The sequence below is a fragment of the Escherichia sp. MOD1-EC5495 genome (genome assembly GCF_002965965.1).
Lineage (GTDB): Bacteria > Pseudomonadota > Gammaproteobacteria > Enterobacterales > Enterobacteriaceae > Escherichia > Escherichia ruysiae.
In genome coordinates this window covers 1-57,671 of record NZ_PTRI01000004.1, presented here as the reverse complement: position 1 = coordinate 57,671, position 57,671 = coordinate 1, and the positions used below count along the sequence as shown (strand labels likewise).

The window sequence follows — 57,671 nt, the reverse complement described above, 5'->3', positions numbered from 1 at the left end:
AAACAGCGCGAGAATAAGCAGCGCGCCGCTGCCGAATCCCATTACCAGGCTGCGCCCCATCAAGGAAACGGGGTTGATCCATTCCCAGATGAGCGTGCCGGTTAAGGCCGATCCCACCAGAATGATCACCAACAGCACGTAGCGAATGTGGCGCGGGATGGTCGCAGACTGATTGAGCTCAAAGCGCCTGCGTAACCAGTTCGCTAAATCGGTAATTGGGTTCAGCGGGCAGACCCAGCTACAAAATAATCGCTTTCCTGCCAGGGCGTAGAGCACGGTGATAATTACCGCACCGGTCAACGCCACCGTGGCAGGCAGATGACCGCTGGCAAGGCTTTGCAGCGTCATCAGTGGATCGGTCAGCGGAACGGTGTCGAATAACAGGCTACTGCTATAGTTGCCGTGTAAGATCCACACACCAAACCACGGGCCGCTCAAAAACATTCCCAGCACGAAGAACTGACAAAGGCGACGCAACACCAGCCAACGGTGACTGCGCCACCAGCCTTTTTTCGCCAGCGCCTCGCGCCCGGCGTCACGTTTACGATTTGCCATTGTTCCCCTCCAGCCAGCCGAAGCGGTAATGGTGACCTAACTCCCCTTTCGCCAGTGACAGCGGTAACACCTTGATTGCCGGTTGTTCCAGCACGCACACTTTTTCGCACTTACCGCAGCCGGTACAGGCGTCGCTGTGAACCGTCGGCAGAAAGCGGGCGTGCTTACCGGTACGCGTGTTGCGCTCCAGCTCCAGGGTGATGGCCTCATCAATTTTCGGGCATTCGCGATAGCAAACATCGCAGCGCAGCCCCTGAAAGTTGAGGCAGTTCTCCTGATCCACCAGCACCGCCAGCCCCATCCGCGCGTCGTCGATCGATTCGATCTCACGATCCAGCGCACCGCTCGGGCACACTTTGGCGCACGGAATGTCCTCACACATTTCGCAAGGAATATCACGCGCGACAAAATATGGCGTGCCCGCCGACAGGCCAGAAGCCAGCGTCGCCAGTTTTAAGGTGTCATAAGGGCAAGCCTGAACACACTGACCGCAACGAACGCAGGCACTGGCAAAGGCGTTCTCGTTTATGGCTCCGGGCGGGCGCAACCGCACGCCAGATGCGCGTGCGGTTTGCTGTTGTAACCCCAGCGCCACACCCACGGCAGCCAGCCCGCCTGCTGTGCGAACAACATCGCGCAGAAAGCGGCGGCGACCATTTTGAGGTTTCGCTGACCGGGACATAATGGCTTACACCTTCTCCAGTTTGACCGCGCACTTCTTGAAGTCCGTCTCTTTCGAGAGCGGATCGGTCGCATCCAGCGTCAGTTTGTTTACCAGCTGTGCGGCGTCAAAGAACGGCATATACACCAGCCCCTGCGGCGGACGGTTACGACCGCGCGTTTCGACAATCGAGATCACTTCGCCACGGCGAGAAACCACTTTCACTTTGTCGCCACGACGCAGATCGCGCGCTTTCGCATCCAGCGGGTGAATAAACAGTACCGCTTCCGGGAAGGCGCGGTGCAGTTCCGGTACACGGCGAGTCATACTGCCGGTGTGCCAGTGCTCCAGTACGCGTCCGGTAGAGAGCCACAGATCGTACTCTTCATCCGGTGCTTCCGCCGCCGGTTCGAACGGCAGTGCGAAGATCACCGCTTTGCCATCCGGTTTACCGTAGAACTTATAGCCTTCGCCCGCTTTCACGTACGGGTCGTTACCTTCGCTGTAACGCCACTGCGTTTCTTTACCGTTCACCACCGGCCAGCGCAGACCGCGCGCTTTGTGGTAGTCATCGAACGGCGCGAGATCGTGACCGTGACCGCGACCAAACCATGCGTACTCTTCGAACAGCCCTTTTTGCAGATAGAAGCCCAGCTCGCGGGATTCATCGTTCAGCTGATCTTCCGCCAGTTCAGATACCGGGAATTTGCTCACTTCCGGGGTGGCATACAGCACTTCGTACAGCGTTTTGCCGCGCAGTTCCGGTTTCTTCGCCAGCAGCTCTTCCGGCCACACTTCTTCGGTTTTGAAGCGGCGGGAGAACTGAACTAACTGCCAGAGATCCGATTTTGCTTCGCCCGGTGCCTGTACCTGCTGACGCCAGAACTGAGTACGGCGTTCGGCGTTACCGTAAGCGCCCTCTTTTTCTACCCACATTGCTGTCGGCAGGATCAAGTCGGCTGCCAGCGCACTGACTGTCGGATATGGATCGGAGACGATGATAAAGTTGCGCGGGTCGCGCCAGCCCGGCATACGCTCTTCATTAATGTTCGGCCCGGCCTGCATGTTGTTGGTACACATGGTCCAGTAAACATTCAGCTTGCCGTCCTTCAGCGCACGGTCTTGCGCCACCGCGTGCAGACCGATTTTTGCCGGAATAGTGCCGCTCGGGATATTCCACTTCTTCTCGCAGATATCACGGTGCTTCTCGTTGGTCACCACCATGTCCGCAGGCAGACGGTGAGCAAAGGTGCCCACTTCACGCGCAGTACCACACGCGGAAGGCTGCCCGGTCAGGGAGAACGGACCGCAACCCGGTTGGGAAATTTTGCCGGTCAGCAGGTGCAGGTTGTAGACCAGGTTGTTGGCCCACACGCCACGGGTATGCTGGTTGAAACCCATCGTCCAGTAGGAGATGACTTTCTTGTTCGGATCGGCATACAGCTGCGCCAGTTGTTCTAACTGATCTTTTGGCACGCCGGTCATTTCGGCGGTTTTTTCCAGCGTATACTCGGCAACGAAGGCTTTGTAATCTTCAAAGCTCATCGGTTCGGAAGCATCAGACCCCGGATTCTTCGCCGCTTTTTCCAGCGGATGGGTCGGACGTAAACCGTAGCCGATGTCCGTCGCCCCTTTGCGCAGGTTGACGTGTTTGCTGAAGAAGTCCTGATTTATCGCATTGTTTTGAATGATATAGTTGGCGATATAGTTCAGGATCACCAGGTCAGACTGTGGCGTAAAGATGATGCCGTTATCCGCCAGCTCGAAGCTACGATGCTGGTAGGTAGAAAGCACCGCCACGGTGACGTTCTGGTTAGAGAGACGACGGTTGGTGATGCGCGACCAGAGGATCGGGTGCATCTCCGCCATGTTCGCGCCCCACAACACAAAAGCGTCAGCCTGTTCGATATCGTCATAGCAGCCCATCGGCTCATCCATACCAAAGGTACGCATAAAGCCAACCACCGCCGACGCCATACAGTGACGTGCGTTCGGGTCGATGTTGTTAGAACGGAAGCCCGCTTTAAACAGCTTGGAGGCGGCATAACCTTCCCAGATAGTCCACTGACCAGAACCGAACATACCGATCGATTCCGGCCCTTTTTCTTTCAGGGCGGTTTTGAATTTCTCTTCCATCACATCGAAAGCCTGATCCCAGGTGATTGGGGTAAATTCGCCTTCTTTGTCATATTTACCGTTTTTCATACGCAGCAGCGGCTGCGTCAAACGGTCTTTACCGTACATGATTTTGGGCAGGAAATAGCCCTTAATGCAGTTCAGGCCACGGTTAACCGGTGCGTCTGGGTCGCCCTGACAGGCCACCACACGCCCCTGCTGCGTTCCGACCAGAACGCCGCAACCAGTACCGCAGAAACGGCACGGCGCTTTATCCCATTTAATGGCTTCCTGCTGACCAACAACGGCGCGGGCAACGCCCGGCACGCTGAGACCGGCAGCCGCCGCAGCGGCCGCAACGGCGTTAGCTTTCATAAAGCTACGACGACTGAGTTTCATGGTGTTTCCTCACCTTGCTCTTCCTGCTGGTGATAAACCAGCGACACCGCCAGCACGCCCTCTACGTTGCGTACTGACTCAATGGTTTGGATCAGCGTTTCGCTGTCTTCTGCTTCCACCACCACAATCAACTGACCGCTCGGCGCGTCGCTGACAGCGACTTCACAGCCGGGAAAGGCGTTCAGTTGGGTGCTGATGTCTGAAATTCGTTCGCTTTTGGCCTGCACGACCAGGCTGCAAACTTGCCAGTTAGTGTGCATGGAGATACTCCGCAGTTATGGCTGATACCGGACAGCTGGCTGCACATGCTCCACATCCGTTGCAAAGTTGGCTATTAAGTTGCGGCTGGTAGATCCCGGAGAGCGTCGGGCGAAAGATAATTGCCATTGGCTCGCAGCTATCCTGACAGCGGCGGCATTCAACTGTTTGATACGCCAGGCACGCCTCCCCAATGGTGAACTGCAAATCCCAGGCCCTGGTGTGGCGCGGAGAAAATAGCGATTCGGGGCAAGCCTGCGCGCAGGCGTAACAGAAGCTGCACTCGTTATTTTTGAAATTAACGCTCGGATAACCACCTGCGCCGCGTTCAAGAATGTTGTTTTCACAAGCATTAATACAGGCGTCGCAGCGGGTGCAATGGGTCAGAAAATGAGATTCATCACCGGACCAGGGCGGACGGATACCGTTACTGGCTTTGCGCCAGCGACCAGTCAGTATGCCCCGACGGGATGCATCAATCTTCACATTGACCTTCCATCATTAACGCGCTCTGAAAACTGAGAGCGACCAAATAAACCGCATAATTAATAAGCCATTTTTATAGCCGCTAAGATATTAAAGGATGTGTCAAAGATGCATACCCCGATCGGGGTAAAACCTGTAGCAGGATCAAAAGAGTGGTGGGAAGAGTGGCAAAAACGAGCTTTTGCTCACATTTCAAATGGTTATAAACACATTTATATAGCGATTAATTCACCAGAGATATTTCAGCTGGTTTGTTCTCTCATTAGCATTTAACACTAAAAGAGCAGGTAAAATTGTCTGAATGTTCTTTCAGTTATTCATAAAGCAAATTAATAAATCTGATGAATATGTTAACCTTCAGCGACATCCTCGGTGAAAACCTATAAATGAAGAAGGAAAACAAATGAAGACCATTCTACCTGCAGTGCTGTTTGCCGCTTTCGCCGCAACCTCAGCCTGGGCTGCAGACAGCGTCCAGCCACTGGAAAAAATCGCCCCTTATCCGCAAGCTGAAAAAGGCATGAAGCGTCAGGTGATTCAGTTAACCCCGCAAGAAGATGAATCTACCCTGAAAGTAGAACTGTTGATCGGTCAGACGCTGGAAGTCGATTGCAACCTGCATCGTCTCGGCGGAAAGCTGGAAAGCAAAACGCTGGAAGGCTGGGGCTATGATTATTATGTCTTTGATAAAGTAAGCTCGCCGGTTTCCACGATGATGGCCTGCCCGGATGGCAAGAAAGAGAAGAAATTTGTCACCGCGTATCTGGGCGATGCCGGAATGCTGCGTTACAACAGTAAGCTGCCGATCGTGGTGTATACGCCAGACAATGTGGATGTGAAATACCGCATCTGGAAGGCGGAAGAGAAAATTGACAACGCGGTAGTTCGCTAAACTGCTGTGAAGTGCTGCACTCCGTATGTCGGATAAGGTGGTCACGCCGCATCCGACATCTGGCGCACGAGCCGGTTGCCTGATGCGACGCTGACGCGTCTTATCAGGCCTACGCCGCTGTGAAACGCTGCACTCCGTAGGTCGGATAAGGTGGTTACGCCGCATCCGACACTCAATGCCGGATGCGGCACACCATTACAACGCAATATCCGCGACTTCTTTTTGAACGGGTTGCGGTTTCAACTGCGGTTTCGGCGTACTATCTGCTGCTTGCGGTTTGTCGTATTTCAGCCCCAGCACTTCGCTGGTGTACTGCAACTCGCGTTCTGTTGCCGCTACATCACCGTTCAGCTTGCGTCCATAAGACGGAACGATCGCTTTCAACGTTGCCTGCCATTGCGGGCTGGAAACGCGATCGCCAAATACTTTTTCCAGCAGATTCAACATAATCGGCGCGGCGGTTGACGCCCCTGGCGATGCCCCCAAGAGCGCGGCAATGGTTCCTTGCTGGTCACTGACCACTTCGGTACCCAGACGCAGTACACCACCTTTCTCGGCATCACGCTTGATAATCTGCACACGCTGCCCCGCTTGCCACAAACGCCAGTCCTCTTTTTTCGCTTGCGGATAGTACTCTTTCAACGCTTCAAAACGATCCTCTTCACTCAACATCACCTGACTTACCAGATATTTCACCAGATCGAAATTATCCAGCCCAACGTGCATCATCGGCATCACGTTAGAGGTGGTGGTGGAACTCATCAGATCCCACAATGAACCGTTTTTGAGGAATTTGGTTGAGAAGGTGGCAAATGGCCCAAACAGCACTACGCGTTTACCGTCCAGCACACGGGTATCGATATGCGGAACCGACATCGGCGGTGCGCCAACGGAGGCTTTCCCATAGACCTTCGCCAGATGATGGTTAACCACGTCCGGGTTTTCCGAAACAAGGAACTGCCCACCTACCGGGAAACCGGCGTAGTCTTTCGCTTCCGGAATACCGGATTCCTGTAACAGCTTCAGCGCCGCACCGCCCGCGCCGATAAAGACAAATTTCGCGCGGATGTTCTGTGCTGTGCCGTTTTTCAGATCTGCAACGGTGACGGTCCAGGTGTTATCGTCATTACGTTTGAGAGCGCGGACTTCACTGCTGAGTTGCAGCGAGAAGTTAGATTTCTTCTGCAAGGAAGCAATTAACTGGCGGGTGATCTCGCCGTAGTTCACATCGGTACCAATTTCCGTACGCGTGGCTGCCACTTTCTGTTGCGGATCGCGCCCTTCCATCACTAACGGTGCCCACTCTTTGATCTGCGCGTGATCTTCAGAGTAACGCATACCGCGAAACAGCGAACTTTGTTGCAATGCCGCGTAACGGGCGCGCAGGAAATTGACGTTATCCTCACCCCAGACAAAGCTCATGTGCGGAACGGTATTGATAAATGAACGCGGAGTACGCAGCACGCCGCGCTCGACCTGGTGCGCCCAGAACTGGCGGGAAATCTGAAATGCTTCGTTAATGGCGACTGCTTTTTCAATACTGATGCTGCCATCGGCGTTTTGCGGGGTGTAATTGAGTTCCATCAGCGCAGAATGCCCGGTTCCGGCGTTGTTCCAGCCGTTCGAACTCTCCTGCGCAACCCCCTCCAGGCGCTCTACCATGGTCATCGACCACTCTGGCTCCAGCTCGCGTAAATAAGTCCCCAATGTGGCGCTCATAATGCCGCCGCCAATCAACAGTACATCAGTTTCCTGCTCCTCGGACGCTTTCGCTTTTGCCGCCATCGAAACGGCATTAAGCCCCACGGCCATCGAGAAGAGCATGGCAGTCACTTTTTTCATCTTGTTAATGCCTTACTTTTAGTCGCTTTATTGCAGGTGAGATTTGCGCGGCATCAACGGCAACACTTAAGTAACAACATTTAAATAATGTTTATAAATTATATTCTAATTTTAGAAACATTATAATTTCGTTGATTAATTATAGGGTTATTAGAAACGAAGGGATTTTTAGAATATTGACCTGGCGGCAGCAGTCCGCCAGGTCAGCGTCGAAATATTATGCCGTCCGGGCAACGGCATCACGCGAAGCAGCATCGCGCTCTTCGCCCGTCAGCTCGCTAAGTTGCCCACTGCGCATCTCCAGCAGGCGGTCAGCGTGGATAAAGTAATGATCGTCATGACTAATGGCGAATATGGTTTTACCCATTTCCTGCATCAGCGGCAACAGTACCTGATAAAACTCACGACGGAAATGCGGGTCCTGATCCGCCGCCCATTCATCAAGCAGAATAATATCTCGTTCTTCTGCCAAAGCCAGCAACAGCGCCACGCGTTTTTTCTGGCCTTTCGATAACCTGAGGTTAAGAATACGCCCGTTATTTAACTCAAGCTTATGCGCCATTTTCAGTTGTGCCAGCCACTTCTCAACCAGTTGTGGATTAGCCGGTTTTCCCTCTGGCCCCAGCAACTGATCAAACAGCCAGACATCGGTAAACACTGCCGAAAACAGTTTGCGATAATCTTCCGGTTGTTCGCCGCTGACAGGTTTGCCATCCAGCAAGATTTCGCCGCTTTGTGGCTGATACAAGCCCGTCAGCAACATCGCCAGCGTCGATTTTCCGCTACCGTTGCCGCCAATCAGAAACAGCAGTTCGCCACGTTTGATGGTGAGGTTAATCGGCCCAACGGAAAACGCGTTATCCTGATAGCTAAACGTCACGTTACGTAGCTCCAGCGTTTGCCAGTTGGGAAACGCCTGCGGGCGCGGAAACTCTGCTTTGAAAGGCGCGAGCGCGAATTTGTTCAGCTTGTTAAACGCCACCTGCGCCGTCAGCAGCGTCGGCAATGCGCCAACCGCCGAAAGCAGCGGCGTACGCAGGAATAACAACGTCAACGAATAGGTCGCGGCAACGTTGGTATCAGCCCAACCGAGACTGTTCGCCATCCAGAACACCAGGCCGATTGCGCCCAGCATCATGATGTTCGACCAGTTCACGGCACTAAGATGGAAGGTGTCTGCGCGAATAATATGATGGCGATACTCTTGCGCATCAGGAATGTAGAGGTTGTTAAACACATACTCGGCGCGTTCGCGGTTCAGAGTCAGCTCTTTACGCCCTTCAAGTACAGTTTGAAAATCCGCATACAGCTTGTCTTCGGTTTCACGCAGGGTCGCCATATGTTTGTACACCCGCGCTACCAGCACAAAACCGCCCCAGATGGTGACCGCCATCCAGATAGCCGTTACCAGCAACATTTTGCCCGACAGCATCCACAGATACGCCGCTGAACCGATAGTGAGAATGATCCCCTGCACCAGTTCCGGCAAACGAACAAAAGCAATGGTGATATTGCGCACATCGCTGGTTAACCCCGCCAGCAATGAGGCGCTGCCGAGTTGTTCAATGCGCTCGACATGGGTATCCAGAATCCGCTTGATAAATTCGCTACGCAGTCGGTAAACGAAGTGGTGCCCCAGCGTAGTGAGTGCCAGTTGCGATCCGAGAGTGACTGCCATCAACAGCAGCAATAAACCCAGAAACTCCGGCAACACCAGCAGACTGGTATCCGCCGTTTCGATAAGGCGCTGATTGATAAAAGCAATTAAGCCAATGCCTAATGCCGCACTGGCGAGGCTTAGCGCCATCACACTGATAAATGGCCAGCGATACTGCCGCCAGACAAGTACAAGAAGTTCCATGCAGAAAACCCGGACAATGAATTACAGCCCGCAGTTTAAACATCTTCGCGCGCACAGCAATAATAATTCTTATTTTTATTCTTTTTTACCTGCCTGACGGAATGTCAGGTTGTAGCGGCAGTCGGTGGTGAGTGGATGAAACCCCGCTTTCAACGGTTGAATACCGTGATAAAACAGCCGCGATTCACCGCCCCAAACCACCACATCGCCATGTTCCAGCAACAATCTTTTTAGCGGATCATTTCGTTTCAGGCCGCCAAATTGAAAAATCGCGGGTAAGCCCAGAGAAACAGAAACAATCGGCGCGCTCAGATCCGGTTCGTCTTTATCCTGATGCAGCGACAGTTTCGCGCCAGGAGTGTAGCGGTTGATAAGACAAGCATCTGGCTGGAAATCTGGATAGCCCGCCGCCGTAGCCGCACGTTGACATAAATTATGAAAACTCTGCGGCATGGCAGGCCACGGTTTATTTGTTTGCGGATCAATGGGCGAATAGAGATAACCCTGCCGATTGGTGGTCCAGCCCAGACGCCCGCAGTTGGTCATCGCCACCGACATGGTATATCCGCCGGGGGTGACCATCTGGCGAAACGGCGACTGGCGGGCGACATTGCTGATTCCCTGCATCAGTTGCTCCGCAGTATTAAAGGCAAAACGGCGCAGGATCACCGCGCCAGGTGCCAGGGGTTCTTGCCACGGTTCAGCATCAGCAAACAGATCCAACATTATTTCTCCTCGTTTTCAGCTTCACGACGTAGCAACTGTGCTTTACGCGAAACACCCCAGCGGTAACCGGAAAGTGTGCCATCACCACGTACCACCCGATGACAAGGTATAACGATCGCTAACTTATTGGCGGCGCAGGCACTTGCCACGGCACGTACCGCTTTCGGTTTGCCGATGGTGTTTGCCAGTTGCTGATAACTCACAGTTTCACCGCAAGGAATGGTACGCAGCGCCTGCCAGACTTGCTGCTGAAAAGCGGTGCCGCGAATATCCAGCGGCAACGTCAGCGGCGTATCCCGGTTATTGAGGCTGGCGATCACTTCACGCACATGTTGCTGAAACGTCGGGTCAGCGGGTGCGTTGTCGGCAGCGGGAAACATCTGCCGCAGTTCACTGATTAATGTCGCGTCATCATCACCCAGTAATATCGCGCAAATCCCCCGCTCGCTTTCTGCCACCAGGCAACGACCCAGCTCACAATCAGCCAGTGCATAACGCACAGCCAGGTTTTCGCCACCGTGACGAAATTGTTTAGCCGTCATGCCCAGCGTTTCATCGGCTTTACGGTAGTAACTGCTGCCGTCGGGGAATCCGGCATTGAGAATCGCCTGAGTCACGCTCTCCCCTTTTGCCAGAGACTCCCGCAATCGGCGAGCACGCCAGGCCTGCTGCCAGGCTTTCGGCGTCATTCCGGTAGTCGCTTTAAACAATCTATGCAAATGGAACGGACTCATCGCCACCTGTTCGGCTAAGGCTTCCAGCGTTACAGGCGTTTCCTGTTCCAGCAGTCGACACGCGTGGGTGATTTTATCCAACCGATGTTGCTGGGCATTGGCTTTATCAGGTTGGCAGCGTTTGCAGGGGCGAAATCCGGCGGCGAGTGCCTCGCTGGCATTTGCGTAGAAGGAGACATTTTCCCGCAAGGCATGTCTGGCGCGGCAAGACGGACGGCAAAAGATACCCGTGGTGCGCACGGCGAAGACAAATTCGCCGTCGGCGTTCGGGTCGCGGGCTAAGACAGATTGCCAGCGTTGATCGTCAGTTAAGCGTGTGGCGTTGTTCATAATCAGCTCCCTGGTTAAGGATAGCCTTTAGTCTGCCCGGTCACCATTGCGCAAAAACCAACAATCTTGCGCTTTAATTTTTTTCGCTGATAAGGAAGCTTTTAAACTGCGGCGACATCCAGGTTTTAAAGCTATCGCCCTCTTTGGTGATCATATAGACCGCCAGCCCTTCCCGGCGAACGACTTCTTTGGCTTTCTCTGGCCCGAGCACCATCAAACCTGTGTCCCAGGCGTCGGCTTCCAGCGCCGTCGGGGCAATCACCGTCACGGATACCAGATTGTGTTCAATGGGACGCCCGGTTTGCGGATCAATAACATGGGAAAGGCGTTTGCCGTCCAGCTCGTAATAGTTGCGATAGCTGCCAGAAGTGCTGATACCGTGACCATTGATGTCAACCACGGCCTGAACCGCGTTCTCTTTATCGGTCGGTTTTTGGATCGCCACCCGCCACGGCTGCCCTTCGCCGTTCATGCCACGGCTGTTCAGCGCGCCGCCCACCGACACCAGATAGCGGGAAATACCTTCCTGCTCCATTAAGCGTGCCAGATGATCTGCCGCATAACCTTCGCCGACGGTAGAGAGATCGACATATAAATCCGGCAGATCTTTTTGCAGATATTGTTGATGTGACTGATTAATGACCGTCAGATGCTGTAAACCCGTTTTGGCTTTCATCGCGTCGATCTGTTCCTGGTTCGGGATTTGTACCGGCTGTTGTTCCGGGCCAAAGCCCCACAGATTCACCAGCGGCCCGACAGTAATATCCATCGCGCCATCGGTTTTGGCGCCAATGCGCAGCGAGGTGGTGATGATATCGGCCATCGCTTCACTTACCGGCCACGGCGACAAACTTTTCGAGTCGTTAAAGCGCATCAGCGCGGAGTCTTTTTTATAGGTCGAAAGCAGCTGATCGTCGGCGTCCAGCTGGGTCTGAATCTTCTCTTTAAGTTCAGCACTGCGTTTGGCGTCAATGCCAGGGATACTGGCACGCCAGAAGGTTCCCATCGTTTTGCCTTCAAGAACGGTAACTTCAGTAGCGTGGGATTTGGCGGGTTGTGTTTTTTGATCGCAACCAACAAAGAAGAGCGCGGCAGCCAGCAATGCCACGCGGGTAAAGCTTATTTCCATACGTGATTATCCTCATGCGAACGGTCGCAAGAGTACACCAAAAAACTGCGTTTGTACGCTGAAAACAATGAAAAAAGGGCCCGCAGGCCCTTTGTTCGATATAAATCGAGATTAGAACTGGTAAACCAGACCCAGAGCCACGATGTCATCAGTGTTGATGCCAGCAGCGCGGGTGAACTGGTTGTCGTCCAGCAGGTTGATTTTGTAGTCAACGTAGGTGGACATGTTTTTGTTGAAGTAGTAGGTAGCACCAACATCAACATATTTCAGGATATCTTCGTCGTCGTAGTTACGACCAGCAACGACACCCAGGTTTTTACCTTTAGACTGCAGGTATGCTACAGACGGACGCAGACCGAAGTCGAACTGGTACTGAGCAACAGCTTCGAAGTTCTGTGCTTTGTTCGCCCAACCCAGGGAACCTACGCGAGTTGCGTTGTAGGTCTGGGTGTACTGAGCAGCCAGGTAGATGTTGTTAGCGTCGTATTTCAGACCACCGGTGTAGGTTTCAGCACGGTCGCCGTTACCGATGTAAGCAGCGGTGTTCTGAGCATCAGTACGTTTGGAGCTGGAAACTGCAGCACCGATACCGAAGCCTTCGTAATCATAAGTGATAGAACCGCCAACGCCGTCGCCGTTCTGACGCAGAGCACCACGACCGTTGTTGGTCATGCCTTCGCCGCTTACGCTACCGTTTTTACCCTGGTACTGAACAGCAAAGTTCAGACCGTCAACCAGACCGAAGAAGTCGGTGTTACGGTAGGTCGCGAAGCCGTTACCACGCTGCTGCATGAAGTTGTCAGAACCGTAAGTGTCGCCACCGAATTCTGGCAGTACGTCGGTCCAGGAAGTTACGTCGTAAACAACGCCGTAGTTACGACCGTAGTCGAAAGAACCAACGTCCTGGAATTTCAGACCAGCGAATGCCACACGGGTCCAGGAGTTTTCTTTGTTGTCTTCAGAGGTATTGCCCTGGATCTGATATTCCCACTGGCCGTAACCGGTCAGCTGGTCAGTAACCTGAGTTTCGCCTTTGAAACCAAGACGTACATAGGTCTGGTCGCCGTCTTCTGACTTGTTGTCAGAGAAATAGTGCAGGCCGTCTACTTTACCGTACAGATCTAATTTGTTGCCGTCTTTGTTGTAAACTTCAGCAGCGTTTGCTGCGCCTGCTACCAGCAGAGCTGGGACCAGGAGGGACAGTACTTTAACTTTCATGTTATTAACCCTCTGTTATATGCCTTTATTTGCTTTTTTATGCCACTGCATACTGATTAACCCTCATTAATCAGTCGGCAAGTCCATTCTCCCCAAAAATGCAGAATAATCCAACACGAATATGATACTAAAACTTTTAAGATGTTTCATTTATCGCTATAGATGTTTCAAAATGTAAATATGATGGAACTTTTTAAGATTCTTGATGATTGGCGAAATAAGCACCTAACATCAAGCAATAATAATTCAAAGGTAAAATCAATAACTTATTCTTAAGTACTTGATAGCACTGAATGCCAAAACAAAATCTTCACTCGCAACTAAAATATGTCTCGCTATCATCATTAACTTTATTTATTACCGTCATTCATTTCTGAATGTCTGTTTACCCCTATTTCAACCGGATGCCTCGCATCCGGTTTTTTTTACCCTTCTTTACACAACTTTTATTTTTTTGTACTACCGCTAGAAAATTATAACGCTTGTTAATAACTTCACAAAAATTTAACAAGATATAATTCCCGCCATCTTTTCTTTATCCGTAATTAATTTCGCTCTTCTTTTTTGCAGATTATTTGTACAGCAAAATGCGGTGTGTACATCTATTTCCCATCGGGCAGAACGAGACATATCGTTGAGGAATAGAGAATCATCTATCGGGTAATAGTCTGGAATTTCGCACTGTACCCTTTATACTGCCCTATCACTTCGCGAAGTTTTAACAGGTCATAAACACGAATGCGTCAGAAAGAGACAACGGCCACGACCCGCTTTTCACTCCTACCGGGGAGCATTACCCGCTTCTTTTTACTGTTGATCATTGTGTTGCTGGTGATGATGGGTGTAATGGTACAAAGCGCAGTCAACGCCTGGCTGAAAGATAAAAGCTACCAGATTGTCGACATTACTCATGCTATACAAAAGCGCGTCGATACCTGGCGTTACGTGACCTGGCAGATCTACGACAACATCGCTGCAACGACTTCGCCTTCCACCAGTGAAAGTTTGCAAGAGACGCGTCTGAAACAGGATGTCTACTATCTGGAAAAACCGCGTCGCAAAACAGAAGCCCTGATCTTTGGTTCTCACGACAACTCAACGCTTGAGATGACCCAACGAATGTCTACTTATCTGGACACATTATGGGGCGCAGAAAATGTACCGTGGTCGATGTATTATCTGAACGGGCAGGATAACAGCCTGATTCTTATCTCGACCCTGCCGTTAAAAGATCTCACCTCCGGATTTAAAGAATCGACTGTCAGTGACATTGTTGATTCTCGTCGCGCGGAGATGCTGCAACAGGCTAACGCCCTGGATGAACGTGAAAGTTTTTCTAACCTGCGCCGTCTTGCCTGGCAGAACGGTCATTATTTTACCTTGCGTACAACCTTTAACCAGCCGGGACATCTGGCAACGGTGGTTGCATTTGATCTGCCTATTAATGATCTAATCCCGCCAGGGATGCCGCTGGATAGCTTCCGTCTTGAACCAGAAGCAGGTACTGCGGGTAACAATAATAATGAGAAAGAAGCAACGGATAGCGTCAGCATTAACTTTAATAGTTCGAAGATTGAAATCTCTTCGTCGCTCAACTCCACCGATATGCGGCTGGTCTGGCAGGTTCCTTACGGCACTTTGCTGCTGGATACATTGCAAAACATTCTGCTGCCATTGCTGCTGAATATCGGTTTGCTGGCACTGGCGCTTTTTGGTTACACCACCTTTCGTCATTTCTCCGGGCGCAGCACAGAAAGCGTTCCCAGCACCGCAGTGAATAACGAACTGCGTATCTTGCGAGCAATAAATGAAGAGATTGTGTCACTGCTGCCACTCGGTCTGCTGGTTCACGATCAGGAATCGAATCGCACAGTTATCAGCAATAAGATTGCCGACCATCTGCTGCCGCATTTGAATCTGCAAAACATCACCACCATGGCAGAACAGCATCAGGGGATTATTCAGGCGACCGTCAATAACGAGCTGTATGAAATTCGCATGTTCCGCAGCCAGATAGCGCCGCGTACGCAAATCTTCATCATTCGCGATCAGGATCGCGAGGTGCTGGTGAACAAGAAACTCAAGCAGGCGCAGCGTCTGTACGAGAAAAACCAGCAGGGCCGGATGGCCTTTATGCAAAACATTGGCGATGCGCTGAAAGAACCCGCACGGTCACTGGCGGAAAGTGCGGCTAAACTCAACTCTCCGGAAAGCAAACAACTGGCAAATCAGGCTGATGTGCTGGTGCGCCTGGTCGATGAAATTCAGCTAGCGAACATGCTTGCGGACGATAGCTGGAAGAGCGAGACCGAGCTTTTCTCCGTACAGGATTTAATCGATGAAGTGGTTCCTGCTGTGCTACCGGCAATGAAGCGCAAAGGCCTGCAACTACTGATTAACAATCATCTGAAAGCACACGATATGCGCCGTGGCGATCGCGATGCTTTACGCCGTATTTTGCTGCTGTTGATGCAATATGCCGTCACCTCAACGCAACTGGGGAAAATTACCCTTGAGGTTGATCAGGATGAATCCTCTGACGAACGTCTGACTTTCCGCATTCTGGACACCGGAGACGGTGTAAGCATTCATGAAATGGATAATTTACACTTCCCGTTCATCAACCAGACCCAAAGCGATCGCTATGGCAAGGCGGACCCGTTGGCATTCTGGTTGAGTGATCAACTGGCGCGAAAACTGGGCGGTCATTTAAATATTAAAACGCGGGACGGGCTTGGTACACGCTACTCCGTGCATATCAAAATGCTGCCTGCAGACCCGGACGTTGAAGAGGAAGAGGAACGTTTACTGGATGATGTCACCGTGATGGTGGATGTAACTTCCACAGAAATTCGGAATATTGTCACTCGCCAGTTAGAAAATTGGGGTGCAACCTGTATCACACCCGATGAAAGATTAATTAGTCAGGATTATGATATCTTTTTAACGGATAATCCGTCTAATCTTACTGCCTCTGGCTTGCTTTTAAGCGATGATGAGTCTGGCGTACGGGAAATTGGGTCTGGTCAATTGTGCGTCAACTTCAATATGAGCAATGCTATGCAGGAAGCGGTCTTACAATTAATTGAAGTGCAACTGGCGCAGGAAGAGGTGACAGAATCGCCTATGGGTGGAGATGAAAATGCGCAACTCCATGCCAGCGGCTATTATGCGCTCTTTGTAGACACAGTACCGGATGATGTTAAGAGGCTATATACTGAAGCAGCAACCAGTGACTTTGCTGCATTAGCCCAAACGGCTCATCGTCTTAAAGGCGTGTTTGCCATGCTAAATCTGGTACCCGGCAAGCAGTTATGTGAAACGCTGGAACATCTTATTCGCGAGAAGGATGTCCCAGGAACAGAAAAATACATCAGCGACATTGACAGCTATGTCAAGAGCTTGCTGTAGCAAGGTAGCCTATTACATGAACAATATGAACGTAATTATTGCCGATGACCATCCGATAGTACTGTTCGGTATTCGCAAATCACTTGAACAAATCGAGTGGGTGAATGTTGTCGGCGAATTTGAAGATTCCACAGCACTGATCAACAACCTGCCGAAACTGGATGCGCACGTGTTGATTACCGATCTCTCCATGCCTGGAGATAAATACGGTGACGGGATCACCTTGATCAAATACATCAAGCGTCATTTCCCAAGCCTGTCGATCATTGTTCTGACCATGAACAACAATCCGGCAATTCTTAGCGCGGTACTGGATCTGGATATCGAAGGGATCGTCCTGAAGCAAGGCGCGCCTACGGATCTGCCAAAAGCCCTCGCCGCGCTGCAAAAAGGCAAGAAATTTACCCCAGAAAGCGTATCTCGTCTGCTGGAGAAAATCAGCGCCAGTGGTTACGGCGACAAGCGTCTCTCACCTAAAGAGAGTGAAGTACTGCGCCTGTTTGCAGAAGGTTTCCTGGTTACCGAGATTGCTAAAAAGCTCAACCGTAGCATCAAAACCATCAGCAGCCAGAAGAAATCCGCGATGATGAAGCTGGGTGTCGAGAACGATATCGCCCTGCTGAATTATCTCTCTTCTGTGACCTTAAGTCCGGCAGATAAAGAGTAATCTCCCGACAGGCCAGATAAGCACCGACCGCCGGATGCGGCGTAAACGCCTTATCCGGCCTACAAATCCCAATATTTCAATACATTACACAAACGTAGGCCTGATAAGACGCGCCAGCGTCGCATCAGGCGTTTGCACCGACCGCTCCTACGATTTCCGCGCTTTCCTGACCCTCTCGGCATACATCGTCAGCGTCTGTTTTATGACATCCAGCGTCACTGGCTTCGACAGACAGCTATCCATCCCGGACTCCAGGCACCGCTGCTTCTCTTCAGCCAACGCATTGGCAGTCACCCCGATTACCGGCAACGTTAACCCCAGCTGGCGGATACGTTGCGTTAACCGGTAACCGTCCATATTTGGCATGTTGACGTCACTAAGCACGATATCGATATGATTCTTGCTTAGTACATTAAGCGCATCGACGCCATCATTTGCCGTTTTACACTGATAACCCAACGATCCGAGCTGATCGGCTAGTAAGCGACGATTAATCGGATGATCGTCAACCACCAGAATCATCATGTCGTCATTGCTGGTGGAGTCTTTGTCCGTCAACGGCAGAACGTTGGCAGGATCATCACTTTCAATTTCTATCCGATAGATACGCGCCAGTAGCACAGGCAGTTCATGCGACGAGGCGACGCTATGCACCCACTCACCGGGCGCTCTCTCCAGCGGAATACCAATATGTCGACGGCAGAACGTCACCACCGCTCTGCCCTGCCATTTTTCACTCAGCGCCTCATCAGTGATCAACACATCCTCTGGTGAGGGTTCCTGACCTTCGTATGTTGTAACGATTACACCACTGCGCTGCAAACTGGTTTCGATAAACTGGCATAGTGACGCATTGCGTACCGCCAACCAGCAGCGTTTACCCGTTAATCCTTCGACACCTTTTTTATGTGGATATTGCGCACCATACAGCGGAATACGTACCGTAAACTGGCTTCCCATACCTGGTTCAGACTCTACTGAGATATCACCGTCCATCATGCTGATCAGTTTTTCACAAATCGCCAGTCCCAGACCGGTTCCCTGGAAGTTACGCTGTACACCCGTCCCTACCTGGAAGAAGGGATCGAACAGCCGCACCACTTCTTTCGCCGGAATCCCCACGCCAGTATCGCGAACGCGAATAGAAAGATAATCGCCATCAGCACGGACATGCAGAACAATGCAGCCGGTATCGGTAAATTTAATGGCGTTACTCAACAGATTGGAGATGACCTGCTGTAAACGCATCGGATCGCCGTTTAAGGTTACCGGCACATCCGGTTCAATAAAGCAGTACAAACCAAGCTGCTTTCGCACCACCAGCGGCAAATAGTTGGCGGTGATATGGTTCATCACTTCACGCGGTGAAAACTCACGCGGCTCTATCTTTAACTGTTCCGATTCAATCTTCGAGAAATCGAGAATGTCGCTGATAATTTTCAACAGCAGGCTGGAAGAGTTATTCATTGCCGTCACCAGACGGTCAACGCCTTTCGGCAACTCTTTGGTTTGCAACAGATCCAGGTTACCGATAATGCCATACAGCGGCGTTCGCAACTCGTGGCTGACGGTGGCAAGGAACATCGATTTCGACTGACTCGCCTGTTCTGCTGCCTGCGCCATCTCTTGCAACGACTCTTCCATCTTCACGCGCGAAGAAACATCGACCAGTACGCAAATCGCCACGTTTTCATTACGATAGCGAGAATGAACAAAGCTGATTTGCAGATTAGTATTGTTGCTGGTCAGGACATCGACAAAATTGACTTGCTGCCCACAGATAATTTGCGTCAGCCGCTGGCGATCCTCATGCGTAAGCATGTTGAGATAGGTATGCGCCAGTTCGTTACTCAAAATATTGACGCCATCAGCGGTGCGCAAAATACAGATCCCCACCGGTGCGGAGGCAACAATCTTGCGATTAAACTGCTCGTGTTCTTCCAGACGCTGGGCGTCACTTTCTGCCGGAATGAAAATACGCCGCTCGTACATCCGCGCGAGAGTAAACAGTGCCGCACCGGCAATAACATTCAGCAAAATTGCGTTAAGTATCAGCATTCGAATGCGTTCCAGCACCTGATCTACGGGCACCGAGTAAACGATACTTAACGATGATGGCGGCAGATTTTTCTTCAGCACCAGCTCATGGAAGCCAGGTGTATAACCAAACCAGGAACGTTCCTGCATCCAACGCGGTTCAGCCTCGATTTTGCTTTCTGGTCCGGTCAACGAAATCAGGGTATGACCATTCTCATCAAGGATAGTAACCCCCATCGGTAATGTACCTGGTAAGAAGAAGTTCTCCATCCGAATGGTTTGCTCAACGCCCAGCAAAGCCTGCAAACGGTTCGCCAGATACACCGGCGTCAGCGCGTAGAAATATCCAACGCCAGGACGCGGGCCTTCGCTGATCCAATAAAGGTTGCTGCCGCTGTCATCCTGCGGAGCATTACGATACTTATTGATGCGCTCATGCAGAGCTTTCAGGGCGGTGTCGCGTTCAACCGGCATATCACGCAGGCCAAAGTTTGCCATGCAGAGGTTATCGCTGCCGATCAAAAATACGCGGTTGAGATCGTAAGCTGCAGAGAAATTATCGCGCCAGTAGCGCATAAACCACGCCAGCGACTCCAGAGAGCCGCGCCAGGTGTTACTCATCGCGGAACAGTCGGAATCGGCAAACAACGGTTCGAACACGGGCACATCCGCTTGCGTTTCTCGCCCACGCGGGGAAAGCACGCCGTTTTCTACAGATAAGCGATTTTCAGCAATGTACTTCAGCTCTTTCATCACGTCAGAAGTGCGCTGAATAAACCGCTGAGCCTGATCGGAACTCAGGTTAAATTCCTGACGAATCTCTGATTCTCGCTGATGCAGGGCATTGACGATGTAAAACACTGATGAAAAAGCAATCAACAGCCAGAGCAATAACGCCAATGCTCTGAACATATAGCGCGAGACTTTCAGGGTTGTGCGAAAAGAAGCAAGGTATTTCAAAGGGGCGAAGCTCCGCCTCAGGTGACCGATGGAGTGTGGTTAAGGTAGCGGTAAAAGCGTGCCACCGCAATGTTCTCTCTTCTCGGTAATATGATACACCGCCGAGAAATCATCACCTTAACCCCCAATAATAGTGCTATGCCGGAACAATACTGATGGAGAAAAGGACGCGTAATATGAAATGGATATATCCTCGCCGCTTACGCAATCAAATGATCCTGATGGCAATCCTGATGGTCATTGTCCCAACGCTTACTATTGGTTATATCGTAGAAACGGAAGGACGTTCAGCAGTCTTATCTGAAAAAGAGAAAAAACTTTCTGCCGTGCTCAACCTGCTTAATCAGGCGTTAGGCGATCGCTACGATCTCTATATCGACTTACCGCGTGAGGAGCGTATCCGCGCATTGAATGCAGAGCTTGCCCCCATTACCGAAAATATTACTCGCGCCTTTCCTGGCATAGGCGCTGGTTATTATAACAAGACGCTGGATGCGATAATCACCTACGCGCCTTCATCGCTATATCAGAATAATGTGGGCGTGACGATTGCTGCGGATCACCCTGGTCGCGAAGTTATGCGTACAAATACCCCTTTGGTTTATTCAGGCAGGCAGGTGCGCGGCGATATTTTGAATTCAATGATCCCCATTGAACGTAATGGTGAAGTCCTCGGTTATATCTGGGCCAATGAATTAACCGAAGATATTCGCCGCCAGGCCTGGAAAATGGATGTGAGGATTATCATTGTACTCACCGCCGGTTTGCTGATAAGCCTGCTGTTGATTGTGCTTTTCTCCCGTCGCCTGAGCGCCAATATAGATATCATCACCGACGGCCTCTCGAATCTGGCGCAAAATATTCCCACTCGATTACCACAATTGCCCGGTGAAATGGGGCAAATCAGTCAGAGTGTTAACAACCTCGCCCAGGCACTGCGTGAAACGCGGACACTTAACGATCTGATTATTGAAAACGCTGCCGATGGCGTCATTGCCATCGACCGCCAGGGTGATGTAACCACCATGAACCCAGCAGCAGAAGTCATCACTGGCTATCAACGTCATGAACTGGTAGGGCAGCCTTACTCCATGTTGTTCGACAATACTCAGTTCTACAGTCCCGTTCTGGATACGCTGGAACATGGCACCGAACACGTGGCGCTGGAGATCAGTTTTCCAGGCCGAGACCGCACCATTGAAATCAGTGTCACTACCAGCCGTATTCATAACACGCATGGTGAAATGATAGGTGCTTTGGTGATTTTCTCTGATTTAACTGCCCGCAAAGAAACCCAACGCCGCATGGCGCAAGCTGAACGCCTCGCCACACTGGGTGAGCTGATGGCTGGTGTGGCGCATGAAGTCCGTAATCCGCTGACGGCTATTCGTGGTTATGTACAGATCTTGCGCCAACAAACCACTGACCCAATACATCAGGAATATCTGTCCGTAGTACTCAAAGAAATCGACTCAATTAACAAAGTCATTCAGCAATTGCTCGATTTTTCACGCCCACGCCACAGTCAATGGCAACAAGTCAGCCTCAATGCATTGATTGAAGAAACGCTGGTACTGGTGCAAACCGCCGGCGTACAAGCGCGGGTCGACTTCATAAGCGAACTGGATAATGAATTAAGTCCGATTATCGCCGATCGTGAACTGCTCAAACAGGTACTACTGAATATCCTGATCAATGCCGTCCAGGCTATCAGTGCACGAGGGAAAATTCGCATTCGAACCTGGCAGTACAGCGACTCACAACAGGCCATTTCGATAGAAGACAACGGCTGTGGCATTGATCTCTCGCTGCAAAAAAAGATCTTCGATCCCTTTTTCACCACCAAAGCCTCAGGAACCGGGCTTGGTCTGGCGTTAAGTCAACGCATCATTAACGCCCATCAGGGTGATATTCGCGTCACCAGTTTGCCGGGCTACGGCGCAACCTTCACCCTTATTTTACCGATCAACCCACAGGGAAATCAGACCGTATGACCGCTATTAATCGCATCCTTATTGTTGATGATGAAGATAATGTTCGCCGTATGCTGAGCACCGCTTTTGCACTACAAGGATACGAAACACATTGTGCGAACAACGGACGCACAGCATTAAACCTGTTTGCCGATATTCACCCTGACGTGGTGTTGATGGATATCCGTATGCCAGAGATGGACGGCATCAAGGCACTAAAGGAGATGCGCAGCCATGAGACTCGGACACCCGTTATTCTGATGACGGCCTATGCTGAAGTGGAAACCGCCGTCGAAGCACTACGCTGCGGGGCCTTTGACTATGTTATTAAACCGTTTGATCTCGATGAGTTGAATTTAATCGTTCAGCGCGCTTTACAACTCCAGTCAATGAAAAAAGAGATCCGCCATCTGCACCAGGCACTGAGCACCAGTTGGCAATGGGGGCATATTCTCACCAACAGCCCGGCAATGATGGACATCTGCAAAGACACCGCCAAAATTGCCCTTTCTCAGGCCAGCGTCTTGATTAGCGGTGAAAGCGGCACCGGGAAAGAATTGATTGCCAGAGCGATTCACTACAATTCGCGGCGGGCAAAGGGGCCGTTTATTAAAGTCAACTGCGCGGCGCTGCCGGAATCGTTGCTCGAAAGTGAACTGTTTGGTCATGAAAAAGGCGCATTTACTGGTGCACAAACCTTGCGTCAGGGATTATTTGAACGCGCCAACGAGGGGACTCTGCTCCTCGACGAAATTGGCGAAATGCCGCTGGTACTGCAAGCCAAATTACTACGCATTCTGCAGGAACGGGAATTTGAACGGATTGGCGGTCATCAGACCATAAAAGTTGATATCCGCATCATTGCCGCCACCAACCGTGACTTGCAGGCGATGGTAAAAGAAGGCACCTTCCGTGAAGATCTCTTTTATCGCCTTAACGTTATTCATTTAGTACTGCCGCCTCTGCGCGATCGTCGGGAAGATATTTCCCTGTTAGCTAATCACTTTTTGCAAAAATTCAGTAGTGAGAATCAGCGCGATATTATCGACATCGATCCGATGGCAATGTCACTGCTTACCACCTGGTCATGGCCGGGAAATATTCGAGAGCTTTCCAACGTCATTGAACGCGCCGTCGTGATGAACTCAGGCCCGATCATTTTTTCTGAGGATCTTCCGCCACAGATTCGTCAGCCAGTCTGTAATGCTGGAGAGGCAAAAACAGCCCCTGTCGGTGAGCGTAATTTAAAAGAGGAAATTAAACGCGTCGAAAAACGCATCATTATGGAAGTGCTGGAACAACAAGATGGAAACCGAACCCGCACAGCTTTAATGCTGGGTATCAGTCGCCGTGCATTGATGTATAAACTCCAGGAATACGGTATCGATCCGGCGGATGTATAACACCAAAACTTGCTATGCAGAAATTTGCACAGTGCGCAAATTTCTGCATAGCCGCTCAATCTCCTTCTTAACCCCCATCTGATTTATTCTTTTCTATTCAATCAGTTAAGAAACAACATCCAATATTCTCATTCTGGCACTCCCCTTGCTATTCCCTGACTGTACCCACAACGGTGTATGCAAGAGGGATAAATAATGAAAACAAAATTGATGACATTACAAGACGCCTCCGGCTTCTTTCGTGACGGCATGACCATCATGGTGGGCGGATTTATGGGGATTGGCACTCCATCCCGCCTGGTTGAAGCATTACTGGAATCTGGCGTTCGCGACCTGACATTGATAGCCAATGATACCGCGTTTGTTGATACCGGCATCGGTCCGCTCATCGTCAATGGTCGAGTCCGCAAAGTAATTGCTTCACATATCGGCACCAACCCGGAAACAGGCCGACGCATGATATCTGGTGAAATGGACGTCGTCCTGGTGCCACAAGGTACGCTAATCGAGCAAATTCGCTGTGGTGGTGCTGGACTTGGTGGTTTTCTCACTCCAACCGGTGTCGGCACCGTCGTAGAGGAAGGCAAACAGACACTGACACTCGACGGCAAAACCTGGCTGCTTGAACGCCCGTTGCGCGCCGACCTGGCGCTCATTCGCGCTCATAGTTGCGACACACTTGGCAACCTGACCTATCAACTTAGCGCCCGCAACTTTAACCCCCTGATAGCCCTTGCGGCTGATATCACGCTGGTAGAGCCAGATGAACTGGTCGAAGTCGGTGAGCTGCAACCTGACCATATTGTCACCCCTGGTGCCGTTATCGACCACATCATCGTTTCACAGGAGAGTAAATAATGGATGCGAAACAACGTATTGCACGCCGTGTGGCACAAGAGCTTCGTGATGGTGACATCGTGAATCTGGGCATTGGTCTGCCGACGATGGTCGCCAACTATTTACCAGAAGGCATTCATATCACTCTGCAATCGGAAAACGGCTTCCTCGGTTTAGGCCCGGTCACAACAGCGCATCCCGATCTGGTGAACGCTGGCGGACAGCCATGTGGTGTTTTGCCTGGTGCAGCCATGTTTGACAGCGCCATGTCATTTGCGCTGATCCGTGGCGGCCATATTGATGCCTGTGTGCTCGGTGGTTTGCAGGTAGACGAAGAAGCCAACCTCGCGAACTGGGTAGTGCCTGGAAAAATGGTGCCCGGTATGGGGGGCGCGATGGATCTGGTGACCGGGGCGCGCAAAGTGATCATTGCTATGGAACATTGCGCCAAAGATGGTTCACCGAAAATTTTGCGCCGCTGCACCATGCCGCTCACTGCGCAACACGCGGTGCATATGCTGGTCACTGAACTGGCTGTCTTTCGTTTCATTGACGGCAAAATGTGGCTCACCGAAATTGCCGACGGGTGTGATTTAGCCACCGTGCGTGCAAAAACCGAAGCTCAGTTTGAAGTCGCCACCGATCTGAATACGCAACGGGGTGATTTATGATTGGTCGCATCTCGCGTTTTATGACGCGCTTTGTCAGCCGGTGGCTTCCCGATCCTCTGATCTTTGCCATGTTGCTGACGTTGCTAACGTTCGTGATCGCGCTTTGGTTAACACCACAAACGCCGATCAGCATGGTGAAGATGTGGGGTGACGGTTTCTGGAACTTGCTGGCGTTCGGTATGCAGATGGCGCTGATCATCGTTACCGGTCATGCCCTTGCCAGCTCCGCTCCGGTGAAAAGCTTGCTGCGCACTGCCGCCTCCGCCGCAAAGACGCCCGTACAGGGCGTCATGCTGGTCACTTTCTTCGGTTCCGTCGCTTGTGTCATCAACTGGGGATTTGGTCTGGTTGTCGGCGCAATGTTCGCCCGTGAAGTCGCCCGGCGAGTACCAGGTTCTGATTATCCGTTGCTCATTGCCTGCGCCTACATTGGTTTTCTCACCTGGGGTGGCGGCTTCTCTGGCTCAATGCCTCTGTTAGCTGCAACACCGGGCAACCCGGTTGAGCATATCGCCGGGATTATCCCGGTGGGCGATACTCTGTTCAGTGGTTTTAACATTTTCATCACTGTGGCGTTGATTGTGGTGATGCCATTTATCACCCGCATGATGATGCCAAAACCATCCGACGTGGTGAGTATCGATCCAAAACTACTCATGGAAGAGGCTGATTTTCAAAAGCAGCTACCGAAAGATGCTCCACCGTCCGAGCGACTGGAAGAAAGCCGCATTCTGACGTTGATCATCGGCGCACTGGGTATCGCTTACCTGGCGATGTACTTCATCGAACATGGCTTCAACATCACCATCAATACCGTCAACTTGATGTTTATGATTGCAGGTCTGCTGCTACATAAAACGCCAATGGCTTATATGCGTGCTATCAGCGCGGCAGCACGCAGTACCGCCGGTATTCTGGTGCAATTCCCCTTCTACGCCGGGATCCAACTGATGATGGAGCACTCCGGTCTGGGCGGACTCATTACCGAATTTTTTATCAATGTCGCTAACAAAGACACCTTCCCGGTAATGACCTTCTTTAGTTCTGCACTGATTAACTTCGCCGTTCCGTCTGGCGGCGGTCACTGGGTTATTCAGGGACCTTTCGTTATACCCGCAGCTCAGGCGCTGGGCGCTGATCTCGGTAAATCGGTAATGGCGATCGCCTACGGCGAGCAATGGATGAACATGGCACAACCGTTCTGGGCGCTGCCAGCACTGGCAATCGCCGGGCTCGGTGTCCGCGACATCATGGGCTATTGCATCACTGCCCTGCTCTTCTCCGGCGTCATTTTCGTCATTGGTTTAACGCTGTTCTGACGGCAACTCTACAGACAGAAGGAAGATAAAATGAAAAATTGTGTCATCGTCAGTGCGGTACGTACTGCCATCGGTAGTTTTAATGGTTCACTCGCCTCCACCAGCGCCATCGACCTGGGGGCAACAGTAATTCAGGCCGCCATTGAACGCGCAAAACTCGATTCACAACACGTCGATGAAGTGATTATGGGTAACGTATTGCAGGCCGGGCTGGGGCAAAATCCGGCTCGTCAGGCACTGCTAAAAAGCGGACTGGCAGAAACGGTGTGCGGATTTACGGTCAACAAAGTATGTGGTTCGGGTCTGAAAAGCGTGGCGCTTGCCGCCCAGGCAATTCAGGCTGGTCAGGCACAGAGCATCGTAGCGGGTGGAATGGAGAACATGAGTTTAGCGCCCTATTTACTCGATGCAAAAGCACGCTCTGGTTATCGTCTTGGAGACGGGCAGGTTTATGACGTAATCCTGCGCGATGGCCTGATGTGCGCTACCCACGGTTATCATATGGGTATTACCGCCGAGAACGTGGCCAAAGAGTACAGAATTACCCGTGAAATGCAGGATGAACTGGCGCTACATTCACAGCGTAAAGCGGCAGCAGCCATTGAGTCCGGTGCTTTTACCGCCGAAATCGTCCCGGTAAATGTTGTCACACGGAAGAAAAACATCGTCTTCGATCGCGATGAGTTCCCGAAGGTAGATTCTACTGCAGAAGCTCTGGCTGCATTGCGTCCGGCCTTCGACAAAGCCGGAACGGTCACCGCTGGGAACGCGTCTGGCATTAACGACGGGGCTGCCGCACTGGTGATTATGGAAGAATCGGCGGCGCTGGCGGCAGGCCTTAAACCACTGGCGCGCATTAAAAGCTATGCCAGCGGCGGCGTGCCCCCCGCATTGATGGGTATGGGGCCAGTACCTGCCACACAAAAAGCATTACAACTGGCGGGGCTGCAACTGGCAGACATTGATCTCATCGAAGCCAATGAAGCATTTGCTGCGCAGTTCCTTGCCGTTGGGAAAACTCTGGGCTTTGATCCTGAGAAAGTGAATGTCAACGGCGGAGCCATCGCGCTGGGGCATCCTATCGGCGCCAGCGGTGCACGTATTCTGGTCACGCTATTACATGCAATGCAGGCACGAGATAAAACGCTGGGTCTGGCAACGCTGTGCATTGGTGGCGGTCAGGGAATTGCGATGGTGATTGAACGGTTGAATTAACGAACAAAAACGCCCGATAGCGAAAGTCATCGGGCGTTTTCTTAAACATCGACAGTGAAAGTAACCTCATTAATTACCAGTCAAAACTTTTCACCAGCGTCAGTTCGCCAGCATTACGCATCGGGACAACAAAGGTTTCCTGTTTCTCATTGACCGATCCTTCATCGGTGATCAGCGTCAGTTGAGCAGTCGTCAACTCCGTTTCGCTGCGTCCGCCATAATAGTTGATATACACCTGATAGCGCCCGTGAATCGGCGCTGGCATGGCGAAAATCTCTGGACCGTACCCCGTCGTGACATCCATATCCAGTGCACCACTGTTTTTCAGCACCGTGTTACCGTACCAGGCGTGTTCGCCATCAGGCGTAACGACATGGAGATCGAGATCGGTATTATCCGTATCCCACGAGAGAACCAGCCGTAAACGCGCACGAATCGTTCCTGTACCCGGCGTTGAGTAAAACTGCATTTTTTGTCGGCTTTGCCCATCCGGGCTGATGACCTGCACGCTGTTGCTGCCTTCGGTGAAAATATAAGGGCGCGCAAATGAACCATCGGATTCAATTCTCTGCGGCATACTGGCGCCGTTGACCACCAGTCGCCCCTGTTGGACTTTGCCCGCCGCCGCATAATTTTTGATTTTGCCACGGATCTGCGCTGAGATATTTTGATCATCGGCCATATTGACGGACGATGCGGGGTAATTAATCGATTGTGAAAAATTGGCATCTTCACCCTCCGCCGGATGCCAGCCTGAGAGCGGCGCATCAATCTCGACTTCCTGCACACCTTCGCCGTGAGCAACAGGCGAAAGCGCCACCAGTAACAACGGAAGAAAAATCTTTCGCATAGCATTAGTCCATTAATAATTGTCGGGTCAGCGTTTCGATATACGTCTCATCCAGCCCGGTGGGATAGCCATCAAAGGCCAGATGCAGATACTCGTGGGTTAAATCAAGCCGATCCTGAAGCGTAAAGAAATTACGAATAAACAGCCGCTTCTGCTGCCGATCGGTATAGGGGAAACCTGAGACTAAACGGCAGACCGCAAACACGTCTGGTTCGTTGTACCCCGTCTCGCCTTGTAATATACGCCGCCACTGCGGCATTTTTTTCGCCAGCCAGGCTTTCGCTTTGGGTAATAACTGGCAGGAAGAGCGTGGCGCTCCCCAGCGGCTAAGGCTGTTGTCGGGATAAGCAAACGCGAGTATCTGGTCGTAACGCTCTCCCTGCCCCGCCTGGGCGGTGGCTTGCCGCCAGGAGAGCGTACCTTCGGTAGCGCGACTGCCGTGATAATGAACTGGATCGCCCGCATAGATGAGATCCTGCGTCCAGGCGGTCATTGTCCGCGCCCCCGTGGTGGCTGGCGAAGCAGAAACACGCTGCGTGGCGCTGCTGTCGGGGATGGTCAGGCAATCACCTTCCCGATTGGCGTTTTGCTGTAAAAAAGTGCGAATCGCCACGGTCATGGCTTTCGCAGCCTCTGGAGGCGTGCTTTTCGCCTCGCGATCCAGAACTCTGGCAACGTACTCTTCACGATCGATATGCGACTGTAATTTCAGTTTGCCCTTTTCGCTCAGTAATGACGTCTCTCCGTGGCTGACAAACGTAATGTGGTTACCATTGGCAAACGTCACACGATAGCGCCCATTGAGCACGCCAGGTTTTACTGCTGTCGCACTCTTTTCCGCAGTGATTTTCTTCAGCGGATAGCGAGCAAACAGATCAACCTGCACACATTGCCCACTGGCAACTTGCGTCGGTACAGGTAAAACCTGATTCAGCGCCGTCGCATAACGGGTCAGTACCGTTTTGCTGGTGCCGCTGCCAGTAACCCACAGCGGTGTACCATCGGTTAACCAGCCGGCAAAGCCCCCCTGACGGATTTCCTGCTTATCATCGGCAAACCAGCTCCAGGTTTTCACTCGTACCCGACTACCGAGCATGGACGCGACACCGATTTTCGCATCGTCCAGCACCACATCCAGTAAGATTTCCTGAGCTTTGTTTTGCGCGGGTAACGTCGCTAATGAATCAAGTAGCGATTTAACCGTTACCGAGGTTTCTGGCTTCAGCGTAGATAGAGACGCTAACCACGCTGGTGCCTGACGCTGTTGCCAGTATTGCCGCCATGCATCCGCGCCAATATGCAGCCGTTGCGGCGCAAAATAGAGTCCGCAGGAACGTACCAGTGCGGTATCACGCGTTATGCTCTCCCCTGCCTGACAACAATAAACCTCTTCCGGGGAGTTGCCGCGACACTGGTAGGGCTGCTCCGGTTGATGGGTATCCTCCAGCCAGGCGTAAACATACAGTTTCCACAAACTCCCTAACGGCGTGGTGAGCGAGTCAGGTAATGTCGAGGCTTTGGTCACGCCTGATGACGACAGCTGATACAGTTGATCGTGCTGCGCACCACGCAGTGCCAGTTGTAACGGCGTCTCCTCCGCAAGCGTTGGCAGAGAAACCAACGCCAATAGCCAGACGATTCTGCGCCAGTTCACTTATTTCACCTGCATCCCGGTCCATTCGCTCCCTGCCGCAACGCTTTGCTGTGCAGGTGCATAGGAACGCACATAACGAGCAGGCGGCAGAACGAATTGCCCTTTTTGCGAGAAGCGCAGCAAATGGCGGAAAGTGACCGTTCCCGTCAGTTCTTTCACCGGCACCATATAGGCCAGCTCGCCCATTTCATTTCGCGCTTTTTCCAGCAATTGCCCCTGCTGTTTCGCGGCGTTGGGTTTATTGACCGAAATGCCCCACGTTGTGCGTTCAACATCGGCTCCCGGCGGCAGCGGTACTTCTACCTGACCGTAGCGCAGAGATGCATCCTGCTCGTTGGTAAGCGTTACCTCATCAAGGTACAGGGCGTCGCTGTCGATCTCATTACCGGTCACCGGCTGCAGAGTAAAGTTCATCTCTTCTTCACCAGGGATAAGCCGATACAACTGGCGTTCAACGGTCACCGGAATGTTACTTTGTTGAGCCGCTTTTGCCGGTTCACGCCAGCGGGCCTGTACGTTTTGCGGCGATAATTCGTCACCAAAAGAGAGAATGTCCGGCACGCCCTGACCAACCCAACGCCAGTATTCGCCCCCTCCGGTTAACTTATGCTTGGCCCATGCGCCCGCAGGCGCAGGCAACACAACCGAAGGCATCGTCGCCATATATTTCGCCAGCCAGTTCATGGCCAGTGCGCGTTCAATAGTGGATTGCTCAGCAGTCAAACCACTTAAAATGGCGGCCGCCTGGGTGGTGTCGCCACCGCTATTGAGCAGCACAACCGTGTGCGCCAGCGGCTGGTTGCTGTTCGCTGCCTTATCCCACGCATATTGCTGAACCAGTGGCATCACAGTGGACTTCAACTGCGCTTTTTTCAGCAACGTCATGGTTAAGACGTTTGCCACCGCATCTGCCAGTGGAGATTCCGGTGTATCGAGGATCAGGCTGTTATTGATATCGCTGGTGTCTTCCTCAGAGAAATCTTCAGTTTTAGTTCCGCGCCGGGCGATAGCTTCATCCAACCCTTTCAACAACGTTTTGCACGGCAGATTCATCTCCTGCGCCCACGCCAGCACCAGCGCCCGATGCAGTAACGGCATGTTATCCGCCTGCTCCGCGTAGCTGTCGAGCATATGCTGCCAGTATTCCGGTTGTTGCGTTACGCCAAGCGCCTGGCTGGCCTGCCAGTCGGCATACCATGCCCATGCCGTCAGGAACGCATCGCCATTGCCATCTTCACCCCACCAGGTAAAGCGCGCGCCTGGCCCCGCCAGTTGCATCAGCCGCAGACGGTTATCCTGTATCATCTGACGAATGTCGTTAGCGGCGGCACTTTGATGATCGGCAAGCGAACGCCAGGCGAGACTTAACGGGATCAGACGGCTACCGGTGTTGATCACGCCCCCCCACGGTTCATCAACTAACGCGTCGAGGTTATTGCGGAAAATCTCCTGCGGCGTTTCACTACTTTGTATCCGGATATTGCTCGCCTGCTCGGGCAACATCAGAGCGTTATCACCACCGCCGAGCATGACGTTTTTCTGCTGTTCAACGGGCCAGGTGTTATCCACAAAAGACAGCCTGGTGCTAATGCTGTCCTGCACTTGCCCATTTTGTTGCAGCTCTGCGCTTAACAAGCCAGATTGCTGAATGTTCTGCCCCAGCGAAATATAGTTCGCCCCTTTGTGCAGCGTCAGCGTCTGACGCATCTCAGCGCCCGCAAATTTACTCACCAGTTCCACAGGTTCGTTATCCTGCTGACTGAAGATAAACAGCCCTGCTGCCGGTTTGTCGCCCACGCGATACACCGTTGGCATACTCCACTTCATGTAGATATTTTTTTCCGAACGCAGATAAGCACGCCCCTGCCCGACCAGCCCGTCGCCGTTCATCCCACGCGCGGTGATACGCCAGCGGGTTAACGAATCAGGCATCAGGAACGTGAAATACGCTTTGCCTTGTTTATCGGTTGTAAGTGACGGCATCCATACCGCAGTATCCACCTCTTCGCGTCGTGGACGTTCCAGCATTTTTACTCGCCGCTCGCTGCGGTTAGTCGCGCCAGGCGCAACCGGCTCGCTGGAGAGCGCCTGGTCGTAGCTGATAAATGACAAGCTGGAACTGGTGCGCACATTGTTACGCCCCAGCGGATAGAAAAATTTGCCGATATTCGGCGCGATTTCCGGTTGCAGTGCGTAGATCATTTCATCGACCACGCCAACCGTTAGCTGCGCGGAAACCGGTTTACCCTTCAGCAAAGAGGTTAATTCAACATTGACCAGTTCACCTGGCTGGTAATGGGTTTTGTCCGTTTTCACCCGAATATCCAGCTGGGGAACGGCAACTTTGATCCCGGCGTTCTGAAAACTGAACTGACCGTTACGGGTATACAGCACCGAAAAAGTGATGTTAGGCGCAAAGGAATTGCTCACCGGTACGCGGGCTTCATACTGGGTATCGTTTAAACGTTGTAGCGTTAGCCAGTTTGCCGGATGCGATAGCAGCGACTGCTGTTCCACGCGATCGCGTTCCAGCGTCAATAACGCTTCATCGATTGGCTCCGGGAAGGTAATCAGCATCTTCGCGGTTTCGCCTGGCTGGTACAGCGTTTTATCCGCCACGATATCTACCGTACCAGTATGCGCCGTGCTGCCCTTACCGCTGACGGCATGGCTTAACCCGGCGAGAATTAAGCCGTCTTTATCGCGTAACGTCAGGTTGTAGTTGCCAGGTTTATCGAAATTGACGGTAAAGGATTTGCCGCCAGACGGTAGATCTCCGCTATGGCTCGTGCGGTCTTCGAGACGCAACCATTCATACGTAACAGGAACCTGTTTTGAAGCTTCCAGCGCGGCATAACGGAAAACAACCGGCTCGCCGCTATTACTGTATTGCGCGGCGGTGCTTAGAGAGTAATGCGCAAGACCGCGTTCAATGAGGATCTCTTTGGTGGTGGTGACACGATATGCCGCGCCATCGCTGGCGGAAACGGTTAACAAATAGCGGCTCGGTTTATCGGCAGCGGGAAGGTTTAATGCTACATTGCCTTTATCGTCCGAAACAGCATCGCTACCTTCCAGCGACACCGGGAAACGTCCGGCATAACGCAAATCGTTACCAACCATCGAAAGTTGCTGAGCGCGCAAACTTAACTGCACGCGGGCATCTTTTACCGGTTCGCCATCCGGATAGAGCAGTTGCAGTTTGCCGCTGACCGCTTCGCCAGTTTTGAAATCTTTTTTATCGAGAGCTAAACCAATCTCGAAATGTGGCTTGATATAGTTGGCAACGCGAAAACTACTGCTGTAGACCTGATTGCGGTAAGCCAGGCGTAACTCATAACCTCCGGCAACGGCATTTTCTGGCAGGCGGAAACTCCCCTGCCCGCCATTGCGCGCATCCAGCGTGACATTGACGGTTTGCAACAGGCTGCCGTTGGCGTCCAGCACCGAGAGTTTTGCCGGGGCGCTGACGATGGGCGATGAATGCATCGGGTCGTGGAACTCGCGCCCCATCACTTTAACATCAACACGGTCGCCTGCCCGATACAGCGGGCGGTCGGTAAAGATATACAAGCGGGTGTTGTAGATTTCGCTTTCGTAGAAGAAGTTCTCGGAGACAAAAACGCCGCCTTCAGCATCTTTACCCAGAATGTATGAACGTTCCGGCGATATATGTTGTAACTGCAAGGTGCCACTATCATCAGTCACACCACGTGTCATCACGCCAAGACCGTCAGTCCACAGAATTTCCGAACCAGGTTTAGCTTCACCCCGTTTTTTGCCAGCGGTCCACACCAGAAGCTCGTTGCCCGATACTTTACTCAGCGCCACGGTATCGGAAACAAATACCACCGTTGTCGCCCGATACCCACCTACCATCGCCTCGACAAGGTACAGTCCCGGCTCTTGTTTGCCGAGAGGAATATAGATGTTGCCCGGCTGCGGCGAGATGAAATTGCTGGATGCGCCTTCCAGTTTTACCCCTTGCTGCGGCGCGACCGGTTTTGCCTGCCATAGCGGATAACGGAATTGATCCACCAGCGGGTATTTTTTCAGCGGTGAAAACTGAGTGTTTTGCACGTAACGGGAAGGTTTAATGATGGCATTGCCGAGCTGTAATTCGGGTAACGCCTGAGTCACATTCTGCCGTGACTGATAAGAAAAAGTACGCTGCATCACGCGACGAGATTTGCCGTACCAGTTATCCCACAGCCAGGTCAGCGTATTGTTCAGCCCGTCGCCCAGATATTGCGGTTGCACCACAATGCGATGCAGGTTTTTCTGCTGGCGCAAAAATGCCATCGGGTCAGGAATACGATACAGGCGAATGTCCACACCGCCGTACTCTTCCATCTCATAACGCCGATAATCACGCCCTGGCGCTTCCAGCCGCACTTTCGCCTCTTCATTGCTGCTAAAACTGCTGTCAGCGAGCAAAAAGAACGTTCCCCCGGCGGGCGGCGCATAGTTACTGGAAGGAAGCGAATCATCAGCATTAGCAATTCCCGTCCCCACAAGAGACAGGCACAGACAGGCCGCTATCGCGCCAGAAAATTTAAACGATAAATGCCAATGAAATTGGGATTGGAATCGTTGGGTATCCATCGGGTGTCCTTCCATGTCATAAGTTGTTGCAGACTGACTGCGCGCATTCCGTTGTCAGTTTTCGTGGCGCTTCCGGTGTGGTAAATGATGTAACGCCCCATCCAGACCATTAAGTGCTGAGCATCGCCCTGATCGAAAAAAACCATATCGCCAGGCAGCGCCTGGTTTATGTCCTGGCCAATAAAACGGCTGTTGTACTGAATCAAATTAATTGCGGTCACATAGGGGCCTGTTTTCCCATTCCCCTGGTTCCAGTTTTGTGCCAGTTGACGCTGTTCAGGTGTTAGCGTCATTTCAGGCGGCAAATACTGATTCGATAAACCGTTACTTTTTAGCCATTTGCTGTCGTGAACTTTCAGCGCCTCGTTCGCCGCAAAGCGCACCAGGCCCGCACAATCCTGCTGATACCAGCGTGGACTTGGCCCCTGACGGAGTTGTTCCTGAGCAACACGCACAAACCAGGCACGAAACAGCCCCGACTGTTCGACATTCAGCATTTCACCCTGAGCGCAAAAACAACACAGCCAGCAGATCAGCGCCAGAAGTCCGCGCCTCATAACGGCTGCCAGTTGACAGGTAGCCACTGCCAGGCGACGCCCGGTTTCATCTGATCCAGTTTCATCACATAACGCGGTTGTTGAGATAGAGCGTCCAGTTTCGGCATTAATAAAGTTTGCGCTGCGTTATAAAAAACCGGTTCGAGATTCTTCGGCAGACTGGTCAGCGTTTCGTTACGCAGCAGTTTCGCCACACCTTGTGGATTGATATAGACCGGAACGATGCCGTCATTGGGTATCACATCCACCATTGCCGGGCGGGTTTTATTCAGTGTTTGCAGCGCGTTATTAACCAGCGTGTCATCGAGGGAGAAAAGCAGCGTTTTGTTTTGCATCGCCAGCGACACGCGGAAAAAATAATCCGACATTAATTGATCTGGTTGCACCGCCTGCGCTTTCGGATACTGACCATATCGGGAACTCACTTCGCGACGCCAGATTTGCGCTTCGCCCTGCTGTGTCTGGGTTACCGGCAATATACCTTCTGGCGCTTTGCTTTCGTGCGCACCAATATTTTGCGTAAACAGTTTCCCTGGCAGTTGCGCCTGTTCGGCTGAGCCATCAAACTGACCAACAAATAGCGGGGTTTGCAATTTTGAGTCTTCGTACCAGCACATCCCGGCAGCACCGTCTAACGCTCCATTCAGCTTGATGTTTTCCTGGCTGATGTGCGCAAGCATCTCTTCGGCAATACCGTGCGAATACGGCACCGCCACACAGAAGCTGGCTCCGGCAGGCATACTGTTCCACACGGGCGTGAAATCGAAACTGGCATCTACGCTTGCAGATTCATCATTTAACGCCAGAAAGCTATGCCAGCCGTCGTTGCCCATTTCGAAGCGCACGCCAGCAAAAGAAGGCATTAATCGCTGGTAGCCAAAACCCAGCAAATTTGCGCTGACCACGATGCGCTGGCGTACTGGCGTTTTTTCGGCAGTACGCTCTTTCAGGCCAAAGCTGGCTTGCCAGCGTTTTTTACCGCTCAACAAATCACTTGCGATCGCTGTGGCTTCGGTATCCTGCTGGTCATCTTTAAACAGCATATCCGTGCTGGAAAACACCAACATCTTGTCCTGATAAGTCGCAAACATCAGGGCGTTATTGCCGTTATAGCGCAACTGATAAACAGGAATGGTTTCGTTATTTAGCTTGATGCTACTGATTTCCGTCTTGCTTAACTGGCTATCGCTGGTGGCAGCAAACAGTAATGGCTCCAGCAATTTGCTTAAGCCGCTGCGCTGGATCAGCACCATATAATGTGAAAGATGGCCTTGTTTATCGTGCCATAACGCCGCCTGCGCAGGCTGGTCTAATAACGAGGAAAATAACTTATCTTTCAGCGTGAGATCGTGCTCATAGACAATGCGGCGAATGCTGCCTTCAATGCCCAGACGGTCGGCATGGTTCTGATAATAAAAAACGAAATCTTCGCTCAGGACATCATGAAGAAAAGGAATGGTAAGGAGATCTTTGGGAAGCTGGCTTAGAGAGTCACTGTCGAGAAAGAGGTCCGGCTCATTGAGATCGATTTGCAGATTGTTGTGCACCACCAGCGGCGACAACGTTTTTTCTGGCTCATTGCCAGCATATTGCAATGCCCAGACGCCAGCGGAAAGCAGTGCTATTGCACCAAAACCTACAAGGCCATAAAACCGCCAGTCTTTCGCCTTTTTTTCACCACTCATTGCCACATTCCTTGTGTAAAGCCAGCCATTTTTTATGGGCGATGCACAACTTTATCGCGCCCTAATACGACAAAAGCCCAGACTTTACAGCCTGGACTTTTCAATTCAAAAAAGGGAGATGGCTCCCTTTTGGCATGAAGAAATGAAATTATTCTTCTTCTGGCTCATCGTCAACGTCCACTTCCGGAGCGATTTCATCGTCCCCTTCCGCAGCACTGCCGTCGATGGTATCCAGATCTTCCTCGTCAACCGGTTCAGCAACACGTTGCAGACCCACTACGTTTTCATCTTCCGCAGTACGGATGAGGATCACGCCCTGGGTATTACGACCCACGATGCTGATTTCCGAAACGCGAGTACGTACCAGCGTACCGGCATCGGTGATCATCATGATCTGGTCGCAGTCATCTACCTGCACCGCGCCAACAACTAAACCGTTACGTTCGGTAACCTTGATGGAGATAACCCCTTTCGTCGCACGCGACTTGGTTGGGTATTCCGCCACTGCGGTACGTTTACCATAACCGTTCTGCGTTGCGGTGAGGATTGCGCCATCGCCACGAGGCACGATCAGAGACACGACTTTATCGCCTTCGCCTAAACGAATACCGCGAACACCCGTGGTGTTGCAGCCCATCGCACGGACAGAAGACTCTTTAAAGCGCACCACTTTACCTTCGGCGGAGAACAACATCACTTCGTCTTCACCACTGGTCAGGTCAACGCCGATCAGCTCATCGCCTTCAACCAGTTTGATCGCCACTTTACCGGCGGTACGCAAACGGTTGAATTCGGTGAGGACGGTTTTCTTCACAGTACCGTTAGCGGTGGCCATGAAGACTTTCACGCCTTCTTCAAACTCGGTCACTGGCAGGATCGCGGTGATACGCTCGTCCTGCTCCAGCGGCAGCAGGTTGACGATCGGACGACCACGTGCACCACGAGAGGCTTCCGGCAACTGATAGACTTTCATCGAATAGACACGGCCACGGCTGGAGAAACACAGGATATGGTCGTGAGTGTTCGCCACCAGCAGTCGGTCGATAAAGTCTTCTTCTTTAATACGTGCGGCAGATTTACCTTTCCCGCCACGACGCTGCGCCTCGTATTCAGAAAGCGGCTGATACTTCACGTAACCCTGGTGAGAGAGCGTCACGACCACATCTTCCTGGGTGATCAGATCTTCCAGGTTGATGTCTGCGCTGTTAGCGGTGATTTCAGTACGACGTTTGTCACCGAACTGTTCACGAACCAGTTCCAGCTCTTCGCGGATCACTTCCATCAGACGATCGGCGCTACCAAGGATACGCAACAGTTCCGCGATCTGATCCAGCAGCTCTTTGTATTCGTCGAGCAGTTTTTCGTGCTCAAGGCCGGTCAGTTTCTGCAGACGCAGATCCAGAATCGCCTGAGCTTGCTGTTCGGTCAGGTAGTACAGACCGTCACGCACGCCGAACTCTGGCTCCAGCCATTCCGGACGCGCAGCATCGTCACCAGCACGTTCCAGCATCGCGGCAACGTTGCCCAGCTGCCACGGATTAGCAACCAGCGCGGTTTTCGCTTCTGCAGGCGTCGGCGCATGACGGATCAGTTCGATGATCGGGTCGATGTTCGCCAGTGCTACGGCTAATGCTTCAAGGATATGAGCACGGTCGCGGGCTTTACGCAGTTCGAAAATGGTACGACGAGTCACCACTTCGCGGCGATGACGGACAAACGCAGCGATGATGTCTTTCAGGTTCATGATCTTCGGCTGACCATGGTGCAATGCCACCATGTTGATACCGAAAGAAACCTGCAACTGGGTCTGGGAGTAGAGGTTGTTGAGCACAACTTCACCGACCGCATCGCGTTTCACTTCAATCACGATGCGCATACCGTCTTTGTCAGACTCGTCACGCAGCGCGCTGATGCCTTCCACGCGTTTTTCTTTTACCAGTTCCGCAATCTTCTCGATCAGGCGCGCTTTGTTCACCTGATACGGAATTTCGTGGACGATAATAGTTTCACGCCCGGTTTTGGCGTCAACTTCCACTTCTGCACGGGCGCGGATATACACCTTGCCACGACCGGTACGGTAAGCTTCTTCGATACCACGACGACCGTTGATGATTGCCGCCGTCGGGAAGTCCGGCCCCGGGATGTGTTCCATCAGCCCTTCAATGCTGATGTCTTCATCATCAATATACGCCAGACAACCATTAATGACTTCCGTCAGGTTGTGTGGCGGGATGTTGGTTGCCATACCTACGGCGATACCGGAAGAACCGTTCACCAGCAGGTTAGGAATTTTGGTCGGCATGACGTCCGGAATTTTTTCCGTGCCGTCATAGTTATCAACAAAATCGACCGTCTCTTTTTCGAGATCGGCCATCAGTTCATGGGCAATTTTCGCCAGACGGATTTCCGTATAACGCATTGCCGCCGCAGAGTCGCCGTCGATGGAACCGAAGTTACCCTGACCGTCTACCAGCATGTAACGCAGCGAGAATGGCTGCGCCATACGGACGATCGTGTCATAAACCGCCGAGTCACCATGGGGATGGTATTTACCGATTACGTCACCAACGACACGGGCAGATTTTTTATAGGCTTTGTTCCAGTCATTGCCTAGTACGTTCATGGCGTAAAGTACGCGACGGTGTACCGGCTTCAGGCCATCTCGGACATCTGGCAGCGCACGGCCAACAATGACCGACATCGCATAATCCAGATAGGAGCTTTTCAGCTCTTCCTCAATGTTGACCGGTGTAATTTCTCTCGCAAGGTCGCTCATCTAACCGCTATCCCTCTACTGTATCCCGGATTCAAAGGTCGCAAATTATAACACAGCCGCGCAGATTGAGGTAAACCTATACGCTTTATTCACCTGCAATGCCTGATATACTCGATTGTCTTGCCAATTACGGAGTAGAAGTGCCAATGAATGCCGAAAAATCGCCGGTAAACCATAACGTAGACCACGAAGAGATCGCTAAATTTGAAGCCGTCGCCTCCCGCTGGTGGGATCTTGAAGGTGAGTTCAAACCGCTGCACCGCATTAACCCGCTGCGTCTGGGCTATATTGCCGAGCGTGCTGGCGGTTTATTTGGCAAAAAGGTGCTCGATGTCGGTTGTGGCGGCGGCATTCTGGCCGAGAGTATGGCGCGCGAAGGCGCGACGGTGACCGGTCTGGATATGGGCTTTGAGCCATTGCAGGTGGCAAAGCTGCACGCACTGGAAAGCGGCATTCAGGTAGATTACGTGCAGGAAACCGTGGAAGAGCACGCGGTAAAACATGCCGGGCAATATGATGTGGTGACCTGCATGGAGATGCTGGAGCACGTCCCCGATCCGCAGTCAGTGGTCAGAGCCTGTGCGCAACTGGTGAAACCGGGCGGCGATGTCTTTTTCTCGACGCTTAACCGCAATGGCAAGTCATGGCTGATGGCGGTGGTTGGCGCGGAATATATTTTGCGCATGGTGCCTAAAGGCACGCATGATGTGAAGAAGTTTATTAAACCGGCAGAGCTGCTGGGCTGGGTGGATCAGACCAGTTTAAAAGAGCGTCATATGACCGGGCTGCATTACAACCCGATCACTAATTCCTTTAAACTCGGCCCCGGCGTGGATGTGAACTATATGCTGCACACGCAGAATAAGTGAGATTGTTGACCGGATTCATCCGGCAACCGTACCAATGCCTGATGCGACGCTTGCCGCGTCTTATCAGGCCTACAAATGCCCCCCGTAGGTCGGATAAGGCGTTTACGCCGCATCCGGCAACGATGCCGGGCGGACAACAATTACCATTTCACCGTCATCGACAAAAATCCTGCCGTCTGGGCAAAATCATCACTTCCCTTCTGCCATGCGACACTGCCGCGCAGGGAAACTCGCTGGCTAATATTGCCAGTTATCCCCACTTTTATTTCACCACGCTGCTTCGCCGTATCGTCGCTGATATTGCTGCCATCTTCTTCAATTTCCGCCGAATTTGGATCGTGATAATAATTCAAATCCAGGGTTGGCGTGATATAGAAAGTATTACGCCATTCGCTATGTATCCCGACACGCGTCAGAATATCATCGCCCTGCGATTGCGACACCCGCGCACGGTTAGCGGCGGTAAAATCATCCTGCAGCACGCCCTGATAAACCACCTGCGCCTGCGGTTCGATTACCACACTATGCCCCGGTAACCACTGATACCCTGCTTCCAGCGAGGCGATAATCCCCGACGAGTGGTAATGATCCGTGCCGTCGCCTTGTTCGGAAACATCATTGCTAAACCACGCATATTGCAGCCAGCTATCCAGCCACGCCCCCTGCTGCTGGCTACCATGCTGAAACCAGCTCGAAGTCAGCCCAACGGCATAACCGTGGTTCTGGTTATCGGCGCGAGTTCCGGTCATATTCGAGCGGCTGTCGCCCTGGTTATCGCTGTAGCCACCTACAATCCCAAGCATCCACTCGCCATCATCGCCCCAGCACCCCCTAAACAGGTCACCGCTAAGCTGCACCGTAGAAGTGTCTTCATGCTGAGCCAGTTGCCCTGCCGCCGTGTAATGATAACGTCCGCCGATAACACGTAAATTCAGCGTCTGACCATTGCCACCCGCATGATCGCGTCGCTCCATCACAAACGCCTGGTTTGCTGCCCGCAGGTTATTGAGATAACCGCCAACTTTGGCATTCAGCACCGGCTGGTAAGCGGGGATTGGATCGGGTGTTGGGTCAGGATCGGGTGTTGGGTCCGGGTCTGGATCAGGTGGCGATGGCGGCGTTACTTCTTGCGATCGCAGATACCAGTCGTTGTTATCTTCCACCAACGTATAGTCGTAAGCGCCCATATTGACGTAGCCGCTGCCCGCCAGACTGAACTGCGCATTATTTTGAAATTGCGTGGGATCGCCAGCGAAATCAACCACTTTTATACCTGTAGATGTCGGCTCGCCAATGCCAGTAATGGGGTTAACCACCACAGTCGTGCTGCCAGCGGTATTGCCGTTCAACACCAACTGGTCGCTTACCGAGTCATCGCCGTTTAATTCGCTGTCGAGAAACAGCGTACCGCCACCGTTAAACAATGAGGCGTCAAGCGCCACAGACGTATCCTGCCCAGTTAAACGCAAAACCGTGCTATCGCTGATGTCGATAGTGCCGCTGGAACTGGCATCAATAGACTGAATATCCTGATCCGCGCCAGTCTCGAACGTTGCCCCGTCACCAACCCACAGCGACGAAGCGTAAGGAAAGATATCCGCAACATCACCTTTCAGCGTACCTTCTTCCACTCGCACCGCCGACTGCGCCGTGCCGCTGGCAGTCAGTTCCAACGTTCCTGCACCGGTTTTCGTCAGTGTGGTTCCCACATCCTGCTGATGTCCACTGCTGTCGGCGATCAATGCGCCCCACTGCGTCACAGCACCATCATCAACCACAATTTCGCCATCAGCGCGCATTTCGATATCACGCCCATGACCAGCCATCGCAGAGCGAGTATCGACATCAGCCGTAATCTCCATCGCGCTATCTTGTTGATTATCAGTGAAGATAACCTGGCGGTTATAGTGAGTATCACCAAGTTGAGAATTGTTGCTCACCACCAGCGTGCCGGAAGCGATTTGTGTTGTGCCGAGGTATTGATTGTCATTCGCCAGGCTTACCTGTCCATCGCCTGCATCTACCACTACATAGACGCCTTTTTTCCCGTCATCGCCAATATGCAAATCCTCACCACTATAAAGATCGACAACGTCCTGCTGACCAATTACCGTACCGCCACTGCCACTGATTTCCAGCCCATCGTTCTCTGACGTACCGCTCTGCCAGGTGGTGAAATCGGAGAGATCTAATATGCCACCGTTTAACACAATTGACTGCGGATCGTCCTGCATCGCCGCCAGATCCGCCGCGTTTCCCGCCAGCGAGAGGATTGCGCCATCTTCCACCACAATATCGCCGGTCAGCGCCATCGACGACGCCCCCGCCAGCGCATAGCTACCATTTTCAGCAATGGTCAGTTGCCCTTCACCTTCAATAGTTCCGCTAAACCCGCCGGCATTTACAGTCACGTTACCGCCAGCATCAATATTTAAAGTGCCATTCTGAAAACCCGTCAGTGAGTGAACAAAAGTCTGCTGTGTTGCGCCAACGTTAAGTTCTGCCTGATCATCCCGATGACTGATACTGCCGACCATCAGGCCATAGCAATTTTGTGGATTACTCTGGCAACGATCATCGCCAACATTCATCAGCGAATTGCTACGCCCCAGCGTCACTTCACCGTTTTCAACCCGCATCTCACCGGTAAAATTATTATTATCCGCATTAAGCACCAGTTCGCCTGCGGCCGGTTTTGCTGATACTTCCGGTTCCGGCAATGGAATCGAGCGCACCATCGTTGCTCAGGTCACCAATAATCAACGTTTTATTACCAGCGATATCAAACCTGACCTGACTTGAATCGATGTACATAAAGCCGCCCGCCGACGCAGATGGCTCATCGCCATATCCTGTGGCACTGTTGTTCTCATCCACCAAAACGCCACCGTTATAGCTGTAGCCGGCATCAACCGAAATATCAATAAGATAGGGAGAGTTCGCACTACTGCTATAAATTGCACCACCGTAGCCTTCAGCAATATTATCTGTAAACGTGGTGTTATTAATTATTGTGAACTCTGATGGGTGAATGGTTTCCGTATTATTATCGGTGATATCGATAGCGCCACCATCGCCATCACTGTAACTTGTTGATGTATATGCCCGATTATTATTAAAAATCGTGTTATTTAAGTAAACATTATTATTAATCGAATAAATTGCGCCACCTTTGCCATCGTTAGCAATATTACCTGTAAATACAGCATTGGTAACGCTAAGATCAATATCACCAGCGTCATTTGTACCCGCAGAATAGATTGCCCCGCCATATCCTCCGGCCACATTACTGTCGAAGATAACCTGAGTAAGATTCAGCGTTGAGTTTTCTTTCGCAAAAATAGCACCTCCATTATTATATTCACCACTCACGGTATTATTTTCGAACAGAGTCATACCTGTTCCACCTTGTGCTGACAATATGAAATCAGCTCCTTGTTGTAAAAATACCGCCCCGCCACTGGCATCATTTGCCATAGAGGAAAAAATAAGCCATTGCCCGTCAGCAACACTCCAGGTCTGCATACTACCTGAGAGGCTCTGGCGACTGGCCAGGCAACTGGTAGAAACATTAACCCCCTGACATGAAGCCAGAATCTGCGACGCCGCGTTTGCACGCGTAAACACGCAAGCAACGACAGCCGGGAAAATTAACAGATACCCTTTCCTGATAAAAATAATCCATTTTTTATTCATGATCTGACAGCCTGTGAGAAATAACACGCTATCATTAAAAGGCATATTACGATTGTAGATAATAACCAATTGTAAACAAGAAATTTTTAAAATAATCGAACCAGAAATAATATTTACAGAAAGGTATTAATTATTTCTTTCAAAGTTTACTTGATTATTAAACAATGATAATTAAAACATATTAAACTGATTAATTCATTTCTTGTTTACCTGGAATAATCAATATCGCAAACTTTAATTTTACATCTACTGATTAAAAAATATCTGTTTCGTGAACGCCCCCCCTTTACATTTGCTCACATCATAAACATAACAATAAGTGTCGACATGATATGAGTTTGTGATGGTATCAATTTTCGCCACATCTGACATAAGCGCAATAAATAACCTGGATCAATAATTATCTTAAATTGAACGTTCAAGAAATCGCCGAACGGTTATTTTTAACAATTTTTTCTCTTCCCATTGACTTTCCCGAACACCTTGTCTGACCTAAGGTGCGTGGAAGTCACCTTTTCCGTTGCGAGTTATCCACAAAGTTATGCACTTGCAAGAGGGCCATTTTCACACTATCTTGCAGTGAATCCCAAACATACCCCCTATATATAGTGTTCATTGCGACTTTTCTCACTACAGGTAGTCAAAGCGACACTATTGCGGAAAGTATTCCCAAAACAGGTACTACATACATGAATCAGAATCTGCTGGTGACAAAGCGCAACGGTAGCACAGAGCGCATCAATCTCGACAAAATCCATCGTGTTCTGGATTGGGCGGCAGAAGGACTGCATAACGTTTCGATTTCCCAGGTCGAACTGCGCTCCCACATTCAGTTTTATGACGGTATCAAGACTTCTGACATCCACGAAACCATTATCAAGGCTGCCGCAGACCTGATCTCCCGTGAAGCACCGGATTATCAGTACCTCGCCGCGCGCCTGGCAATTTTCCACCTGCGTAAAAAAGCCTACGGTCAGTTTGAGCCGCCTGCGCTGTATGACCATGTGAAGAAAATGGTCGAAATGGGCAAATACGATAATCATCTGCTGGAAGACTACACGGAAGAAGAGTTCAAGCAGATGGACACGTTTATCGATCACGACCGTGATATGACCTTCTCTTACGCTGCCGTTAAGCAACTGGAAGGGAAATATCTGGTACAGAACCGCGTGACCGGCGAAATCTACGAGAGCGCCCAGTTCCTCTATATTCTGGTTGCTGCCTGCCTGTTCTCAAACTACCCGCGTGAAACGCGTCTGCAATACGTGAAGCGTTTTTACGACGCGGTTTCCACATTTAAAATTTCGCTGCCGACGCCAATCATGTCCGGCGTGCGTACCCCGACTCGTCAGTTCAGCTCCTGCGTACTGATTGAGTGCGGCGACAGCCTGGATTCCATCAATGCGACATCCAGCGCGATTGTAAAATACGTCTCCCAGCGTGCCGGTATCGGTATCAACGCCGGGCGTATTCGTGCGCTGGGTAGCCCGATTCGCGGTGGCGAAGCGTTCCACACCGGTTGTATTCCGTTCTATAAGCATTTCCAGACCGCTGTGAAATCCTGCTCCCAGGGCGGTGTGCGCGGTGGTGCAGCAACGCTGTTCTACCCAATTTGGCATCTGGAAGTAGAAAGCCTGCTGGTGCTGAAAAACAACCGTGGGGTTGAAGGCAACCGCGTGCGTCATATGGACTACGGGGTACAAATCAACAAACTGATGTATACCCGCCTGCTGAAAGGTGAAGATATCACCCTGTTCAGCCCGTCCGATGTGCCAGGGTTATACGACGCGTTCTTCGCCGATCAGGAAGAATTTGAGCGCCTGTACACCAAATATGAAAAAGACGACAGCATCCGCAAACAGCGTGTGAAAGCCGTTGAGCTGTTCTCGCTGATGATGCAGGAACGTGCGTCTACCGGTCGTATCTATATTCAGAACGTTGACCACTGCAACACCCACAGCCCGTTTGATCCGGCTATTGCGCCAGTGCGCCAGTCTAACCTGTGCCTGGAAATCGCCCTGCCGACCAAACCGCTGAATGACGTCAACGACGAAAACGGTGAAATCGCGTTGTGTACGCTGTCTGCTTTCAACCTGGGCGCAATTAATAGCCTGGATGAACTGGAAGAGCTGGCGATTCTGGCGGTGCGCGCACTCGACGCGCTGCTGGATTATCAGGATTACCCGATCCCGGCAGCCAAACGCGGAGCGATGGGTCGTCGCACGCTGGGTATTGGTGTGATCAACTTCGCTTACTATCTGGCGAAGCACGGTAAACGCTACTCCGACGGCAGTGCCAACAACCTGACGCATAAAACCTTCGAAGCTATTCAATATTACCTGCTGAAAGCGTCTAACGAGCTGGCGAAAGAGCAAGGCGCGTGCCCGTGGTTTAACGAAACCACTTACGCGAAAGGTATCCTGCCGATCGATACCTACAAGAAAGATCTGGATGCTATCACCAATGAACCGCTGCATTACGACTGGGAAGCGTTGCGTGAGTCAATCAAAACGCACGGCCTGCGTAACTCCACGCTTTCTGCTCTGATGCCGTCCGAGACCTCTTCACAGATCTCTAACGCCACTAACGGTATTGAACCGCCGCGCGGTTACGTCAGCATTAAAGCGTCGAAAGACGGTATTCTGCGCCAGGTGGTGCCGGACTACGAACACCTGCACGACGCCTATGAGCTGCTGTGGGAAATGCCGGGTAACGATGGCTACCTGCAACTGGTGGGTATCATGCAGAAATTTATCGATCAGTCGATCTCTGCCAACACCAACTACGATCCGTCACGCTTCCCGTCAGGAAAAGTGCCGATGCAGCAGTTGCTGAAAGACCTGCTCACCGCCTACAAATTCGGGGTCAAAACGCTGTATTATCAGAACACCCGTGACGGTGCTGAAGACGCACAAGACGATCTGGTGCCGTCAATCCAGGACGATGGCTGCGAAAGCGGCGCATGTAAGATCTGATAATCCCCCAGCCTTTGCACCAAACCGTCCCCTCTCCCCTTGCGGGAGAGGGTTAGGGTGAGGGGTAATAAAACCACAGGACACATTCATGGCATATACCACCTTTTCACAGACGAAGAATGATCAGCTCAAAGAACCCATGTTCTTTGGTCAGCCGGTCAACGTGGCTCGCTACGATCAGCAAAAATATGAAATCTTCGAAAAATTGATCGAAAAGCAGCTCTCTTTCTTCTGGCGTCCAGAAGAAGTTGACGTCTCCCGCGACCGTATCGATTATCAGGCGCTGCCGGAGCACGAAAAACACATCTTTATCAGCAACCTGAAATATCAGACGCTGCTGGACTCTATTCAGGGGCGTAGCCCGAACGTGGCGCTGCTGCCGCTGATTTCCATTCCCGAACTGGAAACCTGGGTAGAAACCTGGGCGTTTTCGGAAACTATTCACTCCCGCTCCTACACGCACATCATTCGTAATATCGTTAACGATCCGTCTGTTGTGTTTGATGATATCGTCACCAACGAGCAGATCCAGAAACGCGCGGAAGGGATTTCAGCTTACTACGACGAACTGATCGAAATGACCAGTTACTGGCATCTGCTGGGCGAAGGCCCCCATACCGTCAACGGCAAAACCGTGACCGTTAGCCTGCGCGAGCTGAAGAAAAAACTTTATCTCTGCCTGATGAGCGTTAACGCGCTGGAAGCGATCCGCTTCTACGTCAGCTTCGCCTGCTCTTTCGCATTCGCGGAACGTGAGCTGATGGAGGGCAACGCCAAAATTATTCGCCTGATTGCCCGTGACGAAGCCCTGCACCTGACTGGTACTCAGCATATGCTGAATCTGTTGCGCAGCGGCGCGGACGATCCTGAGATGGCGGAAATTGCCGAAGAGTGTAAACAAGAGTGCTATGACCTGTTTGTTCAGGCGGCACAGCAGGAGAAAGACTGGGCGGATTATCTGTTCCGTGACGGTTCGATGATTGGTCTGAATAAAGACATTCTCTGCCAGTACGTCGAGTACATCACCAATATCCGTATGCAGGCGGTTGGTTTAGATCTGCCGTTCCAGACGCGCTCCAACCCAATCCCGTGGATCAACACCTGGCTGGTGTCTGATAACGTACAGGTTGCTCCGCAGGAAGTGGAAGTCAGTTCTTATCTGGTCGGACAGATTGACTCGGAAGTAGACACCGACGATTTGAGTAACTTCCAACTCTGATGGCTCGCGTTACCCTGCGCATTACTGGCACACAACTGCTGTGCCAGGATGAACACCCTTCTCTTCTGGCGGCGCTGGAATCCCACAATGTGGCGGTTGAGTATCAGTGCCGCGAAGGCTACTGCGGCTCCTGTCGCACGCGCCTTGTCGCAGGCCAGGTGGACTGGATTGCCGAACCGTTAGCCTTTATTCAACCTGGGGAAATTTTGCCCTGTTGTTGCCGGGCAAAAGGTGATATTGAAATCGAGATGTGATCGGGTACTAGCGCCAGATGCGACGCTTACGCGTCTTATCTGGCCTACAACGATTACATGGCAGAATAATACGCTTTCACCTGCTCCCAGTCCGCTTTAGGGATCGGCTCCAGATATTTCTCCAACTGGCGGAAGTCATGATGAATAGCCTTATGGCGACGCAGACGACGGCGACTTTTCTCCAGATCAAGAAAACCTGCTTCTGCCTTACCTTCTGTTTTCACATAGATATGGCGAACATAACAGCAACCATGCTGACGATTAACGCTATGCATCTTTTTAAATGCCAGCGCCACCGCTTTCAACATTGCTTGCCGTACATCGTCGGAATAAGGCGTTACTGCGTGTTGTGAATACCAGTCAGCAATGCTGACAAACCCCGCCATATCTTCAGTCACCAGCAACGCGCGCCATTCACCCTCAATTTTCACCGCTTCACCAAAAACGATGTTCGGCACAATTACACCGGCGCGCTTCAGATCTTTTATTACAGCTATCTCCCGAACAATCGTCGGACGCCCAAACGGATAGCGGATAGAATAAAACAAGTGGTGAGTCATGCGCTTCACATACAACTTTTTGCCGTTGTGCTCGACGCATTGCACCCCGCTCATACCGTTGCGGCGGTAATTCGGCTCCTCAACCCAGTCACCTTCTGTAGCCCACCAATGATTGAACTCATCGTGTTTTGCTGAAACTGCCATACCCTGTCGCCTGTCTTTATTATTAACGACAATGACTATAGGTGTTTACCTTAAGAAAAACTTAATAAAAAGTGTTTCTTACTGGATTTCTTTTGCCGGGAACAAATCATCCCGCTCTAAAGAACTGCAAGTAAGGATAACCAACAGACTTTATGAAGAATTAAATATGTCCGCTATTTTACTATGACTTAGATGAGGCTTTGAATGAAGAGATATACCGGATGGCACTTACGTGCCATCCGACACTGAACTTACTCTTTATTGAGGAATTTTACTGCCTTATCCGGGAAGTCCGTAAACAGCCCATTAACACCTGCTTTGTTATACAGGGCGTCATACAGTTGATTCACATCGGTCGTATATGCCGGCAGTTTATCCGACCGCACGGTATAAGGATGCACTACCAGCTTATTCTGCTGTGCATCTTTCACCATTCCAGTAAGTTTAATATTGCCCGGCTGCGATGTCTCATCAATGACCATATGGTAATCGGGGCCAATGCCGTCAGCATATTCCGCCACCTGCTTCATGGCGCCCGGCTTAAACATCCAGTCATAGCTGTAATTTACCCAGGTTCCGTCCGGCTGTTTCTGCTGAGTTTCATTCCAGTCAGTATAAGCAATCAACTGAACCAGATTGAGATCCATGCCCATTTTCGGTTCCAGCTCATTTTTAATGCGTTTCAGCTCATCAGCATCAAAGCATTGCAAATAAACTTTGTCCCCTTTGCTGGTGTAACCATATTTTTTCAGCACTTCCAGAGTTTTAGCCGCTATATCTTTCCCTTCCTGGTGATGGAACCACGGCGCTTTAATCTCCGGGTAGATGCCGATGTTTTTCCCGGTCGAATGGTTTAACCCCTGAACAAATTCAATCTCTTCTTCGAAAGTATGCACCCGGAAGTCAGATTTACCCATCGGGAAGCGTCCAGGGAAAGTCTGCACTTTCTTACCGTTTTCAATATCGAAGCCTTCGGTAAATTTCAGTGATTTAATTTCATCCAGCGTGAAATCTATCGCGTAGTAACGACCGTCTTTGCGTGCCCTGTCCGGGAAACGATCGGCAACATCAGTAACGCGATCAAGATAGTGATCATGCAGGACGACCAGATGGTCGTCTTTGGTCATTACCAAATCCTGCTCCAGATAGTCAGCCCCCTGTGCATACGCCATCGCTTTTGCTGGCAGCGTATGCTCCGGCAAATAACCACTGGCGCCGCGATGGGCTATTACAATTTTCTCGCTGTTGTCTGCCGCCATTGCACTGCTTCCCATGATCATTCCACTCATCATGATCGCCATGCTAAGGTTTTTCAGCGTCAATTTCATGCCATTAGCCTCCGTTGCGTTTTTGCTGTAATTCCTGATGGCGACGTTTTTCGCCAATCATCACGACAATTAACAAGATAACTGCCAGAATGCTGCCGCCAATCATTACCATAAAGCCGCCATCCCAGCCGAAGAAATCCACGGTGTAGCCAACAATCGCACTCGCCGCTACAGAACCGCCCAGATAACCAAACAGTCCGGTAAAGCCTGCCGCCGTACCTGCCGCTTTTTTCGGTGCCAGTTCCAGCGCGTGCAGACCGATCAGCATGACAGGGCCATAAATCAGGAAGCCGATGACAATCATACAAATCATATCCACGGTCGGGTTGCCCGCCGGGTTCATCCAGTAAACGATAGTGGCAATGGTCACCAGAGTCATAAAGAAGACGCCGGTTGCGCCACGGTTACCACGGAAGACTTTATCCGACATCCAGCCGCACAAAAGGGTGCCCGGAATGCCCGCGTACTCATAAAGGAAGTAGGCCCAGGAAGATTTATCCAGCGCGAAGTGTTTCACCTCTTTCAGGTAGGTTGGCGACCAGTCGAGGATGCCGTAGCGCAGCAGGTAAACGAACACGTTAGCGATAGCGATATACCACAGCAGTTTGTTCGGCAGCACGTACTGCATGAAAATCTGCTTCGCAGTCAGCTCCTGTTCCGCTTTTTCGTTATAATCGTCCGGATAGTCATTTTTGTACTCTTCGATCGGCGGCAGACCACAGGATTGCGGGGTATCGCGCATCATGGCAAAAGCGAAAAGCGCCACCAGAATGGCACAGAAAGCCGGCATATAAAGCGCCGCGTGCCAGTCATTGAACCAGGCCATCCCCAGCAAGAACAACAGCGGCGGAATACCACCGCCGACGTTATGCGCACAGTTCCACACCGACACAATGCCGCCACGTTCTTTCTGTGACCACCAGTGCACCATGGTACGACCACACGGCGGCCATCCCATCCCCTGGAACCAGCCGCAGAGGAACAACAGCACGAACATCACCGCAATACTGGAAGTCGCCCACGGCACAAATCCCATAAACAGCATCACTGCCGCAGCAAGAATCAAACCAGCTGGCAGGAAAACGCGCGGATTCGAGCGATCCGATACCGAGCCCATGATGAATTTCGAAAATCCATAGGCGATTGAGATCCCTGAAAGCGCAAAACCTAAATCACCACGCGAGAATCCCTGCTCCACCAGATAGGGCATAGCAAGAGCAAAGTTCTTACGAACCAGATAGTAAGCAGCATAACCAAAGAATATCCCCAGGAAAATTTGCCAGCGTAATCGACGATAGGTCGGGTCGATCTCCGCAGCAGGTAAGCGCGCTTTGTGTGGCGCCGGTTTAAAAATACTCAACATTTATAGCCTCCGTGGCCCATGGTCTTATTTATGATTAACAGCTTGATTCAGTAGAAGAACCTGCCGTTTTTTGAGTTGCCGCGATGTTAAGAAAACATTCATAAATTAAATGTGAATTACCGCACACATTATTAAACACAATGATTGAAATGTTCTGAAAGACGCATGAAATCACGTTTCACTTTCGAATTATGAGCGAATATGCGCGAAATCAAACAATTCATGTTTTTACTATGGCTAAATGGTAAAAAACGAACTTCAGAGGGATAACAATGAAAACTCGCGACTCGCAATCAAGTGACGTGATTATCATTGGCGGCGGCGCAACGGGAGCCGGGATTGCCCGCGACTGTGCCCTACGCGGGCTGCGCGTGATTTTGGTTGAGCGCCATGACATCGCCACAGGCGCGACCGGGCGTAACCACGGTCTGCTGCACAGCGGCGCGCGCTATGCGGTAACCGATGCGGAATCGGCCCGCGAATGTATTAGTGAAAACAAGATATTAAAACGCATTGCGCGTCATTGTGTTGAGCCGACCAACGGCCTGTTTATCACCCTGCCAGAAGATGACCTCTCCTTTCAAACCACTTTTATTCGCGCTTGCGAAGAAGCAGGAATAAGCGCAGAAGCCATCGATCCGCAGCAAGCGCGCATTATCGAACCTTCCGTTAACCCGGCATTGATAGGTGCAGTGAAAGTCCCGGATGGCACCGTTGATCCATTTCGTTTGACCGCAGCAAATATGCTCGATGCGAAAGAACACGGTGCAGTTATCCTCACCGCCCACGAAGTCACTGGCCTGATTCGTGAAGGCGCGACGGTATGTGGCGTTCGTGTGCGTAACCATCTCACCGGCGAAACCCAGGCACTTCATGCACCTGTGGTGGTTAATGCCGCCGGGATCTGGGGACAACATATTGCCGAGTATGCCGATCTACGCATTCTCATGTTCCCGGCGAAAGGATCGCTGCTGATCATGGATCACCGCATTAATCAGCATGTGATCAACCGCTGCCGTAAACCTTCTGATGCCGATATTCTGGTTCCCGGCGATACCATTTCGCTGATTGGAACCACCTCTTTACGTATTGATTACAATGAGATCGACGACAACCGGATGACGGCAGAAGAAGTGGATATTCTGCTGCGTGAAGGGGAAAAACTGGCTCCGGTGATGGCGAAAACACGTATTCTGCGAGCCTACTCTGGCGTGCGCCCACTGGTTGCCAGCGATGACGACCCGAGCGGACGTAACGTCAGTCGCGGCATCGTGCTGCTCGATCACGCCGAACGCGACGGGCTGGACGGATTTATCACCATCACCGGCGGCAAACTGATGACCTACCGCCTGATGGCGGAATGGGCTACTGACGCGGTGTGCCGCAAACTGGGCAACACGCGCCCCTGCATCACTGCCGATACGCCGCTACCAGGTTCACAGGAACCGGCTGAAGCCACGCTGCAAAAAATTATCTCCCTCCCAGCCCCGCTGCGCGGTTCTGCGGTTTACCGTCACGGCGATCGTACGCCAGCCTGGTTAAGTGAAGGCCGTTTGCACCGCAGCCTGGTCTGTGAATGCGAAGCCGTTACCGCAGGCGAAGTGCAATATGCAGTAGAAAATTTAAACGTTAACAGTCTGTTAGATTTGCGCCGTCGTACCCGTGTGGGAATGGGCACCTGCCAGGGCGAACTCTGCGCCTGCCGCGCCGCCGGACTGCTGCAACGCTTTAATGTCACCACCTCTGCGCAATCTATTGAGCAACTTTCCACCTTCCTGAACGAACGCTGGAAAGGCGTGCAACCTGTTGCCTGGGGCGATGCGCTGCGCGAAAGCGAATTTACCCGCTGGGTTTATCAGGGACTGTGTGGTCTGGAGAAGGAGCAGAAAGATGCGATTTGATACTGTCATTATGGGCGGCGGTCTTGCCGGATTACTCTGCGGTCTGCAACTGCAAAAACACGGCCTGCGCTGTGCGATTGTCACTCGTGGTCAAAGCGCGCTGCATTTTTCGTCCGGATCGCTGGATTTACTGAGCCATCTGCCTGACGGTCAAACGGTGACAGACATTCACGATGGCCTGGAATCTTTGTGCCATCAGGTTCCTGCCCATCCTTACAGTGTTCTCGGCTCACAGCGCGTGCTCGATCTCGCTTGCAGGGCGCAGGCATTGATCGCTGAAAGCGGTGCGCAATTGCAGGGTAGCGTTGAACTGGCTCACCAGCGAGTTACACCGCTCGGCACTCTGCGCTCAACCTGGCTAAGCTCGCCAGAAGTCCCCGTCTGGCCGTTGCCAGCGAAGAAAATATGTGTGGTGGGTATCAGCGGGCTGATGGATTTTCAGGCGCATCTTGCGGCAGCTTCGTTACGTGAATTGGATCTTTCGGTTGAAACCGCAGAAATTGAACTGCCGGAACTGGATGTGCTACGTAATAACGCCACCGAGTTCCGCGCGGTAAATATTGCCCGTTTCCTTGATAACGAAGAAAACTGGCCACTGTTGCTTGATGCGCTTATCCCTGTCGCCAACACCTGTGAAATGATCCTGATGCCAGCCTGCTTCGGCCTGGCTGATGACAGACTCTGGCGCTGGCTGAACGAACAATTACCCTGTTCATTAATGTTACTGCCGACACTGCCACCTTCCGTGCTGGGCATTCGTCTGCAAAATCAGCTTCAACGTCAGTTCGTGCGCCAGGGCGGTGTATGGATGCCGGGCGATGAAGTGAAAAAAGTGACCTGTAAAAATGGCGTGGTGAATGAAATCTGGACTCGTAATCACGCCGACATCCCGCTGCGTCCACGTTTCGCGGTTCTCGCCAGCGGCAGCTTCTTTAGCGGCGGACTGGTTGCGGAACGCAACGGCATTCGCGAGCCGATTCTCGGCCTTGATGTGCTGCAAACCGCCACGCGGGGTGAGTGGTATCGAAGTGATTTTTTTGCGGCGCAACCATGGCAGCAGTTCGGTGTAACCACTGATGAGGCGCTACGCCCATCGCAGGCAGGCCAGACGGTAGAAAACTTGTTTGCCATCGGATCGGTGCTGGGCGGATATGATCCTATCGCTCAGGGATGCGGCGGCGGCGTTTGTGCTGTCAGTGCATTACATGCTGCTCAACAGATTGCCCAACGCGCAGGAGGCCAACAATGAACGATACCAGCTTCGAAAATTGCATTAAGTGCACCGTCTGTACCACCGCCTGCCCGGTAAGCCGGGTGAATCCGGGCTATCCGGGGCCAAAACAGGCCGGGCCGGATGGCGAGCGTCTGCGTCTGAAAGATGGCGCCCTGTATGACGAGGCGCTGAAATATTGCATTAACTGCAAACGTTGCGAAGTCGCCTGCCCGTCCGATGTGAAGATTGGCGATATCATCCAGCGCGCGCGGGCGAAATATGACACCTCACGCCCGTCGCTGCGCAATTTCGTTTTGAGTCATACCGACCTGATGGGTAGCGTTTCCACGCCGTTCGCGCCTATCGTCAACACCGCTACCTCGCTGAAACCAGTGCGACAACTGCTTGATGCGGCGTTAAAAATTGACCATCGCCGCACGCTGCCGAAATACTCCTTCGGCACTTTCCGTCGCTGGTATCGCAGTGTGGCGGCGCAGCAGGCGCAATATAAAGACCAGGTGGCCTTTTTCCACGGCTGCTTCGTTAACTACAACCATCCGCAGTTAGGCAAGGATTTAATTAAAGTGCTCAACGCGATGGGCACCGGCGTACAACTGCTCAGCAAAGAGAAATGCTGCGGTGTGCCACTCATCGCCAACGGTTTTACCGATAAAGCGCGTAAACAGGCAATCACTAACGTGGAAACGATCCGCGAAGCTGTGGGGGGAAAAGGTATTCCGGTGATTGCCACCTCCTCTACCTGTACGTTTGCCTTGCGCGACGAGTACCCGGAAGTGCTGAATGTCGACAACAAAGGCTTGCGCGATCATATCGAACTGGCAACCCGCTGGCTGTGGCGCAAGCTCGACGAAGGCAAAACCTTGCCGCTGAAATCACTGCCGCTAAAAGTGGTCTATCACACCCCGTGCCATATGGAAAAAATGGGCTGGACGCTCTACACCCTGGAACTTTTACGTAAGATCCCAGGGCTTGAGCTAACAGTGCTGGATTCCCAGTGCTGCGGTATTGCGGGTACTTACGGTTTCAAAAAAGAGAACTACCCCACCTCACAAGCCATCGGTGCACCGCTGTTCCGCCAGATAGAAGAGAGCGGCGCGGATCTGGTGGTTACCGACTGCGAAACCTGCAAATGGCAGATTGAGATGTCCACAAGTCTTCGCTGCGAACATCCGATTACGCTGCTGGCTCAGGCGCTGGTTTAAACTCCCTTCTGATGCCCGGTAAGCGCATTGCTTATCGGGCATTTTTGCGTGCGCGATTCCGTACCCAATGTATGCGTTTCATCACAATGAAAATTCCTCTGAAAACGTCTCGCAAAGACTGAAACTGGCAGATGTCAAAGGCCTGGGATAACCGTAATGTCGCGTCATCATAAATATCAGGTGACGGACAACCATGACTGAATCAACAACCTCCTCCCCGCATGATGCGGTATTTAAAACCTTTATGTTCTCACCCAATACCGCACGGGATTTTCTGGAAATACATCTACCGGAACCGTTACGTAAGCTGTGTAATCTGCATACGTTAAGGCTGGAACCCACAAGTTTTATTGAAAAAAGCTTACGCGCTTACTACTCGGATGTTTTGTGGTCGGTAGAAACCAGCGAAGGTGACGGCTATATCTACTGCGTAATTGAACATCAAAGTTCTGCGGAAAAGAATATGGCCTTTCGGCTGATGCGCTATGCCACCGCCGCCATGCAGCGTCACCTGGATAAAGGTTATGACAAAGTCCCGCTGGTAGTGCCATTGTTGTTTTATCATGGCGAAACCTCGCCCTACCCGTATTCTCTCAACTGGCTGGATGAATTTAACGATCCGCAACTTGCCCGGCAGTTGTACACCGAAGCTTTTCCGTTGGTGGATATCACCATCGTACCTGACGATGAGATCATGCAACATCGGCGTATAGCCCTGCTGGAACTTATTCAAAAACATATTCGCGACCGCGATTTAATCGGCATGGTCGACAGGATCACCACGCTTTTGGTTAGAGGCTTCACTAATGACAGCCAATTGCAAACACTGTTTAATTATCTCCTGCAATGTGGCGATACCTCCCGTTTCACCCGCTTTATTCAGGAGATTGCCGAACGTTCACCACTACAAAAGGAGAGATTGATGACTATTGCTGAACGGCTACGGCAGGAAGGACATCAAATTGGCTGGCAGGAGGGTAAGATTGAAGGCTGGCAAGAAGGTAAATTAGAAGGCTTGCAAGAAGGTAAATTAGAAGGTTTGCAAGAAGGTAAATTAGAAGGTTTGCAGGAAGGCATGCATGAACAAGCCATTAAAATCG

The 57,671-nt window shown here is 51.7% G+C and carries 39 protein-coding genes and 1 pseudogene (1 of these 40 running past the window's edge); 18 read left to right on the top strand and 22 right to left on the bottom strand.

The features are described from left to right. The 5 genes in view from napH to napF are tightly spaced (at most 6 nt apart) and all read right to left on the bottom strand, a layout consistent with a single transcriptional unit that may run on beyond the window. A protein-coding gene (gene napH, locus BEG40_RS04575; RefSeq protein ID WP_105284971.1) for a quinol dehydrogenase ferredoxin subunit NapH crosses the window boundary here: on the bottom strand, nucleotides 1-555 show its 5' portion. The gene continues 309 nt to the left of window position 1, outside the view; 555 of the gene's 864 nt are visible here — the first part of the coding sequence; the start codon lies at nucleotides 553-555; its stop codon lies beyond the left edge, outside the window. After that, nucleotides 542-1,237 carry a ferredoxin-type protein NapG gene (gene napG, locus BEG40_RS04570; RefSeq protein WP_000091291.1) on the bottom strand — a complete coding sequence of 232 codons (696 nt, stop codon included), beginning with the start codon at nucleotides 1,235-1,237 and terminating at the stop codon, nucleotides 542-544. Before napG ends, napH begins: the two co-directional genes overlap by 14 nt. A 6-nt stretch (nucleotides 1,238-1,243) precedes the next feature. Further along, complete coding sequence (gene napA / locus BEG40_RS04565) at nucleotides 1,244-3,730, bottom strand: periplasmic nitrate reductase subunit alpha (RefSeq protein WP_000778067.1); 2,487 nt, start codon at nucleotides 3,728-3,730, stop codon at nucleotides 1,244-1,246. Then, entirely contained in the window at nucleotides 3,727-3,990 is a 264-nt protein-coding gene (napD, locus tag BEG40_RS04560; protein WP_000557378.1) for a chaperone NapD, read from the bottom strand. Before napD ends, napA begins: the two co-directional genes overlap by 4 nt. Further along, nucleotides 3,980-4,474 (bottom strand): ferredoxin-type protein NapF, encoded by a 495-nt coding sequence (napF, locus tag BEG40_RS04555; protein WP_105284970.1) that lies wholly within the window; start codon nucleotides 4,472-4,474, stop codon nucleotides 3,980-3,982. The genes napD and napF overlap by 11 nt, the downstream gene beginning before the upstream one ends. Before the next feature lie 108 nt (nucleotides 4,475-4,582). Here napF and yojO point away from each other — a divergent pair, with 108 nt between their 5' ends. Together yojO and eco are read left to right on the top strand one after the other, a co-directional pair. Beyond that, nucleotides 4,583-4,747, top strand: a complete 165-nt coding sequence (gene yojO, locus BEG40_RS22035; protein ID WP_032337191.1) for a protein YojO — start codon at nucleotides 4,583-4,585, stop codon at nucleotides 4,745-4,747. A gap of 130 nt (nucleotides 4,748-4,877) precedes the next feature. Then, nucleotides 4,878-5,366 (top strand): serine protease inhibitor ecotin, encoded by a 489-nt coding sequence (gene eco, locus BEG40_RS04545; RefSeq protein ID WP_105284969.1) that lies wholly within the window; start codon nucleotides 4,878-4,880, stop codon nucleotides 5,364-5,366. A gap of 195 nt (nucleotides 5,367-5,561) precedes the next feature. On the opposite strand, the gene mqo is transcribed toward eco, so the two are convergent. From mqo to ompC, 6 genes are all read right to left on the bottom strand, one after another. Further along, on the bottom strand, nucleotides 5,562-7,208 hold the full coding sequence (gene mqo, locus BEG40_RS04540) for a malate dehydrogenase (quinone) (protein ID WP_000758076.1): 1,647 nt from the start codon (nucleotides 7,206-7,208) through the stop codon (nucleotides 5,562-5,564). Between the two features lie 217 nt (nucleotides 7,209-7,425). Further along, a complete protein-coding gene (yojI, locus tag BEG40_RS04535; protein ID WP_105284968.1) occupies nucleotides 7,426-9,069 on the bottom strand; it encodes a microcin J25 efflux ABC transporter YojI in 1,644 nt (547 codons plus the stop codon). 75 nt (nucleotides 9,070-9,144) lie between these two features. Continuing rightward, nucleotides 9,145-9,795, bottom strand: coding sequence for a DNA oxidative demethylase AlkB (gene alkB, locus BEG40_RS04530; protein WP_105284967.1), 651 nt, complete (start codon nucleotides 9,793-9,795; stop codon nucleotides 9,145-9,147). Continuing rightward, complete coding sequence (ada, locus tag BEG40_RS04525; protein WP_105284966.1) at nucleotides 9,795-10,859, bottom strand: bifunctional DNA-binding transcriptional regulator/O6-methylguanine-DNA methyltransferase Ada; 1,065 nt, start codon at nucleotides 10,857-10,859, stop codon at nucleotides 9,795-9,797. Before ada ends, alkB begins: the two co-directional genes overlap by 1 nt. Nucleotides 10,860-10,932: 73 nt before the next feature. Next, nucleotides 10,933-11,988 carry an FAD:protein FMN transferase ApbE gene (gene apbE / locus BEG40_RS04520; RefSeq protein ID WP_105284965.1) on the bottom strand — a complete coding sequence of 352 codons (1,056 nt, stop codon included), beginning with the start codon at nucleotides 11,986-11,988 and terminating at the stop codon, nucleotides 10,933-10,935. A gap of 111 nt (nucleotides 11,989-12,099) precedes the next feature. Further along, the gene (ompC, locus tag BEG40_RS04515; protein WP_021551088.1) at nucleotides 12,100-13,206 is read right to left on the bottom strand and encodes a porin OmpC; all 1,107 of its coding nucleotides are present in this window, start codon (nucleotides 13,204-13,206) and stop codon (nucleotides 12,100-12,102) included. Nucleotides 13,207-13,944: 738 nt separating this feature from the next. On the opposite strand from ompC, the gene rcsD reads away from it, so the two are divergent. Then, nucleotides 13,945-16,617 carry a phosphotransferase RcsD gene (rcsD, locus tag BEG40_RS04505; RefSeq protein WP_105284963.1) on the top strand — a complete coding sequence of 891 codons (2,673 nt, stop codon included), beginning with the start codon at nucleotides 13,945-13,947 and terminating at the stop codon, nucleotides 16,615-16,617. Nucleotides 16,618-16,633: 16 nt separating this feature from the next. Beyond that, a complete protein-coding gene (gene rcsB, locus BEG40_RS04500; protein ID WP_001516743.1) occupies nucleotides 16,634-17,284 on the top strand; it encodes a response regulator transcription factor RcsB in 651 nt (216 codons plus the stop codon). A gap of 147 nt (nucleotides 17,285-17,431) precedes the next feature. On the opposite strand, the gene rcsC is transcribed toward rcsB, so the two are convergent. After that, nucleotides 17,432-20,281, bottom strand: a complete 2,850-nt coding sequence (rcsC, locus tag BEG40_RS04495; RefSeq protein ID WP_021551090.1) for a two-component system sensor histidine kinase RcsC — start codon at nucleotides 20,279-20,281, stop codon at nucleotides 17,432-17,434. Nucleotides 20,282-20,457: 176 nt separating this feature from the next. Between rcsC and atoS the strand changes: the two genes are divergently transcribed. The 6 genes from atoS to atoB all read left to right on the top strand — a co-directional run bounded on the left by atoS (nucleotide 20,458) and on the right by atoB (nucleotide 27,699). Continuing rightward, nucleotides 20,458-22,275 carry a two-component system sensor histidine kinase AtoS gene (atoS, locus tag BEG40_RS04485; protein WP_105284962.1) on the top strand — a complete coding sequence of 606 codons (1,818 nt, stop codon included), beginning with the start codon at nucleotides 20,458-20,460 and terminating at the stop codon, nucleotides 22,273-22,275. Next, a complete protein-coding gene (gene atoC, locus BEG40_RS04480; protein WP_105284961.1) occupies nucleotides 22,272-23,657 on the top strand; it encodes an acetoacetate metabolism transcriptional regulator AtoC in 1,386 nt (461 codons plus the stop codon). Before atoS ends, atoC begins: the two co-directional genes overlap by 4 nt. A 195-nt stretch (nucleotides 23,658-23,852) precedes the next feature. Next, on the top strand, nucleotides 23,853-24,515 hold the full coding sequence (gene atoD / locus BEG40_RS04475) for an acetate CoA-transferase subunit alpha (RefSeq protein ID WP_105284960.1): 663 nt from the start codon (nucleotides 23,853-23,855) through the stop codon (nucleotides 24,513-24,515). Next, a complete protein-coding gene (gene atoA / locus BEG40_RS04470) occupies nucleotides 24,515-25,165 on the top strand; it encodes an acetate CoA-transferase subunit beta (protein WP_000339061.1) in 651 nt (216 codons plus the stop codon). Before atoD ends, atoA begins: the two co-directional genes overlap by 1 nt. Beyond that, complete coding sequence (locus BEG40_RS04465) at nucleotides 25,162-26,484, top strand: TIGR00366 family protein (RefSeq protein WP_000580270.1); 1,323 nt, start codon at nucleotides 25,162-25,164, stop codon at nucleotides 26,482-26,484. Before atoA ends, BEG40_RS04465 begins: the two co-directional genes overlap by 4 nt. Before the next feature lie 30 nt (nucleotides 26,485-26,514). Beyond that, complete coding sequence (gene atoB / locus BEG40_RS04460; protein ID WP_000786560.1) at nucleotides 26,515-27,699, top strand: acetyl-CoA acetyltransferase; 1,185 nt, start codon at nucleotides 26,515-26,517, stop codon at nucleotides 27,697-27,699. A gap of 73 nt (nucleotides 27,700-27,772) precedes the next feature. Here atoB and BEG40_RS04455 read toward each other — a convergent pair whose 3' ends face one another. The 6 genes from BEG40_RS04455 to gyrA all read right to left on the bottom strand — a co-directional run bounded on the left by BEG40_RS04455 (nucleotide 27,773) and on the right by gyrA (nucleotide 39,826). Beyond that, nucleotides 27,773-28,549: a YfaP family protein gene (locus BEG40_RS04455; RefSeq protein WP_016158657.1), complete on the bottom strand. Its 777-nt coding sequence runs from the start codon at nucleotides 28,547-28,549 to the stop codon at nucleotides 27,773-27,775. A 4-nt stretch (nucleotides 28,550-28,553) separates the two neighbouring features. Then, nucleotides 28,554-30,203 (bottom strand): YfaQ family protein, encoded by a 1,650-nt coding sequence (locus tag BEG40_RS04450; protein WP_105284959.1) that lies wholly within the window; start codon nucleotides 30,201-30,203, stop codon nucleotides 28,554-28,556. Beyond that, nucleotides 30,204-34,718: an alpha-2-macroglobulin family protein gene (locus BEG40_RS04445; protein ID WP_198600203.1), complete on the bottom strand. Its 4,515-nt coding sequence runs from the start codon at nucleotides 34,716-34,718 to the stop codon at nucleotides 30,204-30,206. Between the two features lie 23 nt (nucleotides 34,719-34,741). Further along, entirely contained in the window at nucleotides 34,742-35,365 is a 624-nt protein-coding gene (locus tag BEG40_RS04440; protein ID WP_010353017.1) for a DUF1175 domain-containing protein, read from the bottom strand. Beyond that, on the bottom strand, nucleotides 35,362-37,050 hold the full coding sequence (locus BEG40_RS04435) for a DUF2138 domain-containing protein (protein WP_105284957.1): 1,689 nt from the start codon (nucleotides 37,048-37,050) through the stop codon (nucleotides 35,362-35,364). Before BEG40_RS04435 ends, BEG40_RS04440 begins: the two co-directional genes overlap by 4 nt. A gap of 148 nt (nucleotides 37,051-37,198) precedes the next feature. Further along, a complete protein-coding gene (gene gyrA / locus BEG40_RS04430) occupies nucleotides 37,199-39,826 on the bottom strand; it encodes a DNA topoisomerase (ATP-hydrolyzing) subunit A (protein WP_001281237.1) in 2,628 nt (875 codons plus the stop codon). Nucleotides 39,827-39,972: 146 nt separating this feature from the next. Between gyrA and ubiG the strand changes: the two genes are divergently transcribed. Next, the gene (gene ubiG, locus BEG40_RS04425) at nucleotides 39,973-40,695 is read left to right on the top strand and encodes a bifunctional 2-polyprenyl-6-hydroxyphenol methylase/3-demethylubiquinol 3-O-methyltransferase UbiG (RefSeq protein ID WP_105284956.1); all 723 of its coding nucleotides are present in this window, start codon (nucleotides 39,973-39,975) and stop codon (nucleotides 40,693-40,695) included. 140 nt (nucleotides 40,696-40,835) lie between these two features. Here ubiG and BEG40_RS04420 read toward each other — a convergent pair. Beyond that, nucleotides 40,836-44,391 (bottom strand): annotated as a pseudogene (locus tag BEG40_RS04420) (autotransporter outer membrane beta-barrel domain-containing protein). A gap of 689 nt (nucleotides 44,392-45,080) precedes the next feature. Between BEG40_RS04420 and nrdA the strand changes: the two are divergent. The 3 genes from nrdA to yfaE all read left to right on the top strand — a co-directional run bounded on the left by nrdA (nucleotide 45,081) and on the right by yfaE (nucleotide 48,839). Then, nucleotides 45,081-47,366 (top strand): class 1a ribonucleoside-diphosphate reductase subunit alpha, encoded by a 2,286-nt coding sequence (gene nrdA, locus BEG40_RS04410; protein WP_001075192.1) that lies wholly within the window; start codon nucleotides 45,081-45,083, stop codon nucleotides 47,364-47,366. A gap of 88 nt (nucleotides 47,367-47,454) precedes the next feature. Further along, nucleotides 47,455-48,585 (top strand): class Ia ribonucleoside-diphosphate reductase subunit beta, encoded by a 1,131-nt coding sequence (gene nrdB, locus BEG40_RS04405; RefSeq protein ID WP_105284955.1) that lies wholly within the window; start codon nucleotides 47,455-47,457, stop codon nucleotides 48,583-48,585. After that, a complete protein-coding gene (yfaE, locus tag BEG40_RS04400; protein ID WP_000135040.1) occupies nucleotides 48,585-48,839 on the top strand; it encodes a ferredoxin-like diferric-tyrosyl radical cofactor maintenance protein YfaE in 255 nt (84 codons plus the stop codon). The genes nrdB and yfaE overlap by 1 nt, the downstream gene beginning before the upstream one ends. A gap of 53 nt (nucleotides 48,840-48,892) precedes the next feature. Here yfaE and inaA read toward each other — a convergent pair whose 3' ends face one another. The 3 genes from inaA to glpT all read right to left on the bottom strand — a co-directional run bounded on the left by inaA (nucleotide 48,893) and on the right by glpT (nucleotide 52,234). Beyond that, nucleotides 48,893-49,543, bottom strand: coding sequence for a lipopolysaccharide kinase InaA (inaA, locus tag BEG40_RS04395; RefSeq protein WP_000301023.1), 651 nt, complete (start codon nucleotides 49,541-49,543; stop codon nucleotides 48,893-48,895). A gap of 251 nt (nucleotides 49,544-49,794) precedes the next feature. After that, entirely contained in the window at nucleotides 49,795-50,871 is a 1,077-nt protein-coding gene (glpQ, locus tag BEG40_RS04390; RefSeq protein ID WP_000779064.1) for a glycerophosphodiester phosphodiesterase, read from the bottom strand. Nucleotides 50,872-50,875: 4 nt separating this feature from the next. Next, on the bottom strand, nucleotides 50,876-52,234 hold the full coding sequence (gene glpT / locus BEG40_RS04385) for a glycerol-3-phosphate transporter (protein ID WP_000948734.1): 1,359 nt from the start codon (nucleotides 52,232-52,234) through the stop codon (nucleotides 50,876-50,878). A 272-nt stretch (nucleotides 52,235-52,506) separates the two neighbouring features. On the opposite strand from glpT, the gene glpA reads away from it, so the two are divergent. From glpA to BEG40_RS04365, 4 genes are all read left to right on the top strand, one after another. Beyond that, nucleotides 52,507-54,135: an anaerobic glycerol-3-phosphate dehydrogenase subunit A gene (gene glpA, locus BEG40_RS04380; RefSeq protein WP_105284954.1), complete on the top strand. Its 1,629-nt coding sequence runs from the start codon at nucleotides 52,507-52,509 to the stop codon at nucleotides 54,133-54,135. Then, complete coding sequence (gene glpB, locus BEG40_RS04375) at nucleotides 54,125-55,384, top strand: glycerol-3-phosphate dehydrogenase subunit GlpB (RefSeq protein WP_105284953.1); 1,260 nt, start codon at nucleotides 54,125-54,127, stop codon at nucleotides 55,382-55,384. Before glpA ends, glpB begins: the two co-directional genes overlap by 11 nt. Next, a complete protein-coding gene (gene glpC, locus BEG40_RS04370) occupies nucleotides 55,381-56,571 on the top strand; it encodes an anaerobic glycerol-3-phosphate dehydrogenase subunit GlpC (RefSeq protein ID WP_105284952.1) in 1,191 nt (396 codons plus the stop codon). Before glpB ends, glpC begins: the two co-directional genes overlap by 4 nt. A 193-nt stretch (nucleotides 56,572-56,764) precedes the next feature. Continuing rightward, the coding region (locus BEG40_RS04365) for an ISNCY family transposase (RefSeq protein WP_105284951.1) at nucleotides 56,765-57,671 on the top strand (907 nt) is incomplete at its 3' end.

What these genes read in the sequence shown, in the direction of transcription:
- napG (WP_000091291.1), bottom strand. Translation starts at nt 1,237, where the DNA reads ATGTCCCGGTCAGCGAAACCTCAAAATGGTCGCCGCCGCTTTCTGCGC.
- napA (WP_000778067.1), bottom strand. Translation starts at nt 3,730, where the DNA reads ATGAAACTCAGTCGTCGTAGCTTTATGAAAGCTAACGCCGTTGCGGCC.
- napD (WP_000557378.1), bottom strand. Translation starts at nt 3,990, where the DNA reads ATGCACACTAACTGGCAAGTTTGCAGCCTGGTCGTGCAGGCCAAAAGC.
- yojO (WP_032337191.1), top strand. Translation starts at nt 4,583, where the DNA reads ATGCATACCCCGATCGGGGTAAAACCTGTAGCAGGATCAAAAGAGTGG.
- eco (WP_105284969.1), top strand. Translation starts at nt 4,878, where the DNA reads ATGAAGACCATTCTACCTGCAGTGCTGTTTGCCGCTTTCGCCGCAACC.
- mqo (WP_000758076.1), bottom strand. Translation starts at nt 7,208, where the DNA reads ATGAAAAAAGTGACTGCCATGCTCTTCTCGATGGCCGTGGGGCTTAAT.
- yojI (WP_105284968.1), bottom strand. Translation starts at nt 9,069, where the DNA reads ATGGAACTTCTTGTACTTGTCTGGCGGCAGTATCGCTGGCCATTTATC.
- alkB (WP_105284967.1), bottom strand. Translation starts at nt 9,795, where the DNA reads ATGTTGGATCTGTTTGCTGATGCTGAACCGTGGCAAGAACCCCTGGCA.
- ada (WP_105284966.1), bottom strand. Translation starts at nt 10,859, where the DNA reads ATGAACAACGCCACACGCTTAACTGACGATCAACGCTGGCAATCTGTC.
- apbE (WP_105284965.1), bottom strand. Translation starts at nt 11,988, where the DNA reads ATGGAAATAAGCTTTACCCGCGTGGCATTGCTGGCTGCCGCGCTCTTC.
- ompC (WP_021551088.1), bottom strand. Translation starts at nt 13,206, where the DNA reads ATGAAAGTTAAAGTACTGTCCCTCCTGGTCCCAGCTCTGCTGGTAGCA.
- rcsD (WP_105284963.1), top strand. Translation starts at nt 13,945, where the DNA reads ATGCGTCAGAAAGAGACAACGGCCACGACCCGCTTTTCACTCCTACCG.
- rcsB (WP_001516743.1), top strand. Translation starts at nt 16,634, where the DNA reads ATGAACAATATGAACGTAATTATTGCCGATGACCATCCGATAGTACTG.
- atoS (WP_105284962.1), top strand. Translation starts at nt 20,458, where the DNA reads ATGAAATGGATATATCCTCGCCGCTTACGCAATCAAATGATCCTGATG.
- atoC (WP_105284961.1), top strand. Translation starts at nt 22,272, where the DNA reads ATGACCGCTATTAATCGCATCCTTATTGTTGATGATGAAGATAATGTT.
- atoD (WP_105284960.1), top strand. Translation starts at nt 23,853, where the DNA reads ATGAAAACAAAATTGATGACATTACAAGACGCCTCCGGCTTCTTTCGT.
- atoA (WP_000339061.1), top strand. Translation starts at nt 24,515, where the DNA reads ATGGATGCGAAACAACGTATTGCACGCCGTGTGGCACAAGAGCTTCGT.
- BEG40_RS04465 (WP_000580270.1), top strand. Translation starts at nt 25,162, where the DNA reads ATGATTGGTCGCATCTCGCGTTTTATGACGCGCTTTGTCAGCCGGTGG.
- atoB (WP_000786560.1), top strand. Translation starts at nt 26,515, where the DNA reads ATGAAAAATTGTGTCATCGTCAGTGCGGTACGTACTGCCATCGGTAGT.
- BEG40_RS04455 (WP_016158657.1), bottom strand. Translation starts at nt 28,549, where the DNA reads ATGCGAAAGATTTTTCTTCCGTTGTTACTGGTGGCGCTTTCGCCTGTT.
- BEG40_RS04440 (WP_010353017.1), bottom strand. Translation starts at nt 35,365, where the DNA reads ATGAGGCGCGGACTTCTGGCGCTGATCTGCTGGCTGTGTTGTTTTTGC.
- BEG40_RS04435 (WP_105284957.1), bottom strand. Translation starts at nt 37,050, where the DNA reads ATGAGTGGTGAAAAAAAGGCGAAAGACTGGCGGTTTTATGGCCTTGTA.
- gyrA (WP_001281237.1), bottom strand. Translation starts at nt 39,826, where the DNA reads ATGAGCGACCTTGCGAGAGAAATTACACCGGTCAACATTGAGGAAGAG.
- ubiG (WP_105284956.1), top strand. Translation starts at nt 39,973, where the DNA reads ATGAATGCCGAAAAATCGCCGGTAAACCATAACGTAGACCACGAAGAG.
- nrdA (WP_001075192.1), top strand. Translation starts at nt 45,081, where the DNA reads ATGAATCAGAATCTGCTGGTGACAAAGCGCAACGGTAGCACAGAGCGC.
- nrdB (WP_105284955.1), top strand. Translation starts at nt 47,455, where the DNA reads ATGGCATATACCACCTTTTCACAGACGAAGAATGATCAGCTCAAAGAA.
- yfaE (WP_000135040.1), top strand. Translation starts at nt 48,585, where the DNA reads ATGGCTCGCGTTACCCTGCGCATTACTGGCACACAACTGCTGTGCCAG.
- inaA (WP_000301023.1), bottom strand. Translation starts at nt 49,543, where the DNA reads ATGGCAGTTTCAGCAAAACACGATGAGTTCAATCATTGGTGGGCTACA.
- glpQ (WP_000779064.1), bottom strand. Translation starts at nt 50,871, where the DNA reads ATGAAATTGACGCTGAAAAACCTTAGCATGGCGATCATGATGAGTGGA.
- glpT (WP_000948734.1), bottom strand. Translation starts at nt 52,234, where the DNA reads ATGTTGAGTATTTTTAAACCGGCGCCACACAAAGCGCGCTTACCTGCT.
- glpA (WP_105284954.1), top strand. Translation starts at nt 52,507, where the DNA reads ATGAAAACTCGCGACTCGCAATCAAGTGACGTGATTATCATTGGCGGC.
- glpB (WP_105284953.1), top strand. Translation starts at nt 54,125, where the DNA reads ATGCGATTTGATACTGTCATTATGGGCGGCGGTCTTGCCGGATTACTC.
- glpC (WP_105284952.1), top strand. Translation starts at nt 55,381, where the DNA reads ATGAACGATACCAGCTTCGAAAATTGCATTAAGTGCACCGTCTGTACC.